The sequence below is a fragment of the Acidobacteriota bacterium genome, from assembly GCA_016208495.1.
In the GTDB taxonomy this organism is placed as follows: domain Bacteria; phylum Acidobacteriota; class Blastocatellia; order Chloracidobacteriales; family Chloracidobacteriaceae; genus JACQXX01.
In genome coordinates this window covers 1-57,671 of sequence record JACQXX010000118.1, presented here as the reverse complement: position 1 = coordinate 57,671, position 57,671 = coordinate 1, and the positions used below count along the sequence as shown (strand labels likewise).

Genomic DNA, 57,671 nt, shown 5'->3' with positions numbered 1-57,671 from the left:
TGTCCCCCATCCCCCATCCCCCATCGTTGTTTGCCTGGACAAACCAGTTTCCGTTCCCGAATCCCTGACCCCTACCCCCCAACCCCTGACCCCTGACGTCCCAGCCTACGTGATTTACACCTCTGGTTCGACCGGCAAACCCAAGGGCGTGATCGTCACCCACGCCAATGCGGTGCGGTTGTTTGACGCGACGGCGCACTGGTTCAACTTTGATCAAAATGATGTCTGGACGCTGTTTCATTCGGTCGCGTTTGATTTTTCAGTCTGGGAACTGTGGGGGGCGTTATTCTATGGCGGGAAACTCGTGGTGGTGGATTACTGGACGTCACGCTCGGCGGAAGATTTCTATAAGTTACTACAACGAGAGCAGGTTACAGTCCTGAATCAGACACCATCTGCCTTCCGGCAACTGATGCGGGTTGATCATATCGAACAGGCTCAACTGGCCCTCCGATATGTCATCTTTGGAGGCGAAAAACTGGAACCAGTCACCTTGCTCGACTGGTTTGAGCGCCACGGAGACGCGCATCCACGCCTGATCAATATGTATGGCATCACGGAAACGACGGTTCACGTCACGTTCCATCCGTTGACCAAAGCGGATGCCGAATGTGGCCAGACGAGCCCGATTGGCGTACCAATTCCCGACTTGCAGGTGTTTGTCCTGGATCGCCACGGCTTCCCGGTGCCGATGGGAGTCAAAGGTGAACTCCATGTCGGAGGCGCCGGTGTCGCCCGTGGCTATTTGAACCGACCGGAGTTGACGGCAGAGCGCTTCGCTTTAGGGGTCAGGGGTCAGGGGTCAGGGGATAGTTCAAAACCTGGTTCACTGGCTTCTATCCATCCCCCATCCCCCATCCTCTATCCCCTCTATCGTACTGGAGACCTTGGCCGGTGGCTTCCCAACGGCAGGCTTGAATACCTGGGCCGAATTGACGATCAGGTTAAAATTCGTGGATTCCGGATCGAGCCGGGTGAGATCCAGGCGGTCCTCAATCAACAACCCGAAGTGGCTGAATCACTTCTCCTGGTCAAAGATGATGCGCACAGTGGGCAGCGACTGGTGGCCTACGTTGTGCCTGAAGATGAAGTTGACACAGTGGCGCTGATTCACGAGCTTCAAGCCAGACTCAAAGCCGTGCTTCCGGAATATATGGTGCCGTCAGCATTTGTGGTGCTCACCATGTTTCCGTTGACGGCCCACGGAAAGATTGATCGCCGGCAACTGCCTGAACCAGAACAATTTGCACTTCCAGCCAGCGAACAGATCGGCCCGCGAACTGCCACCGAAGCCGCCCTGATCGAACTCTGGGCCGAACTGCTCGGCCTCAACAGTTTGAGTGTGACCGACAATTTCTTTGATTTGGGTGGACATTCGCTGCTCGCGGCACAGCTTGTCTCGCGGATTCGAGACAGCTTCCAGGTTGAGCTTCCGCTTCGCCGCCTGTTTGAAATTCCAGTGCTGGAAGACATGGCGGCTGAAATCCAAACAGCACTGATGGCAGGCAAACCGGGTGAAGCGATGCTTTCGGCGCTGCCGCCAATCGTGCCGGTTTCACGTGAACAGGAATTCCCACTTTCATTTGCCCAGGAACGGCTCTGGTTTTTGCATCAGCTTGACCCAAACACGTCAGCCTATAACATTCCGTTTGCGCTTCGGCTGACGGGCGTGCTTGATCAACCAGCACTGGAGCAGGCATTTATCGAACTTATCCGCCGTCACGAAGTTTTGCGCACCGGTTATTTGATCAGCGATGGCCAACCGATTCAGTACATTCAGGATAACAATCTGCCGTTCCATATCTGGAACCAGGATCTTTCCACGGAACTCATTGCGCTTGACGAACCGGCTCGCAAACGTCGCATTGGTCATATTCTGGTCACCGAAGCCCAAAAACCGTTTGATCTGACCCATCCGCCAATGCTGCGCGTCGGCCTGCTCAAACTGGCGGAAAATGACCATATCCTGGCGCTGACGCTCCATCACATTGCGGCTGATGGCTGGTCAATGGGCATTCTGGTGCGTGAACTGGGGACACTCTACCGGGCTTATTCAAAGGGCTTGTCGCCAATGCTGCCGCCATTGCCGGTGCAGTATGCCGATTTTGCCCACTGGCAACGCGACTGGCTGCAAGGAACGGTGCTCGAAGCCCAGGTGGCCTACTGGAAAGAAAAGCTCCAGGATGCGCCGCCAGTGCTGGAACTTCCGACTGACCGGCCACGGCCAGCGATGCAGACTTTCAATGGCGCCACCAGAGGATTTGCCCTGTCGGCTGAAGTGACCCAATCGCTGCACGTACTGAGCCGGCGTGAAGGCGTCACGCTGTTTATGACGCTGCTGGCGGCCTACAAAGTCTTTCTGGCACGCTATAGTGGACAGGCAGATATTTGTATCGGGACAACCACGGCCAACCGGAACCGCAAGGAAATTGAAGGTCTAATCGGATACTTTCTCAACACGCTGGTCCTACGGACCAGACTTGAATCAGAGTCATCGCCTCACTGGACGACCTTTCGCGAACTCCTGGGGCGTGTCCGGGAAACGACGCTTGGGGCCTTTAGCCATCAGGATGTTCCGTTTGAAAAACTGGTCGAAGTCCTGCATCCCAAACGCGAGTTGAGCCATTCACCGCTGTTCCAGGTCGCCTTCGTGCTGCAAAACACGCCGCTTCAGACAGTACCGCTCGGAGACATACAGGTACAACTCCTGAGTGGTACTGACCATACCGCGAAATATGATTTGTTGCTGTCGGTGATTGAAACCGCTGGCGGCTTGAAATGCGGGATGGAATATAACACCGACCTGTTTGATGCTGCGACCATTGATCGGATGATCAGCCATTTCCGGACGCTGGTGGAAAATCTGCTGGCCTCGCCTGACGAGTCGGTATCGCTTGTGCCGATGATGTCACCCGCCGAAGCGCACCACATTCTGGTTGAATGGAACGACACCGCCGTCGAACTCACCGAACCATTGCTGGCCCATCGGCGCTTTGAACAACAGGTTGCGCAAACCCCTGAAACCACCGCCGTTGAGTTTATCAACCCGCAAAGCGGAGAACGAACAGCGCTTTCCTATGTAGCACTCAATCAGCAGGCGGAACGGCTGGCAGCGCATCTGCAAACGCTTGGTGTTGGGCCGGATGTCATCGTCGGCCTGTGTCTTGAGCGCTCGGTGGAGACGGTGGTTGGGATTTTAGGAATCCTCAAAGCCGGTGGGGCCTTCCTGCCAATGGATCCAACCTACCCGGCTGACCGACTGACATTTATGGTTGAGGATGCCGGCCTTTCGGTCATAGTCACCAACACCCAATCAAGCCAGTGGTTATCGACAAGCAATCACATTCCCACCATAGAGCTGGTTGATTTAAAGGACTTAAAGGACATAAGGGGCATCAAGGACATAAATTCCGAATCCCAGCCCCCAGCCCCCAGCCCCCAGCCCCTGGTCCCTAGCCCCCAGCCCCCAGCCCCCAGCCCCTTGTCTTTGGCCTACGTCATCTACACCTCGGGTTCGACCGGAAAGCCCAAAGGGACGTTGCTCACCCATCTGGGGCTGTGTAACCTCTCTGTTGCCCAGCAGCAGGCATTCCAGCTCACACCGGAGGATCGGGTACTGCAATTTGCTTCGTTGAGCTTTGACGCTGCCGTTTGGGAAATCGCCATGGCACTCTTGAGTGGAAGTACTCTGGTCGTGACAACGCGTGAAACGGTGACATCACCCGAACACCTTGTCCGGTTCTTACAAACCGAATCTATTACAATTGCCACCCTCCCACCGACGATGCTTTCAGTGATGCCGGTGACAAACCTCCCGGCCCTGCGCTTGCTGGTCGTGGCTGGGGAACGCTGTCCGGCAGAAGTTGCCAATCAGTGGTCACCTGGGCGACGCTTTGTCAATGCCTACGGTCCGACGGAAACAACCGTCTGCGCCTCAATGTTTGAATGCCAGGGGACCTTAACCCAGTCACCGCCGATTGGCCGACCGATTGCCAATACACAGTTGTTTATTGTGGACGCGTGGGGCAATCCCGTCCCGGCAGGCATTCCTGGTGAGTTGTATATCGGCGGAACCAGTCTCGCCCGTGGGTATCTCAACCGACCGGATCAGACAGGGTTCAGGGCCGATAAAAGCGGGTTCAGGGTTCAGGGTTCAGGGTTTGAATCAGGGTTCAGGGTTCAGGGTTCAGGGTTCAGGGATGTTGAACCTGAGACATTCCATCAACCTGAAAGTTTAGAATTCCAGGAAACATTTAATCTTTCAAAACCAGGTTTTCATACCCTGAACCCTGAACCCCGAACCCTGGCTCTGTATCGCACTGGTGACCGCGTCCGCTGGCTCGCGGATGGAAATGTGGAATTTCTCGGACGGCTGGATGATCAGGTCAAAGTGCGTGGACATCGTATCGAGTTGGGCGAAATTGAAACGATTTTGCAGCACCACCCTGAAGTTCAGGCCGCCGCAGTCCGGGTCTTGAAAACTGGGCAGCCAGATGCGTTTCTGGTGGCCTATGTAACCATCCGACCTGATTCGAACAGCGGGCCCGCCGGGATCGAAGCGGAACTCCGAGCTTATCTCAAAGGTCAGGTACCAGCCTTTATGGTGCCGTCGGTTTTTGTCCATCTTGATCAAATGCCGTTGACCCCAAGCGGGAAAATTGATCGCAACTGCCTGCCAGCACCGGAAAGTGTGATTTCAAAAGACGCGGGTGAACTGATTGCCCCTCGAACGGCAACTGAAACCCTGGTGGCTGAACTCTTTGCCGGGCTTCTCTTTCAGCCAAAGATTGGCATTCACCACAATTTCTTTGAACTTGGCGGGCATTCATTGCTGGCAACCCGGCTGGCAACCCGGATTCGCGAAGCCTTTGCGATTGAGTTTCCATTGCAGCAGGTTTTTTCGCACCCAACCGTGGCCGAACTGTCCGGGGCGATTGATCTTGAGCGCGCACAAACCCAGGTTCGAGCCAGTGCGCCGCCGTTACAGCCCGTTTCCCGCGATCAAAAATTGCCGCTTTCCTTTACCCAGCAACGGCTCTGGTTCCTGGATCAGCTTGAACCAGGGAGCGCGGCCTACATTATGCCCGCTGCCCTCAGATTGACTGGTGAGCTTGACCTGGAGACCCTTCGAACCGCATTTTCAGAACTGGTCAAGCGCCATGAAATCCTGCGCACGACGTTTGTGACCACTGATGGTGAGCCGGCGCTCCACATCTCTGAATCAACCGGGTTTACCTTTGTAATCGAAGACGTGTCAAACCGCTCGATTGACCTGACGGAGACTGAATCAGCGACGGTTCACCAGTTTAAAACCGAAATGCTGCACTTTTTGTGGCATCCGTTTGACCTTGCCACCGGACCATTGCTGCGAGTCCAGGCCGTGAAACTGGCCGAAACCGATCATCTGCTGCTGATTTCAATGCACCACATTGTTTCAGACGGATGGTCAATCGGTGTGATGTTGCGCGAAGTGGCAGCACTCTATCGGGCTGGCGTGACCAGGCAACCATCATCGCTGCCGGCGTTGCCAGTTCAATTTGCCGATTATGCCGCCTGGCAACGTGACTTTTTAAATCCGGAACGGCTGGAGTCAGAACTGGCCTACTGGAAACAAAAGTTTGCGGCCCCGCTGCCGGTTTTATCGCTTCCGACAGATCGGCCACGGCCCGAAGTACAGACCTTCCAGGGGTCAGATGAAACTTTCAGCCTGTCTCCTGAACTTTCCGAAAAAGTGCGTGCTCTGAGCCGTCAGCATGGCAGCACGCTGTTTATGACATTGCTGGCGGCCTTCCAGACGCTGCTTTCACGGTACTCTGGACAGGCAGACATTGTGGTTGGATCACCAATTGCCAATCGCAACCACCTGGAAACTGAAGGGTTGATTGGTCCTTTCATCAACACGCTGGCGCTACGAACCGATTTTTCAGACCAGCCGACGTTTGTTGACGTCCTCAACCGGGTTCGCCAGACCACGCTCGAAGCCTTTGCCCACAGCGAAGTTCCCTTTGAAAAAATCGTGGATGCGGTTCAACCCGAACGCGATATGAGCCGGACACCGCTGTTTCAGGTCATGTTTGATTTTGGAAATCAGGCCCGAAATCGTCAAAAAGGCCAGACGTTGCCGGGACTCTCGATCACACCAGTGGAGTTTGAAAGCCGGATTGCCCGCCTTGATTTGACGCTTTCGATGGTGGATACCGGCGATTCACTGGCCGGGAACCTCGAATTTAACACTGACTTGTTTGACCGCGTGACGATTCGGCGAATGCTTGGCCACTTCCAAACCCTGCTGGAAAACCTGGTCGTCAATCCGGAACAGCCGGTAACAACCGTTCAATTGATGACCGCGGCGGAACTCCATCAGATTCTGGTTGAATGGAATGACACGCATCTTGAATATCCAAAAGACAAATGCCTGCACCAGTTGTTTGAAGCCCAGGCGGTGCGGGCGCCACTGGCCACCGCCGTTGTCTTTGGCGATGCAGAACTGACCTATGGCGAACTCAATGCCCGGGCCGATGCCCTGGCCGGGTACCTCTGCTCGTTGGGTGTCGGTCCGGAGACGCTGGTCGGAATCTGTGTGGAACGGTCACTGGAAATGGTGATCGGACTGCTGGGAATTCTCAAAGCTGGAGGCGCCTACGTTCCACTTGACCCAACCTATCCGCTGGAACGTCTGATCTTTATGATCCAGGATGCCCAGCTTCCGGTGATTGTCACTGACACTGAATCCGAAGCCTTTTTACCCGTTCACCAGTCACAGGTTGTCAATATCAGCACGTTTGAACCTTCTGTTGTACCAACCCCGAGCCCCCAACCCCCAACCCCTGATTCCCTGGCCTATGTCATCTATACCTCGGGCTCAACCGGACTGCCCAAAGGTGTGTTGATCACCCATCGAAACATCGTCAATTTATGTTCTGCAGTCCAGCACCTGCTGAAACTGAACGCCAGCGACCGTTTTCTGCAATTTGCCTCACTCAATTTCGACACGGCTGCCGAAGAGATATTTTCAGCCCTGACCTGTGGCGCCACGGTCGTTCTCAGAACCCACACCGTGGTGCCATCCTGTGCCGAATTTGTTGAATTTATTGATCGTCATCGAGTCACGGTGATTGACCCGCCGACAGCTTACTTTAGCGAACTGGCGCGGGAATTGACCGCTTCAAACACGCCGCTTCCGGCCAGTTTGCGGATGGCTTTTGTCGGTGGCGAGAAAGCTTCACCCGTGACTTCGGCTCAGTGGCAAAAACTTGGCCAGGGTCGTGCGTCCTGGATCAACGGCTATGGTCCAACCGAAGCAACCGTGACCTGCATTGCCTACGCACCACCAGCCTGGTCGCCTGAAATGGAAACCTGGACCGAGCTTCCGATTGGCCGCCCAATGGCCAATGTTCAGGTATACATTCTGGATCGAAACTTACAACCGGTGCCGATTGGTGTCTCTGGTGAGCTGTGCATCGGCGGCGACGGCGTGGCACGTGGCTACCTGAACCGACCGGAACTGACGCAGGAGCGCTTCGCGCTCGGGGCTCAGGGCTGGGGGCTGGGGGCTGAGGGTTTTCAATCATTGATGATTTCTAGCCCTCAGCCCTTAGCCCCAAGCCCACGTCTTTACAAAACTGGTGACCTCGCCCGCTTCCGGCCAGATGGGGTCATCGAATATCTGGGCCGGATTGATGATCAGGTGAAGATTCGTGGATATCGGGTTGAGCTGGGCGAAATCGAAGCCGTCCTGATGCAGCATCCACAGGTGGCCGAGGCCGTCGTCCTGGCCAAACCTGATGAGTCAGGCCACAAACGCCTCGTTGCTTTTATCAAATACAAATCTCAGGACCTGTCCTTGGAACCCGGAACCCGGAACTCGGAACTCGGAACTCTGGCTTTGTCAGGCTTTCTTGGCGACCAGTTGCCAGAGTACATGATTCCTGTGGCATTTGTGGTGCTTGAGCAATTTCCAATGCTGCCCAATGGCAAGGTGGATCGAAAAGCACTGCTGCGAGTACCGGTTGCAATTGAAGCACCGGCACAAGAAGTCACGCTTCCACAAACCCAAATTGAAGAAACCCTGGCCCGGATTTGGGCACAGGTGCTGCGGGTGCCGCAGGTTGGGATTCACGACAATTTCTTTGAACTCGGCGGAGATTCGATCCTGACGATTCAAATCGTTGCCCGGGCAGGTCAGGCTGGACTGAAACTGAGTCCAAAAGACATTTTCCAACGCCAGACGATTGCCGAACTTGCTCAGATTGTCGAAGCTGGAACGCTCGTTTCCACCGAGCAAGGGCTCGTTTCAGGAACGATTCCGCTCACACCAATCCAGCACTGGTTTTTTGAACAACCGCTGTCGAATCCTCACCATTGGAATCAGGCATTTTTGTTTGAAATGCCGCTGTCTCTTGAACCAGAAAAACTCAACCGTGCGATGGCACACGTGCTGGACCATCACGATGCGTTGCGAATGCGCTTCATCAAAACAGAAACGGGCTACGTCCAAACCAATCTGAATCAGGAACTGAGTGAGGTGGTGCGAGTTCACGATTTTTCTGACGTTCCCGATGAAGCTCTGGGAACTGAAATCGCAGATATTGCCCAAACCGAACAGGCGTCGCTCCACCTTTCAGAAGGCCCGCTGGTGCGCATTGTGTACCTTGCAACTGGCCTGGGCCGGACCAACCGGCTGCTGGTGGTGATTCATCATCTGGTGATGGATGCTGTGTCGTGGCGAGTTCTGCTTGAAGATTTAGTTTCAACCTATCGCCAGCTCAGTCAAAATCAGCCTGTTCAACTTCCAGCCAAAACGACTTCGTTTAAGGACTGGTCGGAACGACTGCACGCCTATGCGCAATCGCCAGAGCTGATCCGGGAAGCGCCCTTCTGGCTCGACAGGGTTCAACCACCTGTGGCTCGAATTCCGGTTGACTTTATTAAAGGTGAAAACACGGTGGCATCGGCGGCTGAGGTGGTGGGAACACTTGACGAAACCCAAACGGCAGCCCTGTTGCGGCAGGTGCCCAAAACCTTTGGAACTCAGATCACCGAAGTATTGTTGACTGCCCTGACCACTGCCCTTTCGGAATGGATTTTTCCCGCAACCAATACCCAACCGGCTTTTGTTTCGGAATCCGAAACCCCGAACCCTGAACCCCGAACCCTGAACCCCGCCATCCTCATTGATTTAGAAGGCCATGGTCGTGAAGAGCTCTTCCCCGACGTCAACCTTTCGCGAACCGTCGGCTGGTTTACGACGCTTTATCCGGTTCGACTGGAGCTGGCATCAGGACAACCAGTTGCCGAACGCCTCAAGGCAATTCAGCACATGCTCAATCAAATTCCAAATCGTGGGATTGGCTATGGGCTCTTGCGGTACCTGACCCAGGATCAAGGATTACAGGCACACTTCTCAGCAGCCGCCCACGCGGAGATTGCCTTTAACTATTTTGGTCAACTTGACGCGCATACCGGCATGGTCACGGGTGGACCTGGATTCAGAGTGGCGCCAGAGTCACCAGGGTCACCGGCTGATGGACAGGGCATTCGCAGTCATTTGCTTGAAGTTCAGGCCAGTATCACCGGTGGAAAATTAAAACTGGTGTGGACCTATAGTCAAAATTTACACAGTGCTGTAATTATTTCCCGACTTTCACATCTGTGTCTGGATACACTCACGACACTCATTTCCCAAACCCAACTTGCCGCCCAATCCCGAATGGTCAAACCAGAAGACTTCCCGCTGGCCAATCTGGATAAAAACAAACTGGGGAAAGTGTTGTCCCAATTGGGGAAGAAAAAATGAAATCAATCAAATGAATTTCTCACTACCCCTGTTTGCTTCAAGGAAACCAAACGTCACAACTCACAAGGAGTCATCCGCACCTATGCACACACTGAAAATTACACGCCGACCAATGTTGTTCCTCACCGCGTTCTTTCTGTTCTTTGCGCCGCTTTTTGTCCAGGCAGCACCAGTTCAAGAAGAAGCGAAAGAAATCCAAGCGCATTATTCTGAACTCGATAAGGCCATTAAAGATAAAAAAATTGAGGCCATGGCCTCAGTTATAACCGAAGATTTCAAGTTTCAATCCAAAGATGGAAGATCTTTCACCAATAAGCAAACCCTGCAATTGACGGAACAAATGTTTTCCGCCCTGCAAACCGTCCACGAGTCAGTGAGCAAAGTTGAAAAAGTTGAAGAAGGTGACGATGCCACAACACTCGTTGCAACCGTGAAACAAACGCTCAAAGGAACCATTACTGGCCCCGATGGAAAACCACACGAACTGGTCGTGGTCACAGTTTCGAAAGATCACTGGGTTGATACCGAAGATGGATGGAAGATGAAGGCCAGTACCACCATTGAAGAAACTTCCACACTTGATGGAAAACCAATGCAATAACCATTTTGAGGGCGGAAGACTTCGGGCGGAAGTTTCGCAAGCTCAGGGCACAGGAAGGGATGAGGGATGAAGGATGAGGGATGAAAGAAAACCAATTCTTCAGCCCGCCTTCTTCCGCCCCAACCTGGCTTGACCATTGGCAAAATCCATGTTTTTTTGACGGCCTTTGCATACACTCCTTTTCATTCAGTTTTTTATCTTATCAGCAAAGGAACTTATCCAATGGCCGGAACTAGCCTGTTAGCCCTGATTGATGACATTGCTTCGGTACTTGACGATATTTCGGTGATGACCAAAGTCGCGGCCCAAAAAACCGCCGGTGTGTTAGGTGATGACCTGGCACTCAATGCCCAGCAGGTTACCGGAGTCCATGCCGACCGCGAACTGGCCGTGGTGTGGGCCGTGGCCGTTGGTTCGCTCAAAAATAAGGCGATTTTGGTGCCGGCGGCGCTGGCCATCAGCGCCTTTGCTCCGTGGGGCATCACGCCGCTTCTGATGATTGGTGGCGGATACCTCTGTTTTGAAGGATTTGAAAAACTGGCGCATAAGTTTCTCCACAGTCATGCTGAGGACGAAGCGCACCACACCGAACACATCACGGCCCTGGCTGACCCCGCCGTAGATATGGTGGCGATGGAAAAAGAAAAAATCGCCGGCGCCGTTCGGACAGACTTTATTTTGTCGGCTGAAATCATTGCCATTACATTGGGAACAGTCGAAAAAGTTACTTTTGGCACCCAGGTCGCGGTTCTGGTCGGAATTGCACTGATCATGACAGTTGGCGTTTACGGACTGGTCGGAGGCATTGTAAAACTTGACGACGCGGGACTCTATTTGAACAACCAATCCGGGACAATTCAGCGTCGCCTTGGGCAATGGATTTTGCTTGGCGCTCCGTACCTGATGAAAGGACTCTCGATTGCCGGCACCGCCGCGATGTTTCTGGTTGGCGGAGGCATTCTGGTCCACGGTATTCCCGGTTCACACGACCTGATTCATATCGTGGAGCATCACGCCCACAGCATTCCAGCAGTTGGAGGGACTTTGGCCAAAATCACCCCCACGCTGCTGGATGCGGTCATTGGCATCATCGCCGGGGCATTGATCCTGGCTGGGGTGAGCGTCATCGGGAAGCTGGTAAAGGGCAAGTAGGCAGAAAATCCTTCGTTCTTCAGTTGTTGTTTTCGAACAGGTTGGATCAACTTATACCAATGAGGGTTCAAAGTTCAGCGAAACACAAGGATTTTAATCGTTCAACCTTCTGCTTCTACCTGCCATCCAGGTGCATATCACCCAAAAAAAGAAATTATTGCGCCCAGTTCTCTTTGTCTTTATGATGGAGGCCATTCGATGACAATCCAGGATATGGCTTTTCAGCAGCGATGAATTCTTCGCTTTTTCACGCCATTTTCTGTAGCTGTACATCATGAATTTGTGCCACTCAAGATCATGTCGGAGGGATGTAAATGTTTATGTTGCTAGATTTATTGTCTATATGGCTCTTCCTGGAGTTAGCCATTTTTATTTTTGGGCCAATCGCAGTCAAATGGATCATCAAACTTCCAATCCAGATTAAATTCCAAAAGAGAAATATTGAAGACTTCCCAACCCAGGCTCAAGAATATATAAGAAACGTTGAGTTTAAATTAGGGTTTGAAGGGTTTACAGTCGTGGATCGCCTCCAACTATCAATCAAAATAACCTCGGGGTACCTGACGATGCTTGTCAACAGACAAACTGGAGATTTGGCACTCGTTACAGTAATGATTACAAAAGCACTGGGCGTGGTAAATGAACAGCAAAGTTACACACAATTTGTAACACATTTAAGTTCAGGTGAGTTTGTAGTCACAAGTAATTTGGAAACGCTGGGGTTATGGCTTCCTTCAATACCTGGGGGGCATGGAGTTCAGCTCCCTAAAATTCGAGATATCCAGGAACTTTATAAAAAACATTGTCAACACGTGAACCTGGTTTCTCCTCAGGATTCAAAAGGGATTGCGCCTCCACCAGGCTTTGAGGTCGAGGCATGGGAACAATTTGAAGCTGATTGGTCAGAAGGACGGATTAAGCAGGGGTATTTTTATCGAACCCGAGACCATCATCAAAAATTAACCCTGAAAGGTGCCATCTGGGCAGCCTGGGGATTGACCTGGCCAATTACTACTTTTCGGAAACACTTTGAAGGTCGAAAAACACGGCTGCAACTCAACGCCTGATTGATCACCAAGTGAAGAGGAAAGCCTATGGTACCAAATATGAGCGAAACCCAGCTACCAGATGAACTTTGTCCAATGTGTGAAAAGGAACTCTTGACCAACATCACCTGGAAAATCCCTATTTGGCTTAAAAGTGTACGACAAGCAATTCCGAACTCCAGGCGACGTTTCTTCATCGCTCCAACGCAATATTGTCTTCCTGATACCATTTATGATTCTTGTTGAGGGTCTTTTGCTCCGAAATGGCGCCCGATTAGGCGACAAATATGCCAAAACCTTTGTCGTTTGGGAAAAATACAAAGACCGTCCACCTTTTAAGTTTTATTGTAAATGAAACCAACTCCCACTCATCAAATCAGTAGGAGTTGGCCTTAACGTGTGTCAGTTGTTCCGAATTGAAAAGTTAGAAGGATGCGCTTCCTTGCAATACAAGCTGGAGGAAGGCAGCATCTGAAGAATTGACCGCCCCGTCACCACGACTGCTATTCCCATTGAGCGGATCAACGTCTCCGGCCAACAATTGATTGGCATTAAAGCTGACCTGACCCTGTATGTAAGCATTCACCAGAGTGAGATCGTTTGTCCCAACCACCCCATTCAAGGTCGTGTCTCCCCACAATACAAATTCTGGGAACGTAGCGGATGGATTCCCTGGGTTTGGAGCATTTGCCGGTATCCCAAGCGTAGTAATCGTTGACAACCCTGGCACCTGGATTGTCAGGTATCCGTTCACATTACCGATTCCAGAGCTTGAAGCTGGAACCACGACCTGGAGCGTGGTTGAATTCACATAGGTTGTCGTTGCCGCAATCATCCGGGTTCCACCGAAATACACCTGTGTTCCCGGCGCAAAATTTGTTCCAGTGATGGTCAAAGTCTTCCCTGTGTAGGATGCAACTGGATAAAACTGGCTCACGGTTGCTGATGGAGTATTTGGGGAAATCTTTGAGACAAAAGCGTCACTTGTTCCTCCCTGGTATGAACCCTGAAAGGCATTCACAGTTGGGAAAGACGTTGAATTTGTATTTCCAGTTACATAGGCATCACCATTGCTGTCAACGGCAATCGCTTTGCCTTCTCCGTCCCCGACCGTGAATGAGTAATCAAAACCACTCCCGGTCGGATTGATTTTTCGCACACCGACAACTGAAATCCCACCACACACAAAGGCAGCACCATTGCTGTCAAGCGCCACGCCTTTGCCCGAGTTGAGATCGAGATAGGTTGAATAGGCCACACCGCTCGTCCCATACCCGGTAATTTTTGTCAGGAAGCTGCTACCACTTGTAAGAAAAGGGTTTACAGTTGGGAAATCCACGGACGTTGTTGTTCCCGTCACGTATGCCGCGCCGGTGCTATCAACGGTTACCGCAAACGCACCTTCACCATTCGGACCGCTGCCACCCAGATAAGTTGAGTATTGTCGGGTGAGAACCGGAGGCTTTGGCCTTGGGTTTGGCGGCGGTGTCACCAGGGTATAAGCTGCCACAAACCCATCTGAGACACCCTGGTAAACATTTTGGTAGGGGTTGAGCAGTGGGAAATTTGGATCATCGGTCGTACCAACCACAAAAATCACACCACCAGAAGTTACAGCCACACCGTACCCATATTCCTGATAAGCGGAGGTTGCGTTCCCGATCATTTTTACCTGGCTGTTGCCACCGCTGCTGATAAATTTCAATAGATAGGCATGCGGAGACTGCAAGCTCCCTCCGGATTCCAGATTTGAGGTTGTATTTCCGGTAACAAAAATATTTCCCTGGGTATCCGCAGCAACGGCATGGGCATAATCTTCACCAACTCCGCCCAATACGGCTGAATCAACCATGGCCCCCGAGGCATTCAACTTTGAGATAAACAGGTCATTGATCCCGGCGCCTTGAATTGTGTAAGACAACGTTGTTGGGAAATTTGAGGAACTGGTATTTGAAGCCACAATCACATTTCCCGAATTATCGAGCGTAATTCCTCCTTCGCCCGTTGCTTCACCAGCCGAACCGCCCAAATACGTTGAGAAAATCAAACCATTCCCTGCTGCATTCAACTTCGTTACAAACGCATCAAGCGACCCGCTCAGCGTGCCAGAAAGGGCATTTTGGGTTGGAAAATTGGTTGAGTAGGTCCGTCCGAAAACGTGGGCCTGCCCCTGACTGTCAACCGCAATGCTATATCCTTTGTCTTCAGCACTTCCGCCAAGATAAGTTGAATACGTTAAAACCGGGTCAATCACCAATGGGTTCCGGGTGTCATAGTTCCCCACCACAAATCCAATTTGATGACTGTCCGCTGTTTTCCCAGTTTCCACACTATAGCGGCCAACCACTTCGACTCGACCCGTTTCCGATTGCTGATAAATCAAGGGAGCGTGTTGCACGATGGTTCTTCCATTGATGTCCAGCAGCAAATTACCTGCCCTGTCAACTTCAACCTTTTGGGCACCAGTCCAATTCAGACGAATTACATTTGGATCTGTCCCAGGAGCAACCACAAAATCAAACTCAAGCTGCCCCTGCTGGTCGTAATAGATCATATCAATTCCTGGATAGATCCCTTTGTATGCTACCCGGCTGTAGGTCGGAACACCTACCTGCCATTTCGTCGGGTTGCTGCCAACATAATAATTGACTTTGGCTGGTGTCTCGTTGAGTCCCGTAATCACTGAATTTGGGTTTGCTCCCACAATTTGCATCCGTACCACATCTGCTTCCATCGGTTCTGAAGCTGATGGAGCCAGATAATTCTCTGTGGCAAAAGGTTTTATTTTGGGTTTCCTGGATTTCGAGAAGACCAGCACGGCCTCGGTATCGGTCAAAAATAATGTTGACTGAGGCTGTCTGGATAAAAATTTTACGTTTTTGTCGGTCTGACCACGATTCGGTTCAAAGTACAATGGGAGTTGCCCAAAGTCTGTGCTTGCTTTAGGGTGTGAGGCTTTGAGTGATTGAGATAAGAAAAGGGGTTTAGCTTGTTCGTGATGAGTTGATGCAAACTGGGTTGCTGGTACTGAAAAACCCAGGCTGGAGACCAGCGTGAGGGCCAAAAAGAGTCGAAGAGAGGCGTGTTCTCTCTGAAATTTCATACTGTATTCTCCCTGAAGGTAATTCATAAGTGAACAAATCCGCGTGGACGGTTTTGTAGGATTGAATTGCAAGAACGTGAGTTACTCACCCGTGTAGTGCTCCAACCTTCAAATCCATTACATAAAATTTTTTCACTTATCGGCTCAATAAAGGGGTATGGATTGAAAATTTTGTCACGGACTCGATGCCTGATACAGTTTCGGTACTGGATTGGACCACTTTCAAATCATTACCTCGCAAAAGCAACCAGCTCAATCATTTAGAGCGACTGGTTTTCCCGAAAGCCCATAGCCCAAAAGAGGCTCACCTTTCCCGTGCTCCAGTCGCCCTATATTCATTCCTGCCTTAAAAACAGGATTTTTTTCACCTACCTGTGATTTTTTCATTTCCCCAGCGAATCATAGAGCAAAGACGAATTTTGATTTTTTCCGAACGCGAACCGAACTCTATGACCGCAACCGCAACCCATGACAGGTTTCTGGCACTTGTCGAAGAACACAAGAGAATCCTCTACAAAGTGGCCAATGCCTATTGTCCAAACCGCGAAGACCGCCACGACGTGATTCAGGAAATTGTGATCCAGCTTTGGCGTTCCTTTGATCGCTTCGACGGGCGATGCCGGTTTTCGACCTGGATGTACCGGATTGCCATGAATGTGGCGATTTCCTTTTATCGAAGCGAACGCAGCCGCCTTCACGATACGGTGCCGATTGAGGACTTTGTCTTTGATCTGGCCGTGGCAGATCGTGCCATGGAAGAAGCCGGTGATGACCTCCGACGGCTCAACCAGCTTATCAATCAAATGGACGAACTGAGCCGGGCGCTCATCCTGCTCTATCTCGACGGATACAGCCACGAGGAAATGGCGGCGGTCCTTGGCATTTCAACCACCAACGTCGCCACCAAAATCAACCGAATCAAACAGAAATTGCAACGTGATTTCGACGCAACGGAAAAGGTGTAACAGTAAGGAGACACTATGAATTTTGAAGATTTGCAACGTCAATGGGCAACGCTTGATAAAAAACTGGAAACCAGCATCCGGCTCAACACTGAGGTGCTCCGCCAGGGCAAACTGGAGAAGACCAAATCAGCGTTGCAGCGACTGTCGTTTTTCATTTGGGTCGAGGTGTTGCTCACCATTCCAGTAGTTCTGGTGGTAGGTTCATTTTTGGCTAATCACTGGCATGAGCCGGCATTTTTCATTCCGGGATTGACGCTCCACGTTGCCGCCATTGGTCTAATGGGTTCGTGTATTTACCAGTTGGTAACGCTTAACCAGATGGATTTTTCCGCCCCGGTTCTGACCATTCAGAAAAGACTGGAAACCCTCCGCATTCACCGGATTCGCGCAACACAGTGGACTTTTTTGCTGGCACCGCTCCTGTGGACACCGCTGCTGATTGTGGTTTTTCGAGGGCTCGGCGTAAATGCCTATGCGACGTTTGACCTGACCTGGATGGCCGCCAATTTCATCTTTGGCCTTGCGGTTGTCGTGTTAGGGATCTGGGTTTCCAAACGATATGGCCACCGGATGGCACATATCCCCTGGATTCAAAAGCTGATGAACGACCTGGCCGGAAACAACCTCAATCAGGCACTTGGGGTTCTCTCCACCCTTTCCGACTTCGAAAACGAATCCACCGGAAAGTAGCCCTCCGCCTCTGCCCTGGCCGGAGTTGAAGGCTCCGGCTTCACCAAACTTTCCCCAGAGCACAACCTGCCCTTTATTTCTCACTTCCCCAAACAGGAGGAGGTCAGGCTGTGCTTTGTCAAAATTTCATCGGAGAAACATCATGTTCAAGAAAATCATTCGCTATCTTTCACTGGCGGCGCTCAGTCTGGTTGTCGCCTGGTTTCTGGCCGCACTGGCCCTGGTGTATTGGCCGGAGCCGAAATTTACCCATCCAGCGGGTCAATCAACTGACAAACCGGTGATTTCTTCCAGTGATGGAGAAATTCACTGGTTTCGCATGCGCGATGGCGTCCGCCTGCAAAGCCGCCAATTTGCATCCGAAAGCCCGGTGACGCTGGTTTTTCTTCACGGGGTTTTGAGCAACAGCCTGGAAGGTCTCGAACTCTGTCGCCACCTTCACGCTGAAACAAAAGCAGAAGTCGTTGCCCTTGACCTTCGTGGACACGGTGACTCAGAAGGCATTCGAGGTGATATTTCCTATCTCAGTCAGTATGAAGATGATGTGGCTGATGTCATTGCCGCGATTCGGCAGCACAAAGGTGGCCAGATCATTTTGGCGGGTCACTCGATGGGTGGAGGGATTGCCATGCGATATGCCGCCGCTCGTAAGTCACCAGCAGTGGACGGCTATCTTTTGTTCGCGCCACATCTAGGTTCCAATTCCCCAACCATGCGCACCGAACCAGCAGACAAACTATCCGCCCAATTTGAAGCTCCCATCAAGCTGCACCTGCCGCGCATCATTGGGTTGCTGATGCTCAATAGCTGTGGCGTCAAATTTCTTAATGCAAAGAAAACGCTGTTCTTTAATGTTCCGGCTGAGGCTCCGATCAATGCTTACAGTTACCGAGCCATGGTAAGCATGGCTCCGGATGACTACAAATCGGCACTGACCGCCGATGATAAGCCATTGCTGGTGATAGTCGGCAAAAATGATGAAGCCTTTCAGGCTGACCAGTTTGCTGCCGTGGTCAGCCTCCATCCAAACGGAAAAACCGTTGTTATTGAAGGTGAAAGCCACGATGGAATTTTGCACAGTGCGGCAGCCGCAACGGCAGCGGCTGACTGGCTCAAATAATACCAGTCAGGGTTTAGGGTTCAGGGTTCAGAGTTCAGGGAAGTCAAACTTTTTCAGTAATTTAGCTATATTGCTACTGCCAGATGTTCATTACAAAATGGTATAACCAGGATCCTGGCGCGGGAACCACCTGGCTGATAGCGATGCTTTAACCACGTTCTTTACCCTTTAGCCCCAAGCCCCATAGGCGCCAGGATAAGAAACCCCGTGTCTTTTCCGTTGGTGTTGAACGACGCTCGTGTCGGGTTTGGATCCCGTCGTGGCCGCGACCGTGGGCTGCGCACCACGGCTATTACACGACGACCCTGCGAGCCTAAAACCTTATCCTGGCGCTTATGGCCCCAAGCCCTAAGCACCAAGCCCTGGGGTCATTACCATCCCCACGTTCCAGGCTCGCCTTTAAACGGACCGACGATTTCGCTGGTGATCCAGCCACCATAAAAATCCCCTGCCTGGGCCTGGACACGCTCTCCGTCAACCAGACAGGCTTCCATCCGGCCTGGGTAAAAAGCCAGATAGTTCTTGATTCCGGAAAAGGATGGTGTCGGGTGGGGATAGCTCCACACCGCATCGCGGGCCTCGACGCCATCCACATTCACCGTGTAGTACACCGCCTGCCCTTTCCATTCGCAGAAAGAACCCTTGGGCGATAACGACAAATATTCCATTTTCACGTCATCCATCGGAATGTACCACGTCGGCGGATGACTCGTTTCAAGCACCCGCTGGCTCCGGAGTGAATCGGCAATCAGTACGCCGTTGAAATAAACCTGAATGTGTTTTGATGAAGCTTCCAATCGTGGTGGACGTGGGTAATCCCACACCGATTCCTGCCCTGGACCAGGTTCAATTCGACGAATCGCCATAGCTCACCTCTTTTTGAATATCGAGTTTCGAATACAGCCACCACGAAATACACGAAACACACAGAAATATAAAACCCTCAGCCCGATTTCTTCACGGCTTCGAGAATCACGTTCCCAAACCCATCAACCCGAAATGAAAATTTTGGGGGAATCACAATCGTAGTTTCCGGTCCGGTGATCAAAGCTGGGCCGCGACCAGTGGCTCCGGCTAAAAGCGCAGGCTGGTCAAAAATCGCGGTTTTGACTCGCTTGCCACCGAAATAAGCAGTCCCAAAGCCCGAAGGTTCAGCAATAAATTCTTGTATTTCAGTTACTTGTGGTAAGACCGGTTTTGAGGTCAATCCAACCGCTTTGAGCCGGAGATTCACAATTTCGACTTCGCGTTCTGGATTGGCATAGCCATAGGTTCTGGCGTGCGCTGCATGAAAGTCTGCTTCAAAGGCTTTGGACAATGAAATGGTCAATTCATACGATTGCCCTGTGTAGCGAAGATCAAGCACAAGTTCAAACGCCTGTTTTTCCGAGGTAAACCCTTCATCAGTCAAAACGTGTCGGGCCTGATCAATCAACGGATGGAAGCGACGTTCAAGGTCTGAAAATGGTATTGCCTGGGCTGGTACCAGGAGCGTTTGCGAGAAATCTTTCACTACATCGGCAAAGAGCATGCCCAGTGCCGATAACACTCCGGCCAGTCGTGGCACAATCACAGTCGGCATTTCCAGTGATTCCGCCACCTGACAGGCATGCATTCCACCCGCGCCGCCGAAGGCCATCAACGCAAACTGACGCGGGTCATATCCACGCTGAACTGAGACCACTCGAATGGCCCGCTCCATATTGGCATTGGCAATGCGAATAATCCCTTCCGCCAGTTCCGGAATGGAAATACCAAGCTTTTTGGCAAACGCATCGGCGTAGTGGCGAACCCGCTCCAGGTCAAGTTTCATTCGCCCGCCAAAAAAGCGCTCCGGGTCGAGTCGCCCAAGCAACAAATTGGCGTCGGTAACGGTCAGTTCAGTGCCGCGACCATAACAAATCGGGCCGGGGTTGGCGCCGGCGCTCTGAGGTCCAACCCGAAGCGCCCCGCCAGTGTCAACATAAGCAATTGAACCGCCTCCGGCGCCAACGGTATGAATATCAATAATTGGCAGCCGCACCGGGAAATCTCCGACCACGGATTCCATCGTGCGCGAGAGTTCGCCATCAATCAGGGTCACATCAGTTGAAGTTCCCCCCATATCAAACCCAATCACCTGTCCAAACCCGGCCAGCCGTGCCACTTCGCGCGCTCCGACGGCGCCGCCGGCGGGACCAGATAAAATCGTCTGAACCGCAGCGGTGCGGGCCGTGGCTGCCGAAATTGTGCCTCCGTTAGACTGCATGATTCGCAAGGCTGGAGCATCAGCCGTTTCAAGCGCCCCCAGTTTGGTTTCCAGCGAAGTCAAATAGCGCGACATAACGGGGCGGACATAGGCGTTGACCACCGTGGTCGAACACCGCTCAAATTCCCGATATTCAGGCAAAATCCGATGCGAGGCTGAGACCAGAAACCCTTCAGTTTCAAGATATTCCAGGACTTTGCGTTCATGGACCGGGTTGCGATAGGCGTGAAGCAAACACACCGCCACCGATTCCACACCCCAGGAACGCAGGGTTGTGGCGACGTCAGAAAAGGTTGATTCATCAAGCGGTTCCAGAATTGAACCATCTGCCGTCAGCCGTTCCTTGAGACCAATAACACAACCGGTTTGAATGAGGGGTTGCCGGGGTTTAACGAAAAAATTGTAGAGTTCGGGACGGGTCTGACGACCAATCAACAAGACATCTTCAAACCCTGCCGTCGTAATGAGCGCCACCGCGGCCCCTTTCCGTTCCAGCAAGGCATTGGTGGCCACGGTTGAACCATGCACCAGATCAACTGTTATGCAGTTTTCAGAACTTTTCCCGAGCAGGTCAACAACGCCCTGGAGAATTGCCCGCGACGGGTCATCAGGGGTTGAACTGACTTTATGAACCCGAAGGGCCGCTCCTTCAAGCAAAACAAAATCGGTAAATGTGCCGCCGGTGTCTACACCAAGTCGAAGGAAGGTCGAAGTGCGATGAAGAGCAGTGGGGTTGGTTGAAAAGGTCATAGATGTAAAATGGTCTGAACTTGGGTAAAAAGTCCAGACCATGATATTGAACACTGTGGGGTTGCGATCAGTTCTTTTCAAATTCCGACTTCGGAACCCCTGATTGACGGATAATTGATTGCAACGTACCAATCCGAAGTTCCGAATGATTTGGAATTGGAACGGTTATGGTTGATCCCTCTCCAACCTGTTTTTGCATCACGATATGGCTGCCACGTTGACGGATTTCAACAAATCCTCATTGAGCTAAAATTCTACAAACATCACGGCCAGAGAAAGTTCCGAGCTTACCCAACTGGCACCTCAACTTGTGTAATAAATATTTCAGAATGAACCCGGTTTTGGATTTCGTCTGGGTGAGCACATTCAAAAAACAGCGAGATGGCTTCACCTAGATTTGATCGAGCTTCCTCTATCGTTTCACCCTGGCTGGCAATGTCGAGTTCGGGACAGAGTGAAACAAAACCGTTGCCTTCACGCTCTATAATGCAGGTAAATCTCATAATCTGGGCTTCCTCAAAGAATCGTCTGGGGGTGCATCCTGATTGCACAATTTCTTACCAGTTAAACCCAAAATCAAGTCGGTAAAACCGCCGGTAATTGGCGAAGAAGGTCCCAAATTCAGGCCCGTTGATATTGGCAAACACGTTGCGTGGGTTGAAGTGGTTGGTGGCGTTAAAGATGGTGACTGTAAACTGCGCCGTGTATTTCTCCATGACCTTAAATTCTTTAGTCACAGCCACATCCAGCGACGCAAAGCGCGGGAACCGGGTATTGTCGCTATTGCGCTGGCCAACGTAGTTTTGCAGTTCATCACGCACTGAATAGGGGAACCCGGTGTGGACATCAAAGATTGGGGCAACCGTCAGGCCGTAAGGGAGCTTGAGACTGCCCCGCACCAGAAACCGGTTTGGCGCATCGGAAACCAGTTGCGAGTATTCATTAGGCCGAATAACCGGGTCGGGGAAATCACCGAAATAGCTGCCGAAGTTGTTCAGCTCGCCTCGCGCACGGCTGCGGATGTACGAAAAGGTAAGTTCACGGGCTGGATTCATCTTGACGTTGACGGTGGCCTCAAGTGAACGATACCGCCCACGTCCGTTGTTGTTGAGTACAATCTGGTTCCCCGTGTCAGTGGTCACCGGCGAAACATACAGGTCGTTGTCAGTCTTGCTATCCAGATAAGCCAGCTTCAACAAAATGTTTTGAGTCACTCGCCGGTTCAATTCCAGGTTGTAGGTCACATTGCGTGGTGCCGCAAAATCAACTCCGCTGTTCGGTTTTCCATTTGGACGCGCGGCCAGCACGTTTTGGAAGAACCGGGACGAATCAACCACGGTGGTGCCATCGGCAGCATACGTGGTCACCGTCTGCATTGGCGCATTGGTAAAGGTCAGGGCGTTGAGCGGAATCTTGTCATAAAACAACCCAACTCCGGCGCGAAAGACGGTATTTCCACTTTCAGTTGGTGAGTAGGAAAGTGAAACCCGAGGTGAAATATTGATCCCAGCCGTGGCCCGAACTGCTTCTGCCCGGAACCCATAGTCCAGGCTCAATTTGGGGTTGATCATCCACTGGTCCTGGGCAAAGGCCGCCAGTTCAAAATTGTAAGACCGTAAATTCCCAGGCTGTGTAAATTCAATCAACTGGGCCAATGTGCCGTCCATGCGGGTGACTGAAACCGGCTGGTTTATGGTGAGCGAATTGTTCCGGGTGTAGTTGAAATCAGCACCAAGTTTGACACGGTGGACACCAGCCGCCGTAATCGGAGCAAATTCATTGGTGGATCGAAGTTGATAGCGTTCCGTTAGCCGATCATCAAAGTGAAAGTAGTTTCCCTCACGAACACTCGGAGTCAAAACCAGCGGATCAAGTCCTTTGCCTTCGATCCGCGTGTCAAGCCGCTTGTAGGAGAAAATGGTTTCGAGCAGTGATCCGTTTGACAGAGTTAAGCGATCAATCAAAGCCACGGTCAGATCAGTTGGGCGACGATCAGGCGCGGCGGTTTGTGGCGTGAAGAAATCCAGCCCAATGTGCTTGTAAACACCTTTTGAAAAATTGATGGTGGCCGTCAGTGTCTGATTCGGAGAGACAAGATAATCAAACTGAGAAAAACTCCGGCCAACTTTGCGGATGATCTCGTTGTTGGGCGAGGCCAGTCCACGAACCGGTTTTTTGTCTACGTCATATTCCAGGCCCTGCGAAAAATAGAGTTTGTCTTTCAGAATCGGGCCTTCGAAATGTAACCGAGGCGAGAAGTTCGCCAAACCAAAGAGCTTACCGCCGCGAAATCGTGGTTCGGGAAAGAAATCATAGACTTCAGCCTTCCACTTTTCACCGCCACGCTTGGTTTCCACTTTGGTCACGCCGCCGGTAAACCGTCCATATTCAGGAAGATATGGGTTGGTAAAAACTTTGACTTGTTCAATGGATTCGAGCGGGATACTCAGGGCGAAATTTCCAGTAGCCGGATCGGTCGAGTCGGCATTGTTGACCAGCAACGCGCTCTGATCTTCACGACCGCCTTTAATGCTGATTTTCCCGTTCGGGTCGCGGATGACATTGGGGACAATCGGCAGCGCGGCGTCAAACGTTCGGCTCAGCAAGGGTGCCGTGCGAATGATTTGCGTTGTGACCTGGGCCTGCGGGGCTGCTGCCTGCTCAATCAACTTGTCGGATTCGGCGCGAACTTCAACCGTGTCTTCCGAAGTAATTTTCGGCGGCATCTGGATTGAAAGCGTCGAAATGGCCCCAGCCATCACCTCAACTTCGGGTTCGTTTAAAGGTTGATAGCCTTCAGCTTCAATGGTGAGGTAATACATGCCGGGCGCCAGCTCTGGAATGATGGCTTCGCCTTTGTCGTTGGTGATTTTTTGGTATGGAGTTTGGTTGGCGACTTCGACACCGGCCTGGTTTTTGATGAGTTTGACGGTGATGGTCGCATTTGGAACCGGGAGGTCTTTGAGGTCAATAACCTGGACTTTTACGCCGCCCTTGTCAATTTGAGGTGATTCATCAGCCAGGACCTGATTTCCAAATGGAGCGGCAATCCCTGACAGGATCGAAACAAGTCCAGCCAGGGCGATGACCTTTGAGGTCAAAGAACGGTTTTTCAAAAGAGCTTTCAACAAAAGAACAGATAATTTTGTTTTCATAGTAGATGGGTGGTGCGAGCCTGCAAAAAGTCAATCAGGTGAACCCTGGTCAGAAATTGAATTTGGTCCCCCTTGACTTCTTCCAAAACAACTGCCGAAACAGAAACGCGGCATTTTACAAAAGATTCGCACTCAGTGCGAGTTGAAATGCCTTCCCAAGTTGAGTCATTGAAACGTGGAGACTTCTGGCGAAAGCCAGCGTCCGGAGTGGAGTCCGGCTTAAAACCAACGCCATTTTGAGGTGATTGATGTGTCCCTGGTTGTTTATCGCCTGATTGAAATCAGGCAAATCATGCCGGGTATCATCGCTGATGATACGCAGCACGGCGACCTGCCGATTTGCCCGGAGCGCATTTTCCACCACGAAAAAACTTTCCATATCAATTGCCAGTGCTCGATATTCACTTCCGATCTGTACTTTCTCACTTGCGCGACACACCACTCTGGGCAAAGTCACACCTGCACCTTGAAATGTCCGAATTAAACCAGTCTCAAGGCTGGAAACTATTGACTCAGTTATAGAAGAAGTGGTTTTAATCTGAATATCTGGCTGAGCGGAAGCACGGCAGTGGGTATACAGTACCGCATCACCGACCTGACATTCCGATGAAAGGGCCCCGGCAATCCCGCACATCAAGACGGTTCGAGCCGGATGGTGCTTTAAAATTGTTCGTGACCGATGGGCTGCATTTTCCGGCCCCATTCCAGTCTGGACCAGGTCAATCTGATATCCAGCCAGCCAGCCGGTTCCCCGTTGTGGCCTCACTTTTTCCGGGTTCCATTGCCCAAGCATTGATGAGAGTGCCTGAAATTCCTGATCAGTTGCGACAAAGACGAGAAGCGGTGATTTGTACATGGTTTAGGGTTCTATTGAAAACAAATGACTTAGCTAACCCACGTTTTTGTGGGTAACAGGTAAAACAGCTCAAAACAGGCCATTTTTAGGGCTTTTGGACTCATTTTTGAGCTTACCCCACAAAATCCGGGGGGATTAGCAGGGTTCAGGGTTCGGGGTTTTCGAAACATGATTCATCAGCCATAATGTCTTTCTCAAATTTCAGTCCTGCCCCACGTGAAACTATTTATAATTCAAGTTCCCCAAAACCCTGAAACCCGAAACCCCGAACTCTTAGATTTTGCAGGTGTACCAATGCCCCGACCAATCACAGCCGTCATTGTGGATGATGAACGTCTGGCGCGAATGGCGCTCCGGATGCTTCTGGCCGATCACCCACACGTTCAGATTGTGGGTGAAGCCGCCTCCGTGCCGGAAGCCGCCGAAGTTATTCGGAAAACATCGCCCGAAGTTGTGTTCCTCGATATTCAAATGCCTGATGGAATTGGATTTGACCTGTTGAATCGGATTGATGGAACGTTCAAGATCGTTTTTGTGACTGCCTACGATTCATTTGCCATTCGCGCCTTTGAAGTCAATGCCCTCGATTACCTGCTCAAACCTGTTTCACCCGAACGGCTGGCCCAAACCCTGGCTCGTCTTGATACCCCACCATCTGATTCAGGTTCTGACCCCAACGCTGGTGCCGCCCCCGATTCCAGTAAATTCACCTATGACGACGCCGTCTTTCTCGCCTCAGGCCAGCGGCAACAATTCGTCAAAATCAACCACATCCAGGTCATCCAGGCTGAGCGCGATTATTCGCATGTCATCACCACTGATGGGCGGCGGGCATTTGTTCGCAAATCCATGACCGAGTGGGAAGAACGGCTGCCAAGCCGCCATTTTTTGCGGGTTCATCGCTCAATCATTGTCAATCTTGATTATGTAGACCGGGTTGAGCGATCACCGAACTCTTCATACTGCGTTTTTTTGCGTGGAGCTGAAAAACCGTTTCCAATGGGACGACGGTTTCTCTCGGTCCTGCGGGAACAAATTCGATAATACCAGTTTGTAGTCAGTAGTTCGTAGTCAGTAGTTCATCAACTTCTTTTGATTGAACTACTTGACTATTTTCTAATGCGGGGATTCCATTGCAAAATGGTATAAGCTCCCTTCTCTCCTAATATATTCCATTCTCATGAGGAACTACTTTAACTCCTTAAACTACAATAGTTTCCTTATGAGATGGTGTCTGATGGTGATACTGCTTTGGGGATCACCGCTGCTGCTTTTCGCGCACGTAATTCCTGCCCAATCCCCAACTTCGGTCTTCACTCTTCCGTCAATCTGGAAAATGAGCCCAGGCGATAACCCAGACTGGGCAAAGCCTGAATTTGATGATTCCGCGTGGGAACCAATCAATATTTCGAAAGCCTGGATTCAAGAAGAACATTCGCAATACGCCCACGTCGGCTGGTATCGAGTTACGCTTCAAATCAATCCAGCTTATTTTGAATCAAACTGCGGACTGGCGCTGAGTCCGGTGACCTTTAGTGGATATGAAGTGTTTGTGAATGGGAAAAAGGTTGGGCAGGTCGGCAAATATTCCCCATCCGGTCAGACCTCTGTCCCCACAACCACCATCTTTCCCCTATCCTCGGAAATCGTTGATCCCTCAGGAACAGTTGTCATTGCCCTGCGAACCCGGTGGGAAAAACCCTTTGCCAAAGCCTTTTACCGATGGCGGACTTTTCCAGCCCCAACCTGTCGGATTGGGGATTTCGCCTACCTGTCGCTGGACGCGCAAACCGGGATTCAACACGATCTGCTTCAGGATGTTCCGAGACTTTTTGTGGCGAGCCTCATTGCCCTGGTCGGTTTGTATCACCTTTTGTTGTTTGCTCAACGGCGACAACTCAAAGAATATCTTTGGTTTGCACTGATTACGTTTTCAATCTCCCTGGTTGCGATCAGTATTTCATTGTGGCCGGCTGAATATTTTTCAGTTGAGAAATTGATGGCGGGAACCCGTGTGGGCTCGTTCTTCGCCATTATTTTCGGGTTTGAATTTGCCGATAGTCTGTTTGGAACCGGAAGAAACAAATGGGTTCGAAGTATCCAGCGACTGCTGCTGGGGTGCGTGGTGCTGGTGGTGGTCTATCCTCCGATTGTCATGACCCAATTTACCAGGGTGTCATTGAGCTTCCCGCTGATTTGGGGAATCTGGTTTTCAACTGTGGTTTTGAAGAAAGCGTGGCAAGGAAACACTGACGCCCAGATTATCAGCCTTGGGATTCTCGGGGTGATTATCTCCCAAATCTTTATGATTGCTTCGCTTGAGGGCTACTTCTCGGCTTATCCGCCTGGTCCAATTGGGTTTCTCGCACTGGTTGTGAGCATGCTGATTTCGCTCTCAACCCGATTTAGCCGAATAAATGCTGAACTCGATGCCCTCAACCGACATTTGGAAGCCAAAGTCGAACAACGCACGCTTGAGCTGGCTGACGCCAACCATCAACTGGCTGCAGCCAACGCACTTTTGCACGATGAAAACCGACTGGTACGTGAACGCGAACTCGAAGCCCGAACCCATGCCCAACAGGCACAACTTCAAATGCTACGGTATCAACTCAACCCGCATTTTCTGTTTAATGTGCTGAATTCAATTGGGGTTCTGGCGTTTATTGACCCGAAACGAACCTTTCAAATGGTCACCGGATTGTCGGAATTTCTCCGCTATTCGCTTCAAACCACCGATATCACGCTGGTGCCGTTAAAGGACGAAGTCAAAGCGATTCGCCATTACCTGGAATTACAGCAGGTCAGGTTCGAGGATCGGCTTGAAATTCAGTTTGATATTTCGCCAGATTCGGAAAAGGCTCAATTACCGACATTTCTCATCCAACCGCTGGTGGAAAACGCAATTAAATACGGAATGCAAACCAGCCCCAGGCCGCTTGTGATTCGCATCTCGGCCCGGTATCGCAAAAAAAGATTGGAGTTGAGGATAGCCAATACAGGCCGGTGGGTTTCAACAGTAGATCGGACGATGTTTGAAGAAGGAACCGGGATTGGGTTGAGCAATGTCCAAACCCGATTGGCGAAAGGTCAGGTCAGGCAGGCTGATTTTCGAATTTTCAAATCGAGTGACTGGGTGTGGATTCGAATCCGGATCAATTCGTAGCCGCCTGCCCCCTGGTGAAATCCCGTGCCATCAACGCAGCCCCGATTTCGCCAGCATCGTCACCCAGTTGACCGATATGAATCTGGCAGGACGCAAAAAGTGGAGTAAAGGCCAGTTTGGAAACTTCATCCCGAATAAAATCAAGCAAAAATTCACCCGCCGCCATCACCGGACCACCCAAAATAACTTTTTCCACATTCAGCAAATTGACCGCGTTGGCCACGGCCATCCCGAGATAGCTGGCGGTTTCAATCAAAACCGTCCGCGAGAGTTCATCATTGGCAATCGCGGCTTTGACCACATCATCACAGGTCAGGCGACCACGCATTTTATCAACCAGGATAGATTGGGAAAATAAAGGCGACGTAAACAATTTTTCCCGCGTCCGACGAACGATATTTGGCCCCGACGCCACGGTTTCCAGACACCCGGAAGCCCCGCAACTGCACTCAAGGGTGTCGGTTCCGCCAATTTTTTGGTGGCCGAACTCACCGGCAAAACCTCTGACTCCGCGCTGGAGCTGACCACCTAAAATCAAGGCACTCCCAATTCCGCGTCCCAATGAAATGTAAAGGACATCATCGGCACCCTTTGCCGCCCCGCATTTCCACTCGGCGTAGGCAGCCATATTGGCGTCGTTATCAAACAAAACCGGGAGATTCAGGGCACGCTGCAGTTCTTCAAACAGGTTGATGGCTGAGATATTGACAAAATTGGTCAAAACTTCGATGTGTTGGGTACGGTAATCAACCAGTCCCGGCAACCCAATTCCGACTGACTGAACCGGCGAGTGGGCATGTTCCTTCATTTGATTGATGACCTGAATGAGCCCGGTGACCAGGGCACGGGCACTCCTGGTTTCAGTTGGGACACGGGTTTGACGATGAATTGCCCCCTGGTCATCCACCAGCGCCACCCGCGTCGAGCGCCCGATATCGGCTCCGACATAGAGCACGGAAGAAGTCATGGTAATCGTCCCCTGGGAAGAATGAAGAATTGAAAATGAAGAATTGAAAACCGTTCGTGACTTGAACTTTTATATAGTATCGAATTCCACCACGGACCGTCGTGGATTTTTTCTAGTCGGAAGAAAAAATATGGAATTGTTTGTGTCTTCACAGAAGCTGAGCACTCTCATTCCCCGTTTCATTCTTCATTCTTCATTCCGTAAATTTCGCCCAAAATACCGATCCCTTCCTCAGTTTTAGTCATCCAGATGGTTGATTGAGCCCCAATCAAAGGACATAAAGGATAGGGTGGAAGTCAGTTTCGTCATCGCGAAGGCTCGATTTGGGTGAAATTTGATTCAACTCAATGATCTGGTCACTTCTTGTTTACGGGCGCCGCCGCGACCTGGTCGGTACTGATCTTTGAGTAAGGTGTTCCTACTTTTGGGCAAAATTTAGGCAATTCTTCATTCTTCATTCTTCAATTCTTCATTCGGCCAATCAATGCCGCTGGAGCAATGGTGTGTGAACAATGGTAAAGGTCTGGGTTCCAAAGGGTTTGCGGCGGATTCGATTGATGGCCCAGAGGGCTTTGGCCTGGACTCCCTCGTCTTCATCCTGACGAAGCCGGTTTTCCAGTGGCGCCAGCGATTGCGGATCCGCAATCAGCCCCAGGGCCTGAACGGCTGCAAATCGGATGTTGGCATCGGCTCTGGACAGGGCTTCAACCAGATCCGAGCACGCCCGCTGGTCGCGAATATTGCCGAGTGCCAGGGCGGCCTCGCTGGCCACAAAGCTATCATCCGAAACCAGGGCTTCGAGCAAAATCGGCACCAGTTCACTACTCTGGATCCGACCCGCAGCCTGGACACCATACCGGGCGGTGCCCATATCCTGACGAGCCAGGGCATCTTCAATTTCGAGTGACAAAATCGGCGTTGCCCGGCGTCCGAAACAGGCCAGCGCATCGGCGGCGGCGGCTTTGACCAACTGGCTTCGGTCTTTGAGGGCTTCGGCCAGGGCTTCAATCGCTTTGGGATCGTTGGAAAACTTGAGCGCCGAAATCGCATCCATCCGCACGTCCTGATCTTCATCAGTCAGCAGGTCAAATGCCGAACCGGCTGCCTTCTTGCTTAATTCACTCACAATTCGCTGACACATCTGATCCAGTAACCTGATGGGATCATTATTATTTACATCAATTTTGCCAGCCCAAAGAATGTTTCCGGTTATGATATCAATCAATTGGGTCGTGACCCGCAGCCGATTGACTGAACCCAGGCAACTTCCAAGTAAGACCGCATCCACACCCAGATTGCGACCGACTTCGGTGGGATTGGTTTCTTCTTCAAGGTATTGCAACACCATGCTCGTTGGGCGAATGGTGAGCGATTTAAACTTGGTCAATTCGATGATCAACGCTTCCAGAAGCGAGACGCGTGCGCTTTCATCAATGGAGCCACCCAGATTTCGAAACGGAAGGACCGCCAGGGTTTTGTGCTGACCGGGAATCAGTGGGAAATCATCGTGAATCGAAAAGTCAGGCCCCTGGGCTGACCGTGATTCGCTGCTGGGGAGGAGTTGCTGGCTCGAATCGCGTTGGGGTGGCAGTTCAGCCGACCCACTGGCGCTGCTTTTGAAAAACACCCGTCGAATGGCTGGCGGCACCAGGCGATCCATCCAACCTCCAGCCCGGACCACCGGCGCAAATGGCTGATGCAGACCATCGGGAATCCCAACCCGACCTCCAGTCGTTGCCGTAATGTGCTTCAAATCAGTAATGAGCGCCTGCATGGATTGATACCGGCGATTTGGATCTTTGGCCATGGCCCGGGCCAGTAATTCCTGAAATCCAGGACCGGCCTTGGGGTTCAAATCAGCAATCGGCTTTGGCTCCTGATTGCAAACCCCATACATAATGTCAACGGTATTGCTGCCGGCAAACGCTTTCTGGCCCGTGATCATTTCGTAAAGCACCGTGCCAAATGAAAAGATATCGGATCTGCGGTCAAGTCGTTCGCACCGGGCCTGTTCCGGAGACATGTAGGAAGGCGTCCCCAGCGTTTTTCCCTGGTCCGTTAAATCTCCGCTCACCATTGCTCCCGAAGCAGGGCCGTTTGATTCATTGATATTTTTCGCCAGACCAAAATCAAGAACTTTGGCCTGTCCGCGCGGGGTAATCATGATATTTTGAGGTTTGATGTCCCGATGGATCACACCTCGATCATGGGCGCTCGCCAGGGCATCGGCGACTTGCAAGGCAATGGACAGAAAGGTCGAATTAGACAATGGTCGCCGATTAATGGCCTGCTTCAGCGTCTGCCCCTCGATGTATTGCATGGCAATGTAGTAATAGCCGCCGGTTTCCTGGATCTCATAGATGGTACAGATGTTCGGGTGATCCAGCGCTGAGGCGAGTCGGGCCTCGCGCAAAAATCGGCTTCGGGCTTTATCATTCCCCAGCAGATTTTGGGACAGAAGCTTGAGCACCACCGTCCGATTTAACTGGGTGTCCTGGGCCTTATACACCGTGCCCATGCCGCCTTTTCCAAGCGCTTCGACGATGCGGTACTGTGCGATCATTTTCCCGATCATCTGTTGTTCTCCTTTTGGTCAACCGTCAATTCAATCTTACTCTGTTGTAAAACCTGATAAGCAAGTGATATTCCACCTGAGGCAGTTCTTTGAATCGAGGCTGGAATTTTTCGTTGCTACACCTGACTGGGGTTGTTCAGATTCCTACTCACCACAAATTTCACTGACGGTTGACCATTTTCAGTTACAGACGATTTTGATTTTGATGGATGTACATCCACCCTGGATATTGGGTTGGTGGTTGCGTGGTGGCTGACAACGTGGCAAGTTCCTCAGAAGTCAATTGAATTTCAATCGCTTTTAAGTTGTCGTTGAGTTGTGACATTTTGTTGGCCCCGATGATCACCGAAGTAATCCCCTTCTGGGCCAGGATCCACGCCAGGGCCACCTGGGCAATGGTCACCCCTCGGTCTTTGGCAATGGCGTCGAGGGCTTCAACAGCATCATACCCGCGTTCTTCATCAATTGGAGGGAAGGCCCCACGGGTTCGTCGGCCACCGGTTTCGACCACGCCTTCACGACGATATTTCCCAGTTAAAAACCCACCTGAAAGCGGCGACCAGGGCAATACCCCGACACCTTCTTCACGGCACAGTGGAAGCAATTCGTGCTCGATGTCGCGCGCCACCAGCGAATAATAAGTCTGGAGCGACACAAAGCGGTCCCACCCACGCTCGCCAGCCAGAACCAGCGCCTTGGCCAGATGCCGGGCGGCAAAATTCGAGCATCCCAGATACCGAACTTTCCCCTGACGGACCAGATCTTCCAACGCCCGCAGGGTTTCTTCGAGCGGCGTGGCAATGTCCCAGCCGTGAACCTGATACAGATCAATGTAGTCAGTTCCCAACCGCCGCAGACTGCCTTCAACTGAAGATAAAATGTGGTGACGAGATAACCCAACGTTGTTGTGGTCGCTGGTGCCGGTGATGGCGCCTTCGCTCATTCCGGCTCGAACTTTGGATGCAATCAGGTATTTATCCCGACCAAGCCCCGTGTTGCGCAGGGCCTGGCCTAAAACTGTTTCAGATTCACCATAGGAATAAATATCGGCGGTGTCGAAAAAGTTCACACCGCCTTCAATCGCAGCCTTGACCATTTCATCGGCCCCAGCCTGATCAACCTGGGCAATGGTGTAAAAATTTGAGCCAAAGGTCATTGCCCCAAGGCAAACTTCAGAGACCTTCAATCCTGTATTTCCAAGTCGGTTGAATTTCATGCAAATCCTCGATGAACAAAACTCCTCCAGCGCCCACACGGCGTGGTTGTACCAAAGAACTGATACGGTGCGACTTAAAATGCACAGCCACGACAGTCACCAGGACGGACCGAGGTTCAAAAAGCATGGGTGCAAGGGAGGCTATTTTGTGAAGTAGGTTGTGTGAGATTGAAACGGCGGTTGAATGAGTGAAGCGTTTGACAACCGCTAGTTGCGCCGCGCCAATACTATTCAGAATTGATTGAAAAGGCTATGCCAATCAGAGTGAAGTAGCGAAGTATAAAGCGAATAGTGAGATAACGCGTGGCGAGTAGTCAGAAAAAGCCAGAGGAATCCTTACAGGATGAAAAAGTTAATTCACAGGCCCATGGCACTCGCTATCTCGCTATCTCGCTACTCGCTCTTTAATGACTTCTTTGGCCAGGGCAGTGTAACTCTGGGCAGCTTCGGAATCGGGAGCAAATTCAAAGATTGTTTGGCCTGAAAGAGCACAATTTCGTAAGGCAACCTGTTCTTTGACCTGGGTTTTCAGTAACCGGGCCCGTGAGGTGAGGTTTTCTTCGACGTGTGAGAGCACATCGCGGGAATGGGTCGTCCGAGTCACCCGAGTGGCAACGATTCCCAGAATTTTCAGATCGGGGTTGAGTTCTTCCCGAAGGTCTTCAAGGGTGTTGAGCAGCAGGCCAACGCCGAGCAGGGCGTAATATTCTGCCGCCATCGTAATCAAAACTTCCTGGGCGGCTGCCAGACAGTTGACCGTGAGCAACCCAAGCGACGGCGGGCAATCAATCAGCACAAAATCATATTCCTGGTTCAACTGCTGGAGGGCAGCTTTCAGGCGATCTTCACGCCGAGTTTTGGTGAACAGGACCGCTTCGGTCTGGGAAAGCAAAATATTTGAGGGCGCCAGGTCAAGTTTTGGACGCAGATTTTGAATGACCTCAGCCAGTTTGGCTTTTTTTTCCAGGACCAGCGATATGTCTTTCTCGATGGACTCTGCTGGAATCCCAAATCCTTCAGCCAGATGGCCTTGCGGGTCCATATCAACGAGCAGCACCCGTTTTTTCTGGAGCGCCAGCGCGGCTCCAAGATTGATCGTGGTGGTGGTTTTCGCCGAGCCACCTTTTTGGTTTGCAATCGCGATGATGCGCATTTTCATATCTTTTTCGAGTTCAGAGATGTCGCCTCAAGCCGCTCAAGATCAAATCGGCGTCAAGGAGACCGCACTCCAAAGGTATCTTTTTTTGATATTTGGGGAATGGATGGCTATATTGTCGCAACCTCTTCAAATAAGCCAATTCAAAAATGAATATCCTCAGCATTACACAAGTTACCAAATCCTTCGGGTTACAACCCGTCCTCGATAAAGTTTCCCTCGCCATCAATCTCGGTGAACGGGTTGCCATCATTGGCGCCAATGGCAGCGGAAAAACCACGCTCTTTAATATGATTTCCGGCGAAGTTGAGCCTGATTCGGGGGTTGTTTCGCTCCGGCGAGGCATTTCCGTCGGTGTGCTTCCCCAGGAACCCCAGTTTGACCCAACTGCCACCATCCACGATACCCTGGCCGCCAGCCTGGTCGAAATCCAGCAAGTCATCGCCGATTATCAGGCAATTACTGAACAAATGGCCGCCACCACCAACGAAACCGAATTTCTCAAGCTCCAGGCAGCTCACGATGAAATCGAACACCGGTTAGAGCACCTCGGCGGCTGGCAATATCAGCACCGGCTCGATATGTTGCGCGGGTACCTTGATATTCCAGATGACCAGAAACGGATGGGAGAACTCAGCGGTGGCGAACGCAAACGCGTCGCGCTGGCCTGTGCCTTCCTGCGCAATCCGGATCTGCTCGTACTTGACGAACCCACCAACCACCTGGATGCGACCACGATTTCCTGGCTGGAACAGTATCTCGACACGTACCCAGGTTCGCTGTTGTTGATCACCCACGACCGGTATTTCCTTGATAACATTGTGGATCGGATGGTTGAACTCTCCGGCGGCAAAGCAATTGGCTATAAGGGCGGCTATTCTGATTACCTGATGGCCCGGGCAGAGACCGAAGCCCAGGAAGCCCGGTCACACGCCAAATTGCTCAACCTGTTGCGACGTGAAGAAGCCTGGCTCCGCCGGGGCGTGCGGGCCCGCGGCACCAAATCCAAACATCGAATCAACTCTGTGCTCGAACTCCGCGAACAGGCCCGGCGCGAAGCCGAACTCAATCTTTCAGCCCATTACGCGATTCAAAAAAACCTGGGCAATACAATCCTGGAAACCCGGCAATTGACCGTAAAAATTGAAGACCGGACGCTGGTCAACAAGCTGGACTTCATTCTGAAAAAAGGTGAACGCGTGGCATTGCTTGGGCCAAATGGGTGCGGGAAGACTTCGCTCCTGAGGGTTTTGCTCAAACAAGCCGAACCCGCATCCGGCGAGGTCATCCACGGCAAAAACACCCGGATCGCGTATTTTTCACAGGACCGGGATGAACTGGAGACCCCAGACACCATTTGGAAATTCATTTCCGAAAATGCTGAATTTGTGAAAGTGAACGGCGAATTTCGCAATGTGCGGTCTTACCTGAGCGACTTTAAGTTTGCCAATGAGCGGCTCGATGTTCCGGTTTGTTCGTTAAGCGGCGGCGAAAAGACCCGGCTCAAACTGGCTAAATTGCTCCTGCTGGAAGCCAACTTGCTTGTACTTGACGAACCCACCAACGACCTCGACATTGACACCATGCAGTGGGTCGAAGAACTGCTCAATTCCTTTGCCGGGTGTGTGCTGTTCGTCACTCACGACCGCTTTTTCCTGGATAAAGTGGCCACCTCGATGCTGGTGTTTGAAGGCAACGGAGAGGTTGTCAACCATGCTGGAAACTATAGCCTGTACACGCAACTGAAATCGCTCCAGGAAGAAGACAAGGCAAAATCCCAAAAAGCCGAAGCCCAGGCCGCCAATCCCCAGCCGAAAAAGACGCCGAAACCAGGACTGTCTTATAAGGAAAAGCTGGAACTGGCCGCGCTTGAAAAAGAGATTGCCACGCTTGAGCAAAAAAAGGTTGAGATTGAAACGAAACTCAGCCAGCCAGCCGAGTTCGGGATTGAAAGCGACTACCAGTTGCTTTCTGACCTTACCGACGAACTGGCCGGCATCAACCAGGATCTTGAAACCAGCCTCGAACGCTGGATGGAACTGGAAGAAAAACGCCAGCAGGCCGGTTGATTTTCCTCTGTGTTCCTCTGTGCCCTCCGTGGTGAAAAAATAAGGCTCTCAAAACTTTGGTACTTGTTGAAAGGAATTGACATGCACGTAAAAGAACTTTTTGATTTGACAGGAAAAGTGGCCATTGTGACTGGCGGTTCACGTGGGCTGGGACGGGAAATCGCATTCGGTCTGGGCGAAGCCGGCGCCAAGGTCGTGATTACCGCCCGGCGGCAACAATGGCTGGATCCAACCCTTGAAGAATTAACCAATGCTGGCATTGACGCACTGGCGCTGGCCTGTGATGTCACCAATCCCGAGCATGCCAGACACGTGGTTGCCCAGACGGTCGAACGCTTTGGCCGGGTGGATATTTTAATCAACAACGCCGGAATTACCTGGAAAGCCCCGGCGGAAACCATGTCGCTTGACCGCTGGAATCAGGTGATGACGGTCAATGTAACCGGTGCCTTTCTGATGGCCCAGGCGGTCTATCCGGAAATGCTCAAGGTGGGCGGTGGAAAAATCGTCAATATTGCTTCGGTGGCCGGTCTGGCTGGTTCGTCTGCGGCAGTGATGGACGCGGTTGGATACAATGCGAGCAAAGGCGCCATGATCAGTATGTCGCGTGATCTGGCGGTGAAGTGGGCCCCCAAAGGAATTTATGTCAATGCGGTGGCGCCGGGCTTTTTCCCAACCCGAATGACCGAAGCCTTACTTTCTGAACATCAGGAAGAAGTCGAAACCGCCACGCCGTTGGGTCGCGTCGGTCAGGAAAATGAACTCAAAGGCGCCGTCTTGTTTTTAGCCTCTCGTGCTTCGGATTTTGTGGTTGGCCAGGTGCTGGTCGTAGATGGTGGCGCCACCGCCTGGTAAATCTTATGGACAGGCGGGTTATTGATTTTCTGATTGATCTCTGACAAACCAGCGCAATTGAGGTGATTGAGGTTCTCAACATCTCAGAATTTCTATGAAAAAACGAATCGTCATCCTTTTTCATGAGTTTCAGTATGATCGCTCATCACAGTACATGATTGACGAACTGGCTGAACTCTGGCGAGAAGAAGGAATGGAAGTCATTGAAATATATGGTGTTGACAGAGTTGTCCCGGCAGACGTCGTGATACTTCATATTGATCTTTCAGTTGTCCCGCCAGAATATCTCGACTTTGCCCGGCAATATCCGGTTGCGCTCAATACCGGGTTGACTGACATTCGAAAAACGACCGTCAGCCGCAACTTAGTAAAGTCCGGTGATCTTTATGTCGGACCGGTGATTGTGAAATCCAATTTGAACTATGCCGGAGCACCCGAACGAAAACTGAAAGAAGCTCAGCTCCGCCAATCTTCTTTTTGGTTGAAACGCCTCCAACATCGGATCTTCCCATTTCTGAAGAAGTCATCTGTGTTTCAATCAAACCTGGAGTATCAAATCTTTGATCGGATAGAGGATGTTCCGAGATCCTTGTTCAACAATCCTGACGTCGTGGTTGAAAAGTTTTTCACTTGCCGGCAGGAAGAATTGTATTGCATCCATAACCTGTATGTTCTAGGGAACCTGCGGACTGGGACCCGCCTGCTGGGACATCACCCGATTGTCAACGGTAGAACCTATCAACGCATTGACTATGTTGATCCGGATTCTGAAGTTCTTGAACAGTTCGCTGATGTTCATCTTGATTATGGGAAGATTGACTATGTGTTCCACGAGGGGAAAGTTGTAATTATTGACATCAATAAAACCGTTGGTGACAGCCGCAAAGTTTTCCAACGGACGCCGGAACTGGCCCGGTTCTACAAAACCCTGGCCGCCGGAATTCATTTTTATCTTGGATAGTTTCTTTTCAGTGGGCCAAACCAGCATTCAATCGTTCTATGAAATCACGAATTGCCATACTTTTTCATGAAAAAAATCGCGGCTGGCGAGTTCCTTACACCATTGACCTGCTGGCGGAGTTCTGGAAGAACGATGGTTTGGAAGTGATTGAAATTTACGGGGTTGATACTTTTGTCCCGGCTGATGTGTTGATTGTTCATATTGATTTATCAGTGGTTCCAAACGAATATCTGGAATTTGCTCGCCAGTATCCGGTTGCCCTTAATGCTGGGTTAGCTGATGTTCGCAAATCATCCTATAGTCGCTATCTGGTCAAAGCGGGAGACGGCTATCAGGGCCCGGTCATCGTCAAATCAAATCTGAACTTTGCCGGAGTTCCAGAGCGACTTCTTTCGCAAAGTGGCATTCCGCGACAGGTGGTCCGGCTCCGAAAATGGCTTGGCCAGCATGGTTTGCTGCCGGATGTCTCACCATTTCAGGCGCCGATGGACTATCCGATTTTTCCAAGCCTGAATGACGTTCCACAAAAATTTCGTGACAACCCACAAGTCATCATCGAGCAATTTCTACCCCAAATCGAAGATGGGCTGTACCAGATTTTCAACTTTCATTTTTTAGGTGACCGTTTGACCTGTGCTCGATTGTCTTCTCCGCAACCGATTGTGAATGGGAAGACCCAAATTCGCGCCGAATCAGTCGAGCCACACCCGCAAATTATTGAATTGCGGCAGCAAATGAATTTTGACTATGGAAAGTTTGATTACGTGGTGCGCGACGGTCAGGTGGTCTTGCTGGATGCCAATAAAACCATTGGGGCAAGCCCTAAATTTGCCCACAATCCAACGCTGACAAAAATGTACCGCTACCGCGCCGAGGGGATTTATTTTTATTTGAAATAATATGGAGTGCTCCGGCTTGACGTCTGGGGCTGAGGGTATCGGGCTAAGGGCTAAGAGAAATACAATATTTTCAATATTTTAGCCTTTGCATAATGTGAAGATTCCATTGCAAATTGGTATGACCGTCAACGAACTGTTTCCCAGTTTTGTCACCGAACTCGAACAACTGGTGTTACTGCTTCTACCGGATTTTGTGTCGGAGACAAATCAAAAACGCCAGTGAGTCAGTACCACCTGCATCAGTGGGTGGGCCGACTGGCTTCCAATCCCACCCGCTTATACCAGTTTGTAGTCAGTAGATCGTAGTCAGTAGTTCACTAACTTCAATTTATTGAATTACTTGACTATTCTCTAATACGATCACTTCATTCCAAAGTGGTAAGTACCTTGTCATAAGTTTCCTGAGATATTGGGTTTGGTAAGTGTTTGATTCTTTTCGTGTCGTTCGTGTGTTTCGTGGTTAAAATGTCTGGAAATTTTCGGTAAGGTACTTATCACACGGGTGGTACTGACAAGCCCTTTATTTTTAACACCGACTTGGCCTAACACAAAATCCGGTGTGGAAGCCTGCTTTGGCGCACCCATCGGAATCCAGGGACAGGCACGTTCGCACCCGGATGGGCGCTGGACCAACGTTTCAAACGCATCGGTGAACCGGTGGATACCAAACCAAACTCATCGTCCAGCCCCCATCTGGATGCGAAACGAATCGGACCGAAATTCGGTGGTGCGCCCAAATATGAATATTCACCACATACAAATCAAAAAAACTATTTCCACTCTTGCTACACGGAGACCGAGCCCCCAGGTTTTTGGTGCCGAGGAACATCAATTCAAACTCCACCCAGTTCTGACCGAACAAGAAATTCAGGAGTTTGAGCAGCACCACCAAGTTTCGTTACCTGAAGAATACCGCGATTTCCTCTTGCACGTTGGAAACGGAGGAGCCGGCCCAGCTTATGGGTTGTTCAAACTTGGCGAAATGGATAATGGATGGAGATATGCGAAATGGAAGGAAAATGACGGCTTCGTGGGTATTTTGGCTCTTCCCTTCCCACATACGGAAGCCTGGAATGATCTTCAGGAAGAACCTGACTATGACCTCGAAGATGACGATGAACTCGAAAGACAAGTGACCGCATTCGAAGCAAATTATTTCAACCCAAACCATATCAATGGAGCAATTCCCATCTGCCACCTTGGCTGTGCATATCGCCAATGGCTCATCATTACTGGTCCTGAGCGGGGGAATATTTGGTGCGATGATCGGACAGATCATAAAGGGTTATATCCATTACAGAAAGATGGTAAACCCCGCATGAAATTCATGGACTGGTATCTCACCTGGCTCACTGAAGTAACTGACAAAATCAGATTTTGAAAATAAAAATGCGTGCCTTGCCGAAAATTCTCAGAAGTTGTGAACCACAATACTTCAGAAATCCGCTTATCAAATTGTAGAGAGTATTTTCCAAACTCAGTGCCGTTTACCCAGGCGAACTCCCCATCCACTTTCCGTTGAAGGTGACCGATAAGCTTTGGGAATCCCCATCTTTGTGCTGCAATCAGGAGGAGAAGAGCCTAATTCAATCCCCCTGATACCGACTTGTTTTGACTGACAAACCCTGTATTTTCCAAGATAACACGGAGTCCGACTATGTCAAACCGCCGCCAATCCATCACGCTCAAACTCGCCAAGGATAAAAAACTCCTGAAAAACCTGTCAGCCGTCGTCAAGGCTGATCAATTCCTTTGGGTAGCCTCAGATGAAAAAACCAGCGTTGAACGACTCACAATCTCAGAGAATTCAGTTTTTGACGGGTATGTGACCAAACCGCTCAGAGACTATATTGAACTACCAGACACTGAAAACAGTGAGATTGATTTGGAAGGAATGGATTACAATGGAGGCTATCTCTGGTTGATCGGCTCTCATAGCCTGAAACGTGAAAAAGTAAAACTTGATAAATTTGATGAAGCCCAAAACATTGCGAATCTTGCCAAAGGTAATGAGAAAGATGGAAATCGTTACATCCTGGCCAGAATTCCACTTATCAATGGCGAATTGAAAAAAGAACATCCGGAGTCGCATCCACAACTGAGAGCCGCACAAATCAAGGCCCGCAAAGACGGCAATGTTTTTCTCGATACTTTAAATCAGGATAAACATTTGGGCTTATTCCTCAAGATCCCCAGTAAAGACAATGGGTTTGACATCGAAGGGTTGGCCGTTTCAGGCTCGCGGGTGTTTATTGGGTTGCGTGGCCCGGTCCTACGTGGGTGGGCCGTCATCCTTGAAATCCAGGTTGAGTCAGATCCTGAGATTCCGTCACAATTGATATTGAAAGAAATTGCACCGGAAGGCCAAACGTATCGCAAACATTTTGTTGACCTGCGAGGGATGGGCGTTCGTGACCTGTGTTTTCAGAATGATGATTTGCTCATCCTTGCTGGTCCAACCATGGAAATGGATGGCACTATCGCCGTGTTTCGGTGGAAAAATGCCTTACTGGTTGACCATGAGAGTCTGACGACCCCAGGGAAACTGTTTGAAATCCCTCATGGCGAAGGAATCCTGGCTGGAACCGACCGGGCTGAAGGACTTACCATCTTTTCGACTTCCAGCAATTGCACCTCAGTCCTGGTGACTTATGATTCTCCCTCCCGATTGCGAAAAGTCGGAAATGACAGCCTCATTGTTGATCTGTTTGATCTGCCAGACTCCCCCTGTTTTGTTCGATTCACTGGTTTTTCGGTGGAAATGGCCACATCGAAGGGGCCTGGTGATGTCGCTGAGCTATTTAATCAAGAATTTGAATTCGGCTGGCAAGCCGAACGGTTCGGCGATTCAGAAAAACAATTTGATGTGACTCACCCAACAGTATTTCTTTCCCCGGAAGCCGCCTGGGAACGGACCTACCATCTTCGCTCCCAGCCTGGTTTTGTGTATGTCGAACCCCAATTCATTATTCCTGAACTTCCAACGCTGAATGAACCGGATTTAACCGAGCCCGAACCTGAAGCCCGCATGCTCTCAGCCTTTGGAGGCGAAGAACACAAACCTGGAAGTGAACAATCTGATTGGAGCGTGAACGCAATCCAGGCGCCGAAGGCATGGGCAATGTTTCCCGAAGGAAAAACCCCCGGTCAGGGAGTTGTGATTGGTCACCCAGATACTGGATTTACTGATCATCCCCAAATTCTTGCCAACTTGATTCCAGACCAGGGGTTTAACTTCAAAGAGAACATCCAGGATGCCCGCGACCAGCTCGACGGATTTCATCCAGGCCACGGGACTGGAACCGCAAGCGTCATTGTCAGCCCTCGCCAATCGGTTCTGCCAAATGAAGTTGATGTCATTGGGGTCGCGCCTGGAAGTAAGATCATTCCACTCCGGGTTTCAAATACGGTGGTCTTGTTGACTGATATATTCAAGCTGGCCAAAGCCATTGAATATGCCGTGAACCAGGGAGCCCATGTCATTTCCATCAGCATGGGAGGACTTGGCAACTGGCGTATCCACCAGGCAGTCCGCTATGCCCAACGGCATGGCGTCATTCTCTGTGCGGCTGCGGGCAATTACGTCGGGTTTGTTGCCTGGCCCGCAGCCTATGATGAAGTGATCGGAGTGGCCGCAACCAATGTTGAAAACAGGCCATGGCGTGGATCCTCCCATGGTGACAAGGTGGATGTCTCAGCCCCAGGCGAATCTGTTTGGAGAGCCACCGTTCAACATCAATCAGGGGATCTCACTGGATTTTCCACCGGACGTGGATCCGGCACCTCATTTGCCGTCACTCATGTGGCTGGAATTGCAGCGCTGTGGCTTTCATTTCATGGTCGGGACAACCTGATTGCCCGGTATGGCCAGGAAAAGCTTTCGTTCGTTTTTAACCAGATACTCCGGAAAAGCTGCGTTCACCCACCTGAATGGGATCAAAACCAATATGGTGCCGGAATTATCCAGGCTGACCAGGTCCTGGCGGCAGCGTTGCCGGTGGATCTTCCCAATGCAGCCCTCCACTTCAATTCAATGATGCCAGTTGATACCGGCGGTGAAGCGACGTTTCGCCACCTTTTTGAGGATAGTCCACCAGAGGTCTTGCACTCCTCTCTGGCTGAATTACTTGGCGTCCCACCTTCAGATTTGAGTCGTCACCTGAACCAGGTTGGACAGGAACTGGCTTTTCATCTTGCAACCACGCCGCCTCTCTTCCGGGAGTTTCGAAATCAACTGGCTCAATCCCATTCAATTCGTTCGGCGGTTTTTGAAGTCGAACCCATCCACGCCCAACCGCTGGAAGCAACTCGCCAAAAGCTTCGCCAGAAGGGAGTCTCATCAGCTCTCGCAACGCTCCTGTAAGGCAGGGGTCATTCATTTCTGCAACGGAAAATTCTTCTCAAGGAGGAACTATGAGTGAAGCATCAAGAATCAATGCTGGGCCCTGGTGCGGTGCGGTTACAGAGACTGGGGCAACCATCAAACTGAGTGTGATGCGAAATGTCCAACGTGCTGAAATCATCATTTCAGAAGCCTCGGACTTTCATACTTTTCAATCGGTGAACCCTTTTTCGATTTGGGTGAACCCAGATTACCAGTACCGGATTTTGACCTTCCGGTTGAGTAATTTGCGCCCAAACACCCAATATTTTTACAACTTCCGCTTTGATGGAAGGGCAGCTCAGGAAGGCACTGGGGGAGCCTTTCAAACTTTTCCTGAACCTGGGACGCAAACAGATTTTCGGTTTGCTTTCTCAAGTTGTTCAAAGAGCGATTGGTTCTTCCATTCCCCTGCACCTGAAGCGTATGCCGCCATCACACAAGAACCTGGTTTGTTATTTTTTGCGCATCTCGGTGATTTATATTATGACATCCACGAGCGGGATATTCCGGGCCGTTTCAAGAAATATGACAGCGTCCTCTCACGCAAGGAAATCAAAGCGCTGTTTCAAAAACTTCCGGTTGTTTATGGATGGGATGATCACGACTTTCTTGGAAACAACGCTGAAGGAGACGCCAGTGACGAATCACGTTCTGCTCGAAAAACCGCGCTCGAAGCCTACTCGATCTATGTCCCTCATCACGAATTTGCCAGCCCAAGTGATGGTTTGTTTCAGTCATTCCAGATTGGAAATGTCATGTTTTTGTTGACCGATACCCGGTTCAATAAAACATCGCGCAATTCCTCAGGCGGAACTGGAAAAACCATCTTGGGAAGGAACCAAAAACTTTGGTTAAAAAATAAGTTGCTTGAAGGAAAATCTAAAGATCTGATTATTTGGGCCAACTCTGTGCCCTGGATCGGAGACCCTGAAAATGGGCTGGATTTCTGGGCTGGGTATGCCGTTGAGCGCAAAGAACTGGCTGATTTTGTGAAGCAAAACCAGATCAATAATGTCTGCATGATCAGTGGAGATGCTCACATGCTGGCAATTGACGATGGGTCGCACCACACCTATACCACACCTGATTCACAAGGAAACCAGGGCGGGTTCCCCGTTTTTCAGGCGGCGGCGCTGGAGAGCCCGGCTTCGGAAAAAGGAGGCGATTACAGCATTGGACACGAAGACGGAACCGCTGGGGGTGGTATCGGGGAGCGTCGTCAGTATGGCTTGTTTGAGGTCAAATACCCAAGAGATCAAAATGGAGCCGTTCTGGGGGTGCCCACCGTGACCTGGGTTGGAAAGAGGGCTAAAAAAAGCTCTTCTGCACTCTCCGATGTCAAAGAAATCATCCGTTATTCGTTCCCCTCACGCCCAAGTTATTCAAAGTTTTAAAGCTGTTTAGAAAAGCAGCGGTTTCCATCATGCAAAACCAGAATCCAAAGGAGGCCAGGGATGGGAAATACAGGGTTTTTGAAAATCAAACTGATGGGCGTTGAAAGAAAGCCGATTCACGATCAGGTTGGAGTGAAGTTTTTCCAGCCAGACAATCGCCAAATTGGAAATTCCCACGTGATTTCGTTTCCGTCAGCTCAACTATTTGAGTTGCCTGCTTTTCCACAAGTCGGGAATATTCGCCTGGATATCGCGCCGTCACGATACCGCGATTTCCAAACGAGTATCCTGATGCTTCCTGGTACATCGCCGGTTGAAAAAGAATATCGGGTCGTGAGGGATCCTGAAACCTGGAAGGCCAAATTTGTGAAATGGATGGAACTTCCTCCAGAATTTGACCTGCTGAAGGAAGTCCTAAAAAACTCGCCTTCGGTTCAATTGGTTCAAAAGGGAAGTTCCTCAAACCTTGGATTGGTTACGGGTGACACCTTTGATGGGCTCAATGATACCGATGCCCGGCTGGCGAAAACAGCTCTTCTGAATCTTTATTATAAAATGAGGGAGCCAATTGAGCCGACGCTTGACCAGCCGGCATGGTTTTCATTTGTCCAACAAATTCTGACCCTTGGAAGAGAGCGATTCGTGGCTGTTGTACGAGATGACATGTGGGCCGAGGTCAACCGATCCATCAAATTGTTTGGAAATATATACCAACCTGCCGATCCCAGCCTGCACCGGAAGAACATTCCTGGAGACCTCCGAATTCTGGAAATGATAAGCCTCAAATCCTTTGAAGCCCATGCGAACCTGCAGTTAACACTTTCCAGGGTGGAAGATCACCAGGGAGGTCGCCAAACCATTCTGGATGCGGACCTTGATGAAAATGGTAAGGCGCTGGCACATTTTTTTGATTTGCTCAAGCACATCTTCAATGGAGGCACACACCCCTACGATATTCACGAATTCCTGGTCATGACAAATTCTGGCATTCAACTTGGCTATAAACTGGCTTAACCATTGATTGTTGTCAGGATTGCAAATGAAGATAAACCGGCTGAAATAATCAGGAGGAGAACGTATGCGCACGATAGGCACGATTACGAATGAAGGGTATTCCTGCACCATCACCGAAGATGACGATGGAAGAGTTTTTTTTCTTGCGGATGCCGACATAGACGCCGATGGCGCAAATGGGCAAAATGGCGCCCCGGCTGCCTACAAGGAAGATAATTCCGGAACCGAATTGCTTGCAAACGGCGGCATGAAAATTGTTCATGGAAAAGTTATTTGTGCCGAACCCTGGGCACGGAGTATTGTGATTTTGGATGTGGATAATGAACCAAAAATTTTTTCCGGCGGGATCATTGCCTCAATGACCTGGTATCGCCACCCTGGAAAATTACCAAGCGATCCTGCGGCGTATGTAGACTCCGAAACCGTGCCCTACATTGTTGTGCCACGCCTGATCGTTCAGGGGACATCGGGCATAGTCCGAGGTTGTAAAGCACGAGTTACCTGGAGAGGTCAGTCTGTTGAATGCGTGGTTGCCGACAAAGGGCCATCTCGTAAGATCGGCGAGCTGAGTATTGCGGCGGCGCGAGCAATTGGACTTCCTTCAAGTCCAAGACATGGTGGCACTCAAGAACCAGAAGTCCAATATGAATTGTGGCCAGGAGTTGCTGCCCCTGGATTTACATTGCAAGCGGCTTGAATGCAGCCATTCTTCGTTTGAGTGATTTCTCGATTTCAAACTCAAAAAGACTCAAAAAGATGGCGATTTGAAGTATAGAGCAACTTCAATTGAGTGGGAAAAAGTCAAGAGTTCCGCCTTGAGTCGGAACTCTTGATTTATGCTTCATTTCTGGACTAAGTACAAGTGCTCATAAATAAGGGATGGAATTTCGGTTTTCGCCCGGATGGGCGGTGGACAGTAGCCGGTGGGCAGCCGGCTTTGAGGCACACCCACCGGAATCCAGGCCGCCAATCGTTCGCGCCCGGATGGGCGCTGGAACCAGAATCGTGAGCGAGTGACTGAAACTCCAAAGGAAAAGTGACCGAACCACACCTCCAGCGCCCATCCGGGCGCGCACCTCACGGGCGATTCTTTCCGGTGGCCGCATGTCCAAAGCGACACTTGCCACCGGCTACTTTCCAGCGCCCATCCGGGCGAAAACCAATTTTTCCCCAGCGAGTGATCGAATTTCATACCCCTTTTATGGGGACTTGTACTAAGGTTAGTGACAAGTCGAGGACTCAAAATAAAATCTATTGGAGCGATTCAAAAAGGCGGTCCATGGTGGTTTCATCGGTTTGTGCTCCTGGATGTCATTTACTTTGTAGAGGTTGAGGCAGAAGAACAAAACCAGTTATGAATCCTGAGGCATTTCGCTTTTGCCTTCGTACCGTTTCGATTTCAAAATTTCATAGAGGAAAAAGACTATGGTTACCCTTCTCATGCTAATTTGTTTGATTTTGCCCTTTGGCCAATCTCCCCAACCGATGGCACCGCATGAAATCGGGGTTAAACCCCTTCAGGAGCAATACACCCAGATTCAAGATCTTCAACCGGTTATCAAAAACAAGATTGTACCGAAAATCGGGTTTAAACCCCTTCAGGACCGATACGCCCGGATTCAAGACATTCAACCGGTTATCAAAAACTGAGGATTGTTGGCCGGTTACCGGTACGTGTTGGACAGCCGCCTTCAACGATCCACCAGTTGAAATAAAACCAGGAGGGGAACTCCAGGTAGCAGTCTCCGGGTCTGTGCCACAAAACGGCCAACCTTGTTTTTACCGACGCACCGCCGGGATTAATGTTCGAAGGAACGGAACTGACGCTTCAAAGGATTCTCAAAAGTTGCCGGAGCCAGCTTCAACGATTTCAACGAAATGGAAGTACAAATTGGTAATTTTTGTGTATGGAAAATCTTGGGAAATAGGAAACCTGCCGTCATACCCAAATATAGTCGAATCAGATTGGTTTCGATTTGGGGATGAATGAAAAAACACCCAACAGTCGCAAAACCTTGATATCCACTCATTACCTCTCAAATATGACGAACACCCATTTTGACGAACGATTTTTCTCGGATGATGAAGAAATTCTCTGGGAATTGATTGAAGAATCTCCTGAAGCCGTGATGGTGGATTGGCGCGAAGAAGAAGAGGAAATCATCAGGTCGATCAACCAGGTTATTGCTCCATACAAAATTTCCTTTGAATGGATGGGCAACGACGACATCCAGATCCAGTATAAAGAAAAGGAACGGCTGCTTGGGTTGAGCTTCAGCCTGAAAGACCGTTATATTTGCCTGCGGGCAATCAATGATATTCTTCAAGACGAGTACGAACTCCGGTTGTTTGAACTGAGCTTCAACTCTGACACCCATTTGTTCCTCGTCAAACCCGGTTCGTGGTGGGCTGACTTTGATCAACTTCATCCAAAGCGCAGTGCTCAACTGTTTCGAATCATCGGCCCTGACCTTGATTTCCCCTGATGACAGGAGGGTTCCCCGATGAACAACCCGCCAGAACCCAAACCAACCTGGCTTTCACACATCCTGGCGCGATTTCGAGACCCGCAGCCATCTCCTACGTTTTCAATCATTTGCACTCCACATCAGCTTTGGAAGACTCGCGCGGTCAATGGCAAAATCGAGCAAGAAACCGTGATTGAATGGCAAGACATTACCTATCTTCTGGCATTCAAACGTGACCTGTGGGCGGTTGATCTGATCTGCATTGAGGTTGGGACCAATCACGGATATGCCTTTGAAATTGATGAAGAGATGGACGGCTGGGAATGTGTGGTCCAACGACTTCCGGAGGATCTTCCGGGGTGTCCCGTTTATGCGGAATAGTGGCAAACTGTTGCTCAACCTCCTTTTGCCCACAATGAGATCCGGCTCTACCCGGTTCAAAATCACGATGAGTGACAGACCTTCACAACCGAGAAAGGCTGGTCGAATTGAGCAAAGACCTGTAAGTTAGCGGAGTTTTCAAAAGTTCAGCGATATTTGGGGCTGTGATCAACTGCAAAGGAGACCGACAGCCTTTTTTAGTAACCGGAAAGGGGAAACGGCCAAACAGTATGGTGAAACCACAGAATCCGATTTTGTTCGAAGGCCACTTGAAACCAAATCTCCACTATGACCTGCCTGGCGGACTGGTTGTCTTTCTCGTGGCCCTGCCGTTGTGTCTTGGAATTGCCCTGGCTTCTGGCGCACCGCTGTTTTCAGGCGTGATTGCCGGCATTGTCGGAGGACTGGTGGTGGGAATGCTCTCCGGCTCGGAAATCAGCGTCAGCGGACCGGCTGCCGGTCTGGCGGTGATGGTGGCTGGCGGCATCAAATCAAGCGGCAGTTTCAAAGCCTTTTTGACTGTGGTCGTGTTATCAGGAATTCTTCAAATTATCTTTGGGCTGTTTCGGGGTGGCAGAATCGGAGACTACGTGCCGACCTCCGTCATCAAGGGAATGCTCGCGGCTATCGGAATTGTCATTATTCTCAAGCAAATCCCGCATGCGCTGGGACAAGATCGGGATTATATCGGAGATTTCGGGTTCCTTCAGGGAGTGGGCGATGAAAATACCCTGGTTGCGATTCTTCATTCAGTTTTCACCTTTAACCCGGAAGCAGTGGTCATCGCCGTGGTTTCGCTGGCGATTCTTCTACTTTGGGAACAACCGTTTTTCAAACAAAATCGGGTTCTGGGCCTGGTGCCCGCCCCATTGCTGGTGGTGGGTATCGGCACATTGATCAACGAGGTGTGTCGGATTTACTTTGCCGGGTTTTATTTACGGGCTGAGGATGGTCATCTGGTCTCATTGCCGGTGGCAACCAGTCTGAGCACTTTTTTTAATCAGTTCACCCTTCCCAGCTTGTCAGCCCTGACCAACCCTGAGGTGTACACCCTGGCAATCACCTTTGCGGCGGTGGGCAGTCTTGAAACGCTGGTGGCGATTGAGGCTGCTGACAAAATTGACCCCTTCAAGCGCATTTCAAACACTAATCGCGAGTTGATGGCCCAGGGCATCGGCAATATGGCGTCTGGAATGCTCGGCGGTTTGCCCATTACCTCGGTGGTGATTCGGACGTCAACCAATGTCTATGCCGGGAGCCGAACCCGGATGGCGACGATCTTCCACGGGATCCTCTTGTTTGGAGCCGTGTTATTGATCCCAACGCTCCTCAATCGAATTCCGCTCGCCTGCCTGGCGGCTATTTTGTTCGTTGTTGGGTATAAGCTGGCCAACGTCAGTGTTTTCAAGGAGATGTATCGTCAAGGAAGCGAGCAATTCATTCCGTTTATCATTACCATCGTGGCAATTGTGTTCACGGATTTGTTGGTGGGAATCACGATTGGGTTTTTCTTCGGGCTCTTTTTTGTCATTCGAGCCAACCATCACTCAGCCATGACGTGTGTCAATCAGGACAATTACTACCTGATCCGCTTTAACAAAGACATGACCTTTGTCAACAAAGCTGAACTCAAAGAACAACTGACCAAAATCCCAAACGACGTCATCCTGATCCTGGACGCGACCAAATCGCTCTACATTGACCAGGACATTTATGAAGTAATTGCCGAATTTGAAGAACTGGCCAAATACCGAAATATCACGATTGAGAAAAAGAATCTCGATTCAAAAATTCCCCCGCAGCTTGCGTGGATGAAACTTTTTGGAGGATCGAATGGAAGAATACAAGAAACTCCTGCTGGCGAATAAAGCCTGGGTGAAGGAAAAACTGGATCTGCGGCCCGATTATTTCCTGCGGCTCAAAGACGAACAAAAACCTGAGTATTTGTGGATTGGATGCTCAGACAGCCGTGTCCCGGCGGAAGATATCACTGGAACCGGCCCCGGAGACCTGTTTGTTCATCGTAACGTGGCCAATCTGGTGGTTCATTCGGACTTGAATTTGCTCAGCGTGCTGCAATATGCCGTGGATGTGCTCAAAGTCAAACACGTCATCATTTGCGGGCATTATGGCTGCGGAGGCGTCAAAAGCGCGATGTCGCATCAAAACCTGGGCTTGATCAACACCTGGCTGCATAACATCAAGGATGTGTATCACCTGTACCGGGACGAACTCAACGCCCTTCCCACCAAAGACCAGCGCTGGCGGCGACTGGTTGAACTCAATGTCGAAGAGCAGGTGCGAAATCTGGTCAGAACTTCGATCATTCAAATGGCCTGGAAGACCGACCAGCGGCCATACCTCCACGGCTGGGTGTATGACCTGCACACCGGGTACTTGCAGGAACTTACCCTGGTTAAACCTGGGACGCTGCCCGACGATGTGTACTGTTATGACTTTGAACACTGAAAGGTGATGCGTACCTTACCGAAAATCCCAGGACGATTTTAACCACGAAAACCACGAAAACCACGAAAATTCAAATACTTACAAAATCCAACCCATCCTTGGACTGATGAAAAGGTATTTGGGTTTGGGAGATCGGTTTGATTTCTTTTGGGAACTGACCAACACAATCAGGTGTCTTCCTGGGCCAAAAGTCCAATGTTGATTGGTTTTGTGGAGGATACCGTGTCAGCAAATCAATACGTTTTCAACCAACCGAAACTCTATTCCTGGAAAACTCTGGCTTTTCTCGGTCACACATTTCGGAAAGTAATTCTGGCAGGTCTTTCAGTCGGCTGGCTCTGGTATGGATTTCTGGATTTTGGGCTTATTCCACTCCTGACAATTTGGAATCCAAAACTGCTGGGATGCAGGGTTATCTTTTTGAACTGGGCCAGGCTCAATCAGGTTTTCAACCTGTTCTTCACCGACAACTCCAATACAGGTTGGTCTGATATGCCGCCGCCACTGACCAATCTGGGGTGGATGACACTGATTGGCATTTCATTCATCCTGACGGGGCTGGCGCTTCGGAATTTGTGGCGTGAAGGCACAATCGTGAAAGGATTCTTACAAACGATTTTGCAGCTTCAACCAAATCCAATACCCGCCTGAAGGCGGAACTCTGAACAAAACCGCCTACAGCCGGAATTTTGAACCCAAAGTCAGTAACATCCCATCACAGATTTGCCATTCGTGGTTGATTTTCAATCGCTGAATCAGTTTTCCATGGCGCAACCAGGCCACGTAGACGTGGTGCTTTTCCAGGTAGATCACCACGATTCGATCTTCGTGCCAGGCAAGGTACTGCACCTGACATCCAAAAAAGGGATTGTAGGTTTCAATGATCCAGTCAGTTACCAGATTGCCGTCTTTTACCTCCCGAAGATAAAACTGGATATCCACCCTGGTTTCCAGCTCTCGAAACCGATATTCCACCCAGGCATATTGGGTTTGTTCAGGATTGCAAACGGCGGCAATGAGTTCTGTTTCATACCCGTGAGCGTCTATTTCACGGGGCTTCCGATTGAGCCGAGCGGCAACCTGTTCGATAGCTTCCGTGAAATCAGAAACGTGTCCAAGCCTGAAACTTTGGGATATTCCCAACACATCGAACCTGGCAAATCCGGCTGGATAGCGGCTTTCAGAAGCGAAGAGCTTTTCCATTCTCTCACCACGAGTTGTTCGCGACATCCCACTCATTGTTTCTTCTTCTCACGAACCATGTGCTTAAGTTGTTTTTCAAACCACTGAAGCCCGGTCTCAGGATCTTTTGTATCGTGAAGGTTAAGCGCCTGACGCAACAACTCACACGCGACATCCGGAAAATGATGACTGGTGGTTTGCTCAATATATTTCCCTTCCTGGAAGATCAAAATCTGCAACTCATTGCCCTCTCTATACTTCCAGATTTCAGGAATTTGGAGCTGGGCATACAATCCGGCTTCTTTGACTTTTTCCTGGGAAGAACTGCTCAAATCCACTTCAACCACCAAATCTGGGGCTGGATCAACTCCTGGACGAAATCGGGTTGCCAGATGGAGTGAAGTGGATTGACCAAGGTAAAACACGGCGTCGGGCTCTCCGCCAGCCTGTCCATCGGCCCGCTCCAACGTCATTGAGCCAAAACCATACACTTTCTTTTTAAAAAGTCGGGCACAAATCCGAACCAATGATCTTAAAAACTCAACCAGTGATTCATGGCGTGGTGATGGGCTCACAAGTTCTAAGCTTCCTTCACAATAAAATAGCCGTGGCCGGGAACGATCTCCTAATTCTGAAGAGAGCTTGCGGTAGGTTTCAACCGTCACTCCGTGGAGCGTGATGCACTGGTCACCAGACAGCAATTCGGGCGATTTTGGTTTGTAAACTGCTACCATCGCACCCTCCTGATTCATCTTGCGAAAGTCTGGTTGTGGTTTTAGCACAATCACATCAAAACTGAATAGCGACCAAATTCCCAAAAGAACCTATGGCCAAATCCCGGCCCGGTGAACCATAATCTCCAACAAAGACTACTGACGAATAATGAATGATGAACCGGGCCAATCAGGCTGCTCATTGAGAATGGACTTTGGGGGTTCTATCAAAGCTATCTGTTTGATTCATAAGCGTTTGTGTTTTTCATAATTTATAATTCATAACTCATGCTTCACGGAGGTATCGCCGCTATGTCGCTTGCAAGCCGCACATCAATTCTTGATTGGAACACGGCCCAGTCAATTGGAAAGGAAATTGTCGTCGGAAATATCTTTGCCTTTCTGACCCCAAAGACCTGGGAACATCCAACACTCGGGTGGATTGCCAGGCTCCTGGCTGGCAGTGGAGTTGTGCCACCACGGGTTGTTTCGCTGGCTGGAACACATCCTATCCAGCTTGGTGGTGCGGAAATTAAACCCTTCACTCTGCCGGATCTGAATCTGGCCGTCGTGACCTGCGACAAGGCGATTTACCGAACTGAACACGATACCGTCAACTTGCTGGCACTCAATCCACTGGCGCCACGGTCGTCAGCCAATCTGGTGGTCTCGGTGGACGAGCGTGAATTTTCCCGGCACACGGTTCAGTTGGGTGACCACGGAGAAGCAACCTTTCAATTGCGCGACCTTCCGGTTGGATCGTATGAAGCGGCGTTTGAAGGAACAGCCGCTGACACCGCCGGGTGTTCGTTCACCGTGGCGGAATACCGGTTGTCACCACTCACCGCAGCCTTTCACCACAAGAAGTTTTCGGGCAACAATCAGTTTTCATTTGTCCTGAACCTGGAAAGCTTTGGAACGCCGGTTGAAGGCGATGTCGCGCTTGAATTGATGGAGCAAAATCGGCGACTGGCTAAAATCACGGCTCGTGCGGAGCAAGGCAAAGTCAAGGGATCGTTTGCGCTCACCGGCAATGGTCCACACACCATTAACGTCCAACTGGTTGCCGACCCAGGCAAAACCGCGACGCTTCCGATTGTCGGAAGCCGGGCCAGCGAACGCCAGTCAACCGCCTTTTCCAAACTTGGGACTGAAATCAGCGGGTCGCTCCTTCCGGTTGAGGGCTCGCGGCTGGTTCGAGGGATTTTTCTTGAAGAGGGGGCTCAGTCAACTTCGCCGTTTGCCCTTGAGCGCGTAGATACCTATCGTGCCCGCCTGACGGTTCTGGGGCGAGTCCAGGCCCTCACCGTGCTGGTCATTGACCCGACATTTCCAAAACCTCGACCAGACGCCGTCAACCCGGAAACGGCACCCTATCCGGGTGCCACTGATGAACCGTATCAACGCGGCGAAGCACTGTTCAAAGATGGGTATTTTTCTGATTCGGTGGCTATTTTTGAACGGGCGCGGGCCCAATTTGAAAAACCGCATCCGTTTTATGCCTACTTTGCCGCTTGCTGTTATGCCCGACAAGGACAAAAGGCCCGTGCGGTTGCGGCATTGCGGCAATCAATTGAGGATGGCTGGACTGATTTTCACCATCTGGCAACGGATGAAGATCTGAAATCGCTTCAAGGGTATGAACCTTATGAATGGCTCAAGGCAAGGGGCATCCGCGAGTTCACCTATGCTGAAATTACCCGGACGACCACGCTTGAATTTGAAATGCCGGGACCGGTCGGTCTGCTGGCGATTGGGGCGTTTGTAAATGAAAAACCCTGGGAAGGCTGGGCAGCCACGCTGGCACCGGTTGAGCTTTCCCCAGAGATTCTCCTTCCATTGCAGTGCGAACCAGGAACGGATATCACCATTCATGTCACAACCGAAACGCTCAACCCCAGCGCACTCTATATGATCGTCAAGGACGCCAGGTTGTTAAGCGGCGATACACCGCTCGGTCGGCTGGCTGGTGGAATCAAGACGTTTGTCGAAACAACCGGCAAAGAACTGATGGTCGGAACACCCGAGAAAACACTGGCTTATTTAGCTCAATCCTACGGAACTGAAAAATTGTATCGGGCAGGAATTCCCAACCCTCCACCCGTTATATCGCAGGCCATGCCGCCCTTTATGCCGATGCCACAAGCAAGACCAGCACCAGCGCCACCCGGCGGAATGATGCACACTGGCCAGTTTCAAACCATGACTTCGGATGTATTCGAGGACATTGGAACGGCCACATTGATGGCCGGAGCGGAATCTGGCGCCGAACCTGATTCAGAACCGGCTGGCCTTCAAAAAGAACCCGAAGTGCTCTTTGCCGGGCTGGTACCGGTCGTTCAGGGAAAGGCCAGCCTGACGCTCTTACTTCCAGATGTGTTTGCCGATTATATCGTCGAAGCCTTTGTCATCTCCGGACTTGATTGGGAAGCCACGGAAAGCCGATTTCAGGCCAAAAAGGATCCATATCTGTCCTTTTCTCTTCCAGCATTTGTTCATCCGGAAGATACGGCTATCGGTCATCTCAATTTTGGAGCGACAGCCGGAAACGTCCAGGTTCAGGTTCGCTGCAATGGCGTTCCCGTTCCGCTGGCATTTGGCGGGAAAGCACTTCAACCAGATGAAGTTTTAGAAGTCCAAAGCGGCGAAGTGACGTTCCTTACTGGTCCGGGCGTGTATACCGCCACACTCCAGCAACTTTCAACCGAAAGCATTGAAACGGCTCGACAGCAGGTGGATGCACCCGGAGTGTTTCGTCGGCTCACTCGTTCGCTGGTCTTTTTAGAACCTGGAAACTCATTGAGCCGGACGGAAGACATTGGCATTCTCTCCATGCGCATTCTACCGGGATTGGATAAACCGTTCACCGCACTGGTCGAAGCAACGGCGGATTACGGTCATGCCTGTTGCGAACAAACCGCCGCCAAGCTTCTTGCTGCCTGTGGAATGTATGCCCTGGCCAATGGCAACAGCTCTCAGCGCGAAAAAGCGGAAGCCATTATCCTGGCTGGGATTCGGCGCGAGGAATCAATGTGGCTGCCTGGGCGTGGGTTTAAAATGTACCCGGAATCACCAAACAGCCCTCACGACTACTATGGACCCAAAGCCGCGCGGTATCTGTTTAATCTTGATCTTCTCCGCACTGGGAACAACGTGAGCAAACCGCTCAGTCAAGGAATTGAAAAAGGTCTAAAAATGGCCACCGATGCCGCCAAAGCCTATCGGTTGGACTGGCCGCTTGAAACCGCCAAATCCAGCGAAGAGGCTTACAATGTGATGCGGTTCAACTTAGATAACACCGTCCAGGGAAAAGCCCTGGATTACGTACGGAAGCGCGTTTCAGAAGGAAAAATCACTGATCTACCGATGAACCCCTATTGCTACGGCGCGGTTTTAGAACGATCTGAATCCGCCTATGCCGCCGCCACGCTTTTTCGGAGCGGCGGTGGGACCGATTGGCATCAGGCGTTGAAGCTGGCCAACACTATCGTCAATCAACTCAATGACCAGGGCTCGCTTTATTCAACCGTTGATTCAGTCGCGGCCATTGCCTTGATGGCAGAGTTAAAAGCAGCTCGTGTTATCGGCAATAGTGCCACTGTCAAAATCAATCGCCGGGAAATCCCCACCGCTCAGGCTATTGAACTGGCTGAAGAAATCGAATCCATTGAGGCAGTTGATGGGGTGGTGGCGGTCGAAGTAACCCGTCTGGTCGAGGAAAACTGGAGCACCTTTGATGCGGGCCTTCCCTTGCGGATTTCGCTGGAAAAAAATGGCCGCCCAGGCCGTCAGTTTGTGGTGGGTGATGCCATTGATTTGCGCGTCAAGCTCGAAGGAGGCTATAAAACCGGCGATTTGCTGTGGGTGTGTTTGCCGGAATCACTCTCGCGGTTGATCGGAGGCGGACAGGTGAAATTGTTCTCGCTCGACTTTCGCGAAAAAGATGAACTTGTGGTGCCGCTGGCGGCGACTTCAATCACCGTGGACAGCCAGGGAAACATTGCTCCGCAGCATTTTGCCGTCTGTGTCAGAAATATGTTTGAAGAAGAACGCGCCGGAAGCCCCGGATTGCTCACGGTCACCGTCACTCCGGCTGACACTGGTCTTGGAACATCCCTGGTCAGTCGAGCTTTACGAGCCCTGCGTGACTTGATCTGACAAAGTGACAAGGTGACAAAGTGACAAGGTGACAAGGTGACAAAGTGACAAGGTGACAAGGTGACAAGGTGACTTTTTGACAAAGTGACAAGGGGACAGGGTGACAAGGTGACAAGGTGACTTTTTGACAAAGTGACAAGGGTTTAAAATAAACAAATTTGT

At 50.7% G+C, this 57,671-nt stretch carries 38 protein-coding genes and 1 pseudogene (1 of these 39 running past the window's edge); 25 read left to right on the top strand and 14 right to left on the bottom strand.

From position 1 onward, the window contains the following. The 4 genes from HY774_24880 to HY774_24865 form a co-directional block, all read left to right on the top strand. A protein-coding gene (locus tag HY774_24880) for a non-ribosomal peptide synthase/polyketide synthase (GenBank protein MBI4751730.1) crosses the window boundary here: on the top strand, positions 1-9,796 show its 3' portion. It extends 8,696 nt beyond the left edge of the window; 9,796 of the gene's 18,492 nt are visible here — the last part of the coding sequence; the start codon falls outside the window, past its left edge; the stop codon is at positions 9,794-9,796. Between the two features lie 82 nt (positions 9,797-9,878). Further along, a complete protein-coding gene (locus HY774_24875) occupies positions 9,879-10,397 on the top strand; it encodes a nuclear transport factor 2 family protein (GenBank protein MBI4751729.1) in 519 nt (172 codons plus the stop codon). Positions 10,398-10,619: 222 nt separating this feature from the next. Beyond that, complete coding sequence (locus HY774_24870; GenBank protein ID MBI4751728.1) at positions 10,620-11,549, top strand: DUF808 domain-containing protein; 930 nt, start codon at positions 10,620-10,622, stop codon at positions 11,547-11,549. A 314-nt stretch (positions 11,550-11,863) separates the two neighbouring features. Beyond that, on the top strand, positions 11,864-12,616 hold the full coding sequence (locus HY774_24865) for a hypothetical protein (GenBank protein MBI4751727.1): 753 nt from the start codon (positions 11,864-11,866) through the stop codon (positions 12,614-12,616). A gap of 403 nt (positions 12,617-13,019) precedes the next feature. Here the strand turns inward: HY774_24865 and HY774_24860 are convergent, their stop codons facing one another. After that, the gene (locus HY774_24860) at positions 13,020-15,698 is read right to left on the bottom strand and encodes an SBBP repeat-containing protein (GenBank protein MBI4751726.1); all 2,679 of its coding nucleotides are present in this window, start codon (positions 15,696-15,698) and stop codon (positions 13,020-13,022) included. Positions 15,699-16,147: 449 nt separating this feature from the next. Between HY774_24860 and HY774_24855 the strand changes: the two genes are divergently transcribed. From HY774_24855 to HY774_24845, 3 genes are all read left to right on the top strand, one after another. Beyond that, positions 16,148-16,663: a sigma-70 family RNA polymerase sigma factor gene (locus HY774_24855; protein ID MBI4751725.1), complete on the top strand. Its 516-nt coding sequence runs from the start codon at positions 16,148-16,150 to the stop codon at positions 16,661-16,663. A 15-nt stretch (positions 16,664-16,678) separates the two neighbouring features. Beyond that, positions 16,679-17,353 (top strand): hypothetical protein, encoded by a 675-nt coding sequence (locus HY774_24850; protein ID MBI4751724.1) that lies wholly within the window; start codon positions 16,679-16,681, stop codon positions 17,351-17,353. 142 nt (positions 17,354-17,495) lie between these two features. Beyond that, positions 17,496-18,473: an alpha/beta hydrolase gene (locus HY774_24845; GenBank protein ID MBI4751723.1), complete on the top strand. Its 978-nt coding sequence runs from the start codon at positions 17,496-17,498 to the stop codon at positions 18,471-18,473. Positions 18,474-18,844: 371 nt separating this feature from the next. On the opposite strand, the gene HY774_24840 is transcribed toward HY774_24845, so the two are convergent. From HY774_24840 to HY774_24815, 6 genes and pseudogenes are all read right to left on the bottom strand, one after another. After that, positions 18,845-19,339, bottom strand: coding sequence for a DUF427 domain-containing protein (locus tag HY774_24840; protein ID MBI4751722.1), 495 nt, complete (start codon positions 19,337-19,339; stop codon positions 18,845-18,847). Positions 19,340-19,416: 77 nt separating this feature from the next. Next, on the bottom strand, positions 19,417-21,471 hold the full coding sequence (locus tag HY774_24835; protein ID MBI4751721.1) for a hydantoinase/oxoprolinase family protein: 2,055 nt from the start codon (positions 21,469-21,471) through the stop codon (positions 19,417-19,419). Positions 21,472-21,538: 67 nt separating this feature from the next. Next, a pseudogene (locus tag HY774_24830) lies at positions 21,539-21,766 on the bottom strand (type II toxin-antitoxin system HicA family toxin). Beyond that, positions 21,759-21,974, bottom strand: coding sequence for a type II toxin-antitoxin system HicB family antitoxin (locus HY774_24825; protein ID MBI4751720.1), 216 nt, complete (start codon positions 21,972-21,974; stop codon positions 21,759-21,761). The pseudogene HY774_24830 and the gene HY774_24825 overlap by 8 nt, the downstream one beginning before the upstream one ends. Positions 21,975-22,028: 54 nt before the next feature. After that, positions 22,029-24,587, bottom strand: a complete 2,559-nt coding sequence (locus tag HY774_24820; GenBank protein MBI4751719.1) for a TonB-dependent receptor — start codon at positions 24,585-24,587, stop codon at positions 22,029-22,031. Positions 24,588-24,741: 154 nt separating this feature from the next. Further along, complete coding sequence (locus HY774_24815) at positions 24,742-25,482, bottom strand: hypothetical protein (GenBank protein ID MBI4751718.1); 741 nt, start codon at positions 25,480-25,482, stop codon at positions 24,742-24,744. Positions 25,483-25,776: 294 nt separating this feature from the next. Here HY774_24815 and HY774_24810 point away from each other — a divergent pair, with 294 nt between their 5' ends. Both HY774_24810 and HY774_24805 read left to right on the top strand, forming a co-directional pair. After that, positions 25,777-26,526: a response regulator transcription factor gene (locus tag HY774_24810; protein MBI4751717.1), complete on the top strand. Its 750-nt coding sequence runs from the start codon at positions 25,777-25,779 to the stop codon at positions 26,524-26,526. A 193-nt stretch (positions 26,527-26,719) separates the two neighbouring features. After that, a complete protein-coding gene (locus HY774_24805; GenBank protein MBI4751716.1) occupies positions 26,720-28,648 on the top strand; it encodes a histidine kinase in 1,929 nt (642 codons plus the stop codon). Here the strand turns inward: HY774_24805 and HY774_24800 are convergent. The 4 genes from HY774_24800 to HY774_24785 form a co-directional block, all read right to left on the bottom strand. Continuing rightward, positions 28,638-29,615 carry an ROK family protein gene (locus HY774_24800; GenBank protein ID MBI4751715.1) on the bottom strand — a complete coding sequence of 326 codons (978 nt, stop codon included), beginning with the start codon at positions 29,613-29,615 and terminating at the stop codon, positions 28,638-28,640. The genes HY774_24805 and HY774_24800 overlap by 11 nt on opposite strands. A 481-nt stretch (positions 29,616-30,096) precedes the next feature. Then, complete coding sequence (locus HY774_24795) at positions 30,097-32,190, bottom strand: protein kinase (protein MBI4751714.1); 2,094 nt, start codon at positions 32,188-32,190, stop codon at positions 30,097-30,099. A 184-nt stretch (positions 32,191-32,374) separates the two neighbouring features. After that, positions 32,375-33,406, bottom strand: a complete 1,032-nt coding sequence (locus HY774_24790; GenBank protein MBI4751713.1) for an aldo/keto reductase — start codon at positions 33,404-33,406, stop codon at positions 32,375-32,377. A 385-nt stretch (positions 33,407-33,791) separates the two neighbouring features. Next, positions 33,792-34,565, bottom strand: coding sequence for a ParA family protein (locus HY774_24785; protein ID MBI4751712.1), 774 nt, complete (start codon positions 34,563-34,565; stop codon positions 33,792-33,794). A gap of 146 nt (positions 34,566-34,711) precedes the next feature. Between HY774_24785 and HY774_24780 the strand changes: the two genes are divergently transcribed. From HY774_24780 to HY774_24740, 9 genes are all read left to right on the top strand, one after another. Continuing rightward, positions 34,712-36,631, top strand: coding sequence for an ABC-F family ATP-binding cassette domain-containing protein (locus HY774_24780; protein MBI4751711.1), 1,920 nt, complete (start codon positions 34,712-34,714; stop codon positions 36,629-36,631). A gap of 81 nt (positions 36,632-36,712) precedes the next feature. After that, positions 36,713-37,486, top strand: a complete 774-nt coding sequence (locus HY774_24775; GenBank protein ID MBI4751710.1) for an SDR family oxidoreductase — start codon at positions 36,713-36,715, stop codon at positions 37,484-37,486. A gap of 94 nt (positions 37,487-37,580) precedes the next feature. Beyond that, a complete protein-coding gene (locus tag HY774_24770) occupies positions 37,581-38,447 on the top strand; it encodes a hypothetical protein (GenBank protein MBI4751709.1) in 867 nt (288 codons plus the stop codon). Between the two features lie 38 nt (positions 38,448-38,485). Next, positions 38,486-39,346: a hypothetical protein gene (locus HY774_24765; protein MBI4751708.1), complete on the top strand. Its 861-nt coding sequence runs from the start codon at positions 38,486-38,488 to the stop codon at positions 39,344-39,346. 739 nt (positions 39,347-40,085) lie between these two features. Further along, a complete protein-coding gene (locus HY774_24760) occupies positions 40,086-40,727 on the top strand; it encodes an SMI1/KNR4 family protein (protein MBI4751707.1) in 642 nt (213 codons plus the stop codon). 276 nt (positions 40,728-41,003) lie between these two features. Continuing rightward, positions 41,004-43,709, top strand: a complete 2,706-nt coding sequence (locus HY774_24755) for a DUF3616 domain-containing protein (protein ID MBI4751706.1) — start codon at positions 41,004-41,006, stop codon at positions 43,707-43,709. Between the two features lie 50 nt (positions 43,710-43,759). Next, a complete protein-coding gene (locus HY774_24750; GenBank protein MBI4751705.1) occupies positions 43,760-45,124 on the top strand; it encodes an alkaline phosphatase family protein in 1,365 nt (454 codons plus the stop codon). A gap of 60 nt (positions 45,125-45,184) precedes the next feature. Next, positions 45,185-46,138 carry a hypothetical protein gene (locus HY774_24745; protein MBI4751704.1) on the top strand — a complete coding sequence of 318 codons (954 nt, stop codon included), beginning with the start codon at positions 45,185-45,187 and terminating at the stop codon, positions 46,136-46,138. Positions 46,139-46,202: 64 nt separating this feature from the next. Further along, on the top strand, positions 46,203-46,835 hold the full coding sequence (locus HY774_24740; protein MBI4751703.1) for a hypothetical protein: 633 nt from the start codon (positions 46,203-46,205) through the stop codon (positions 46,833-46,835). A 169-nt stretch (positions 46,836-47,004) separates the two neighbouring features. On the opposite strand, the gene HY774_24735 is transcribed toward HY774_24740, so the two are convergent. Continuing rightward, positions 47,005-47,265, bottom strand: coding sequence for a hypothetical protein (locus HY774_24735; GenBank protein ID MBI4751702.1), 261 nt, complete (start codon positions 47,263-47,265; stop codon positions 47,005-47,007). Positions 47,266-47,563: 298 nt separating this feature from the next. On the opposite strand from HY774_24735, the gene HY774_24730 reads away from it, so the two are divergent. The 6 genes from HY774_24730 (at position 47,564) to HY774_24705 (ending at position 52,107) form a co-directional block, all read left to right on the top strand. Further along, a complete protein-coding gene (locus HY774_24730) occupies positions 47,564-47,788 on the top strand; it encodes a hypothetical protein (GenBank protein MBI4751701.1) in 225 nt (74 codons plus the stop codon). A 392-nt stretch (positions 47,789-48,180) separates the two neighbouring features. Further along, positions 48,181-48,624 carry a hypothetical protein gene (locus HY774_24725; GenBank protein ID MBI4751700.1) on the top strand — a complete coding sequence of 148 codons (444 nt, stop codon included), beginning with the start codon at positions 48,181-48,183 and terminating at the stop codon, positions 48,622-48,624. An 18-nt stretch (positions 48,625-48,642) separates the two neighbouring features. Beyond that, on the top strand, positions 48,643-48,987 hold the full coding sequence (locus HY774_24720) for a hypothetical protein (GenBank protein ID MBI4751699.1): 345 nt from the start codon (positions 48,643-48,645) through the stop codon (positions 48,985-48,987). Between the two features lie 230 nt (positions 48,988-49,217). Continuing rightward, positions 49,218-50,855, top strand: a complete 1,638-nt coding sequence (locus HY774_24715) for a SulP family inorganic anion transporter (protein MBI4751698.1) — start codon at positions 49,218-49,220, stop codon at positions 50,853-50,855. After that, the gene (locus HY774_24710; GenBank protein MBI4751697.1) at positions 50,821-51,456 is read left to right on the top strand and encodes a carbonic anhydrase; all 636 of its coding nucleotides are present in this window, start codon (positions 50,821-50,823) and stop codon (positions 51,454-51,456) included. The genes HY774_24715 and HY774_24710 overlap by 35 nt, the downstream gene beginning before the upstream one ends. 222 nt (positions 51,457-51,678) lie before the next feature. After that, a complete protein-coding gene (locus tag HY774_24705; GenBank protein ID MBI4751696.1) occupies positions 51,679-52,107 on the top strand; it encodes a hypothetical protein in 429 nt (142 codons plus the stop codon). A gap of 24 nt (positions 52,108-52,131) precedes the next feature. On the opposite strand, the gene HY774_24700 is transcribed toward HY774_24705, so the two are convergent. Beyond that, on the bottom strand, positions 52,132-52,659 hold the full coding sequence (locus HY774_24700) for a hypothetical protein (GenBank protein ID MBI4751695.1): 528 nt from the start codon (positions 52,657-52,659) through the stop codon (positions 52,132-52,134). Positions 52,660-52,691: 32 nt separating this feature from the next. Beyond that, positions 52,692-53,372, bottom strand: coding sequence for a Uma2 family endonuclease (locus tag HY774_24695; protein MBI4751694.1), 681 nt, complete (start codon positions 53,370-53,372; stop codon positions 52,692-52,694). 291 nt (positions 53,373-53,663) lie between these two features. Here HY774_24695 and HY774_24690 point away from each other — a divergent pair, with 291 nt between their 5' ends. After that, entirely contained in the window at positions 53,664-57,509 is a 3,846-nt protein-coding gene (locus HY774_24690; protein ID MBI4751693.1) for a hypothetical protein, read from the top strand. Positions 57,510-57,671: the final 162 nt, after the last annotated feature.

Coding starts and splice junctions, on each gene's coding strand:
- HY774_24785 (MBI4751712.1), bottom strand. CDS start 34,565: ATGAAAATGCGCATCATCGCGATTGCAAACCAAAAAGGTGGCTCGGCG.
- HY774_24715 (MBI4751698.1), top strand. CDS start 49,218: ATGGTGAAACCACAGAATCCGATTTTGTTCGAAGGCCACTTGAAACCA.
- HY774_24800 (MBI4751715.1), bottom strand. CDS start 29,615: ATGACTTCTTCCGTGCTCTATGTCGGAGCCGATATCGGGCGCTCGACG.
- HY774_24835 (MBI4751721.1), bottom strand. CDS start 21,471: ATGACCTTTTCAACCAACCCCACTGCTCTTCATCGCACTTCGACCTTC.
- HY774_24870 (MBI4751728.1), top strand. CDS start 10,620: ATGGCCGGAACTAGCCTGTTAGCCCTGATTGATGACATTGCTTCGGTA.
- HY774_24865 (MBI4751727.1), top strand. CDS start 11,864: ATGTTTATGTTGCTAGATTTATTGTCTATATGGCTCTTCCTGGAGTTA.
- HY774_24810 (MBI4751717.1), top strand. CDS start 25,777: ATGCCCCGACCAATCACAGCCGTCATTGTGGATGATGAACGTCTGGCG.
- HY774_24775 (MBI4751710.1), top strand. CDS start 36,713: ATGCACGTAAAAGAACTTTTTGATTTGACAGGAAAAGTGGCCATTGTG.
- HY774_24855 (MBI4751725.1), top strand. CDS start 16,148: ATGACCGCAACCGCAACCCATGACAGGTTTCTGGCACTTGTCGAAGAA.
- HY774_24815 (MBI4751718.1), bottom strand. CDS start 25,482: ATGTACAAATCACCGCTTCTCGTCTTTGTCGCAACTGATCAGGAATTT.
- HY774_24875 (MBI4751729.1), top strand. CDS start 9,879: ATGCACACACTGAAAATTACACGCCGACCAATGTTGTTCCTCACCGCG.
- HY774_24700 (MBI4751695.1), bottom strand. CDS start 52,659: ATGGAAAAGCTCTTCGCTTCTGAAAGCCGCTATCCAGCCGGATTTGCC.
- HY774_24770 (MBI4751709.1), top strand. CDS start 37,581: ATGAAAAAACGAATCGTCATCCTTTTTCATGAGTTTCAGTATGATCGC.
- HY774_24750 (MBI4751705.1), top strand. CDS start 43,760: ATGAGTGAAGCATCAAGAATCAATGCTGGGCCCTGGTGCGGTGCGGTT.
- HY774_24745 (MBI4751704.1), top strand. CDS start 45,185: ATGGGAAATACAGGGTTTTTGAAAATCAAACTGATGGGCGTTGAAAGA.
- HY774_24690 (MBI4751693.1), top strand. CDS start 53,664: ATGTCGCTTGCAAGCCGCACATCAATTCTTGATTGGAACACGGCCCAG.
- HY774_24695 (MBI4751694.1), bottom strand. CDS start 53,372: ATGGTAGCAGTTTACAAACCAAAATCGCCCGAATTGCTGTCTGGTGAC.
- HY774_24720 (MBI4751699.1), top strand. CDS start 48,643: ATGAACAACCCGCCAGAACCCAAACCAACCTGGCTTTCACACATCCTG.
- HY774_24825 (MBI4751720.1), bottom strand. CDS start 21,974: ATGAGATTTACCTGCATTATAGAGCGTGAAGGCAACGGTTTTGTTTCA.
- HY774_24730 (MBI4751701.1), top strand. CDS start 47,564: ATGGTTACCCTTCTCATGCTAATTTGTTTGATTTTGCCCTTTGGCCAA.
- HY774_24725 (MBI4751700.1), top strand. CDS start 48,181: ATGACGAACACCCATTTTGACGAACGATTTTTCTCGGATGATGAAGAA.
- HY774_24860 (MBI4751726.1), bottom strand. CDS start 15,698: ATGAAATTTCAGAGAGAACACGCCTCTCTTCGACTCTTTTTGGCCCTC.
- HY774_24780 (MBI4751711.1), top strand. CDS start 34,712: ATGAATATCCTCAGCATTACACAAGTTACCAAATCCTTCGGGTTACAA.
- HY774_24755 (MBI4751706.1), top strand. CDS start 41,004: ATGTCAAACCGCCGCCAATCCATCACGCTCAAACTCGCCAAGGATAAA.
- HY774_24795 (MBI4751714.1), bottom strand. CDS start 32,190: ATGATCGGGAAAATGATCGCACAGTACCGCATCGTCGAAGCGCTTGGA.
- HY774_24710 (MBI4751697.1), top strand. CDS start 50,821: ATGGAAGAATACAAGAAACTCCTGCTGGCGAATAAAGCCTGGGTGAAG.
- HY774_24840 (MBI4751722.1), bottom strand. CDS start 19,339: ATGGCGATTCGTCGAATTGAACCTGGTCCAGGGCAGGAATCGGTGTGG.
- HY774_24765 (MBI4751708.1), top strand. CDS start 38,486: ATGAAATCACGAATTGCCATACTTTTTCATGAAAAAAATCGCGGCTGG.
- HY774_24805 (MBI4751716.1), top strand. CDS start 26,720: ATGGTGATACTGCTTTGGGGATCACCGCTGCTGCTTTTCGCGCACGTA.
- HY774_24845 (MBI4751723.1), top strand. CDS start 17,496: ATGTTCAAGAAAATCATTCGCTATCTTTCACTGGCGGCGCTCAGTCTG.
- HY774_24790 (MBI4751713.1), bottom strand. CDS start 33,406: ATGAAATTCAACCGACTTGGAAATACAGGATTGAAGGTCTCTGAAGTT.
- HY774_24850 (MBI4751724.1), top strand. CDS start 16,679: ATGAATTTTGAAGATTTGCAACGTCAATGGGCAACGCTTGATAAAAAA.
- HY774_24760 (MBI4751707.1), top strand. CDS start 40,086: ATGAATATTCACCACATACAAATCAAAAAAACTATTTCCACTCTTGCT.
- HY774_24740 (MBI4751703.1), top strand. CDS start 46,203: ATGCGCACGATAGGCACGATTACGAATGAAGGGTATTCCTGCACCATC.